Origin of the sequence: Exiguobacterium flavidum (genome assembly GCF_003344535.1) — a bacterium.
GTDB classification, from domain to species: domain Bacteria; phylum Bacillota; class Bacilli; order Exiguobacteriales; family Exiguobacteriaceae; genus Exiguobacterium_A; species Exiguobacterium_A flavidum.
In genome coordinates this window covers 1-57,671 of sequence record NZ_QPKS01000010.1, presented here as the reverse complement: position 1 = coordinate 57,671, position 57,671 = coordinate 1, and the positions used below count along the sequence as shown (strand labels likewise).

Here is a 57,671-nt window from a genome sequence, read left to right as displayed (position 1 = left end):
TCGTCTCGATGACCGCCTTCTCGGCCGCTCCTGCTTCCCCAGCCAACATCATACTGACGGCCACTCCGGCAACCAACTTTCGCATCCCTGCACCCCTCCTCATCTTTTCGCCATTGTAACGAAGGAATGTTTCAATCACGTTTCATTCCTCTGAGAAGGGTCAACGGTTTTTTCAGAATCCGCCATTCGGACGTCAAGCGCTCCTACGATAGGTCAATAGTTGCAGCCAGGAGGTTTCGCCAGAATTGAAACTGGCAAAATAGTATTATTCTCGACTAGAGAAAGAAAGGACGAGAAGCATATGCCTGAAGTGATCGGCAAAAAAATTTCACTGCTCCGTAAGCAGCACAAATACACGCAAAACCGTCTCGCCGAACTTTGCGGAGAGACGGCGATGGCGATCTCCGCCTACGAGCGCGGACAACGCATGCCACCCGAAAGAACGATCGAACGCCTCGCCTATGCTCTCCATACGACCCCCGAACTTCTGATCGATCCGAACTACGTCACAGCCCCCACGATCGAGGAATTCATCGAGAACGCCCCCGGGCAGAAACCGGTCGACTACCGTCGCCTGCTCGAGGACATGATGGTCAATCTCACCTTGGCACCAAACGCCTTCTTTGACGGGCGTTTGATCTCATCCGAACAAAGACGAGAAATCGTTCATCACCTCCACCAGGCACTTTTGATTGCCGGCCGCTCGTGAATCGCCCGCGCGCCAGTTTTTAAAAGATGGCAAATCCCATTATCATCCTCCCTTCTGTATGACATAATTTGTGATATACGAAGCATTTAGGGGGATGACCATGGAAAGAAGCACCGATCCTTTTCAACAAGAGCACGATCCCGGGACGAAGCGACTGCAGGAACGGATCCGTCACCTGGTCGAGGCGCACTACTCATTAGGCCAAATCGCCGTGCACCTGACAGGACAGCAGCCGACCGGCGCATGGCGGACACGTCTCATCTCGCGGCGCGACTGGGCTGCATGGACGGAAGACGGGCTTCCAGATCCGGAAATCGAGCAGTTCTATTCCTTCGTCTCCCGCTATCCGATCGTGGCGGAGACGGGTCAACGCAGCAGACAGGAGCGCAAAAAGACGAAAGCGAAGACGAAGAGGAAGCATGTACCGCTTCCGGAGGCGAAGCAACGCCGCTTCCATCCGAAATACCTTTTGCTCCCTCTCTTCTTCCTCCTCGGCGTGTTCGGGACATACTTGTTCGATCGCTATGACGGGGTGGAGAAGCTCCAGACGATCGCGACATCGACACCGGAGCAGAGCGAGACGGAAAAACCTGCAGTGACTGAAGAATCGGAGGAGGCGCCGGCAGCAGAACCTGAAACGACGCCGGTCATCTACATCACGGCGACGAACGCCCAGATCTTCAGTGATGCGGAGCAGACGACCGCGCTCTATGAGGCGGACTTCGGTGACCGTTACACATTAGTCAAGGAAGAAGGCGACGTCCTCGAGCTGACGCTACCGAATGGACAAGCCGGCTTCATCGCGAAGAGCGCGACGACGGACACACTCGAGGCGAAAGCGACAACGGATTCTGCCATCCTCGACTTCGTCAGCGAGCGGCTTGATACGTCCTGGACCGATGTTCCGGTCGAATCCTGGTTCGGCAAGTCGAAGGCGGAGCTTGCGGAATCGCTAGGCGCGCCGGGCAAGGAGTTGAAGGATTCGCTTCATACTTATCTGTTCTACGGCAACCATTTCTTCATCTTGAAGGACGACAAGGTCATCGCCATCGACTGGACGAACGTCTCATTGCCTGAAGAGTCCTACCGGTCGCTCGAATTGCAGCTCGATCTTCCGCAAGGGAAATACACTTCATCCGACAAATATGCGATGCAGGTGATCGGTTCGAACCGTGTCCGGATCGCCGAAATCGAATGAACCTGAAAAAACGCTGATCCATCCGTCGACAGCAGACGGACGGACCAGCGTTTCTTCGTTCATTTCCTGACATGATCGAGCCAGATTTCCCCGTCCCGGAAGACACCTTCCGCCCGCACCTCGTAGTGCGGGGCATCAAGCTCCCGAATCGTCAGGAAGACACGCTCGTGGCGCCCATGCGACTGACGGACGAAGCTCAGCTTGACGCGACTTCGCTTTCCTTGATAGAGACGTTGGTACACACTTTGATGGAACACATCCACTACAGTTTGTTCATTCACGAAGTCGAGCATATCCTCTGGCACGACCAACTCGACGAACTGCAGGCAAACCTGCTCAAACGCGCGGTGATTTTCCGTGTGGTTCTCCATGTCTGATCTCCTATTTAAGCGCTGACCGCTGCAACTGGACGTTGGATATGTAGAACAGGCCCCTCTTGACACTTTATCCTTTTTGTTCCATTTTGAAACTCTTTTCGCAGAAAAAGCGGCGTGTGCCGCTTCAGGAAATCCGCTGAAATTCGAGGACGGTGACGGTATCTCCCGTATAGAGCGTCCGTCCCGCGTGCGAGCAGAGACGCGCCAGGTCGATCAAGGCATTCGCTTCATACAGATGCTGGACGGCGTACCCGACCTTCTCCCTGTTCCGGTCCTTCAAATAGAGATTCAAAATCAGCTGATCGCCGCTTACCTGACTGCCGTAGAAAACGGTACAGCCGTCGATCCTACGGGAACCGACGTTGTGCGCGACCCGTCGGACATGGGAGGCGTTCCAGATATGACAGAGGATCGTCCCCTCAGTCGTCAGCAGCTGTCCGACTCGGCGCAAGAACAGAAGCAGCTCGCCGCGCGAATAACAGGAGATCTTCGTACCGGGCAAGACGAGCGATTCGAACGCATGCTCACCGAAACAGTCGACGACATCCATGCTGAAGCCGTAGATCCGATTGCGGAAGCGCGGATCGACGTTCGCGCAAAGCTCCGTCTCCGACTCGACCATGTAGAGGTCGTAGCCTTCACCGCAAAGCGTATTGAACGCTTCGGCATCGAGCGCACCGTAGAACAACACCCTCTCACCCTTCTTCAAGTAACGCCGGTAGAGGGTCAGGTCGTCGATTTCCGTCGGATGGATCGCCTCCTGGAAGAGCGTCGTGAATCGTCGGTCCGCGAAGACGCTGTCGATCACTTCGACTCGCGAATAGCTGCCTTTTCGTGAAAATGGTCCGAATAGCGGTTTATCCATGGTAGATCATCTCCTTGTACGTTTGGATGTCCGACTCGTATGTCTCCCCGAGCAGCTCTGGCAAAGTATCGAATCGCTCTTTCTGGTCCGCTTCGAGAATCAGCAGGAACGTCTTATTCGTCTCGAACAGCCGGTTCGTCGCAAGCTCGAAGACGAAGCATCCTTCCCCGTTCTCGATCCCGATCATCATGCACGGTCCGAGCGGATGTTCGAGCGGAGGCAACGCCGCTCTCGAGTATGCCGTGATGAATGAACTCTCGGACGAAAAGGCGGAAGCGAGCTGATAGAGCAATGGATAGAGCGAGAGCAACGGAAGGGCGTCAAGCGGCTCGATGCGTCCGAGCTGACGATCCTGGAGTTGCGTCGCGTCAAGCACCGTGTCCGAGAGTCGCATCGTCTTTCCGTGATCGCCGAATACTCCGTCGCGGAAGAAGAACAGGCGATGGGTCGCAGGCAGACCAGCCGCGGTCGCATAATCAAACATCCCTTGCGCCTGTCGGTCGCTTCGGACGACACCCGTGGCAATGAAGCGCTTGAAGTCTTCCCTCAATTCGACCCGCGACGTCCGGCTCAATACCTGTTTCACCCCTTCGGCCGCCTCAGCGAAGGCGATCAAGACCGGTGTCCGGCTCATCACGTCGATGACGGCCATGTCATGGATGACCGGTACGTCGACGTAGAGCAGGCTGTTGATCGTCATCTCCTCAAAGAGCGGAGAAACCGTCTCGAGCAGCGACGTGTCCTCCACGTAGACGTGGCGGAGCGGCTGCGGATGCCGTTTCCGGTAATCCGGATGGACGCCTGTGAAGAGCGACATGATCGCATTTTGAAGTTCGATCGGTTCAGCAGTCTCGACATCGTCGTCCGACAACGGAAGATCGAGACCGTACAGGAAGCGCGGATCCCCGAACAGCACCTCACCATCCTCACGGACGAGATGGAACTGGACGCTGAGCATCTTCTGTTGCAGGTAGGCGACGAGACGGAGCACGCGCTCGCCAGACCCCTTCAAGACGAAGACGTAATGCTCGAACTCTTGGAACTCCATATAATCGACGAGGTCTTGGAATGTATTCGTGTTGAAGTCATACTGATCGAACGTGATGCGCTCCGCTTCGCAAAAATCGCGCAGCGCATGTGTCGGTTCGACATGATGCAGCCATCCTTCTGTTTCGTAAAGATAGGAAAATCCAATCATCCGTGCCACTCCTCTTGAAAAAAAATAAGCTCCTATCCGAAAACGACCGGATGGAGCGATTGTCAACTTACTGCTGGCGCGTTCTTGGCCCTTCGGCCGGATAAGCAAGATGAACGATCAACGCTCCTCCTGTGACGAGCAGGAACGCGACGGCCCCGCTCACGAGAAGACTTTCAAAAGCAATCGTGATCATCAAGCCGACCGCGATCATCCCGAGGAACAAGGAGAGCTGAAGCGATTCGCTCATCTCCGCGCCTCCTCCTTCTGTGTACCCGTCCGTTCAAGGACAGCTTCCCCTTTTGCCAGCCGTTCCATCTTCCGATTCGCCAAAGGAGCGACCCCCGTCGCAGCAGCATTCCAGCACCATCCGTAGGAGATGCTTTTTTGTTGTCGTTCGATCAATGTGAATGTCATCTGTCCTGCTCCTTTCAAAATCGAATCTTTTTGAAAAATTTTCCTTATTTCCGAAAAAACCAACTGTTTTCTGACTGGAAAGTTTTCTATAATGGAACGTGGGGACTTCCAACCCTTATTTTCTTACGTTACAGAAGAAAGGATTGAGCGTATGGATCATTTCAATGCTCCCCCGATCGGTCTTGCGCTCCGCCGGCTTCGCAAGAAACACCGGTTGACGCAGAAGGATCTCGCGAACGGCATCTGCAGCCAAGCGGAAATCAGCAAGATCGAGAACGGGACCCATTCCCCGACAGTCGATTTGTTATTCGCCTTGTCTAGAAAAATGCAAGTTCCAGTATCTTCTTTTCTTGATCACACAAATTATAGAGAGTCTCTTCGTAATCTCGATGATCGTTTACTTGTACATTTCCGAAATGGGGATTTTCAATCAGTCTATAACGATGCGCATCGTTTGATAGAAAATCAAAACCTTGACGCAGAACTAAGCCTCTTGATTCAGTATTATTATAATTTGAGTGCCTACAGATTAGGAAAATTAGATTATCGAAACTGTATCGTCATATTACAGCAGTTATCAAACCAGTACTCGACGCAATATTACTCACCTAATATGATAATCAGAATAAAATCTGCTATTGCGATTCTTCATTTTGAGAATAAAAGTTACAAACGTAGCCATCATGTTTATGAAGAATTATTAGAACTGGATTTTGATGGAGAGGAACTTTCAATTGAAAGAGTTCGTATCCAATATAATTTCTCAAAAATTCTACTTAAGCTAAATAAAGTAGAACGTGCTTTAGAAATTGTAGAGAATGGTATCGAACAAAGTCTTCATCATAAAGATATGTCTCTGCTCGGTCAGCTATTCTACCAAAAGGGCGAGTGCCAAGAACTACTTAAACACGAATTTTCCTCCATAGCCAAGTCCTATAGAAATGCATATTTTTTGTTCGATCTGATGGGAATTGCAGAGTATAGTCATATTCTTCTAGACCATAAATCATTCTTCTTAGGTGAGATAGCGGCTTCTGAGTAACAGTTATTTTAAGCAGTTGGATTCTTAATCGAGAACTCGAATGGTAACTCCTTTGCTATTTGCTTAACAGAAAATTCGAATGGAAGTTCTTTCGCTGCCACATTCTTGATTGAGAATTCAAATGGTAATTCTTTAGTAGGCTTAGCCACGGCTGTCCCCATTCCAATAATCATAGCTGTTGCACAAAGCGCAACTCCAATTTTTTTCTTTAAGTTCATCCGAATCAACCTCCTAATATTTTTTATTTCTTATGTATCCTCATCATATATCCTTAGTCCCCCTATAAATATTCGAATACGAATATATGAGGGGATTTACTTTGAATTGTAGTAAAAAGGGTCTAAAGCACTATAGTCTTTGTGCTCAATCCGACCCTTTTTTCCAAAAAACGCCCTCTTTTTCCCGACCACTGATGAATATTTATGTAACTGAAGTTATTAATATTCGAACTATTCAGTCTTTTGTAATGCGAAATGAAGCCTCCTCCATGTCTATTCGCGACAAGGAAGGAGGCTTATTTGCTTGGTCGTCTTCGCATCATCATTACATAGACTATGATCAAGATCACTAAAATCGTCAATAAGACATAACTGACCGTCTCCCTAGTCATCGAATCATCAATCCAAAGACCTAGACTCAAGTTGATTGCCCCAATCACGAGGATCAATACGATAAGATATCTACCAGCCACTCCATCCCTCCTCTCGTGCACATTTTCATGACGCATGCCTCCTATTGACTCCCTTTTTCCCTGTACCCTTTTCTTAGCGATAAGATGACTGAATGGCGATTATTTGTGGAAACAAAAAATTCCCTCGGAGGACGAGCCCCGAGGGAATCTTATTTCAAACAATCTTAGTGGCGATCCATTTCGAGTTCAACTTCATACGCACCTGTAAGGACGCTGCCATCTTCCGAGACGAGGTCTTGGTTGACAGCGATGACGTTGCTCGAGCGCTGGAGCGTTCCTTCAGGAAGAACGAGCGTGACCGTCTCGTATCCGTCTTTTCCGTCGTAGTTGTTCACGCTGACAGAAGAGCCTTTCGGAAGCGTTTTGCCGTTAAGCGTGTATTGCATGACGTTCGTCGCATCGTAGACGCCGCCGCGATGCTGGACGCCTTCCGTGAAGGTGATCGTGACGATGTCTTTCGTCGGACCATCGAAGTGACCTTCAGCGAGATAGTTACCGTAACGATCCTGTGCGATCGCGAACGGTGTGTCTTTGACTGGTGTCTTCTCGACCATGAAGTCCTTCGAGAGCGTCGCGACCGTGTTGCCGACATCATCCGAAAGCGACTTGACGACGAGCTTCCAGACTTGGCTTCCGCCGGCGTCGACGATTTTTTGGAGGCTGTCCCCGTCTGGAGCGACTAGGAAGCGCATATCGTCCTTCGCTTCGCCGTAGTAGCCAAGCACTTTCCCTGGAATCGTGACCGTATGGCCGTACTTGTCCTTACCGATGAACTGGACGCTCGTCATCGGGATGCGGTACTGGTCTTCGTTCGGCGTGTCGTTCGCATCCTTGCCGAAGAGCTTGACCGGCTCGTCCATCGAGACGACGAACAAGTCCTTGACGCCGCTGTAGTCGATCGATTTGATGCTTGCGCTCTTGACATCCGGCTCGTTGAGCGGCGAACCTGCGTAGTTGAGATCAAGCAGGATGTCGTCGTTCTTCTCACCGTTGTGGATGTTCGTCACGGCGTACTTGTCGATGACGATACGATACTTGTCGTTGTAGTAGTTGCGGCCTGTACGGTTCGTATCATAGATCCGTGTCCAGTCCTCACTGAGCTCCATGACGTATTCGTTCGTGTGGCCGACACGCTCGAGCGTGAACTTGCCGCGCAGCTTGTCTGCCTTGACCCATTTCTTGCCGTGGTAGTCGTACACTTCGATGCTCAGCTTCGAGCGAAGATCGTCTGCGCTCTCTTTGAGGATCTTGTCGAATGTCAGACGGAATTGTTCAGGCGATTCGACCTTGACCGTAGCTTTCGGTTTCGTCTCGTCGGCACGGACAGTGAAGTTGAGCGTCTGTGTCGTACCGAGGTTCGCCGAATCAGACAACGAGGCGAAGTCTCTGACTGAAGAGATTTGGAGCGAGTGGTCGCCCGCCTTGAAGTAGCCGCGGTGTTTGCCGTCGTCGTAGCCATCCTTCAGCGTCAGCGTCGCGACGTCACGGTTGTCGAGCATGTTACGTGCATCGAACTCACCGAACTTGACTTCGAAGTCGCCAGGCTCCGTGAAGATGCCGTCGATTTTGAAGTTCGCGTCGTAGATGCCTTCCGAGAAGCGGACGACGAGCTGGTTGAGTCCTTGGACCGAGACAGCTGTTGCTTCCGGATCGCGCGCGTCCGTCAGCTTGAACGACTCGTGTGATTTGAGGATTTTGCCAGCCGAGTTCGGGATTTCAGCGTGTACATCGACCGTCTTGTTGTCCTTGAGGACCGACGACTTCTCGAGGATGACCTCAATCGCCTTATCGTTTCCTGGGACGAGACGGATGCCTCGGATATCACTCTTATCATGGTGATCCTGCGAGATGTCGAGCTTGACGCCTGACTTGAGCAGTTGACGTCCATGATGGTCGACGATCGGTTTGCCTGACGTATCGAGGTAGATGAAGTCAGACAGCAAGACAGGATTGTCGAAGAACAGCGTGACGCGGTCAGCTTCGTTCGAATCGGCCTTCATGAGCGTCAGGCTGCGGACTGCGTTATGTGCAACAGGTTCGAATTTCATCGAGCCATGTCCGAGCACTTTTCCGATCAGTGCCTTGTAGTCGCCTGAAGCCTCCATGACTTCCGCGCTGATCTTGACGTCGAGCGCCTTCGAGCTCGCTTCAGAGCGGAGTACGCCTGTCGCCTTACCGTTTTGGAGTGTGATGCGGTTTTTCGTGATGTTGCTGAATGAACCGTGAGAAGAGCTGACTTCGAGGACGAGGTTATCGGCGTTGACGTCGATCTGACCTGTCGTCTTGTCATAGAGAGCGAATTCGACTTCAGTGCTTGTCGCACCGTCGGCGATGATAGAGGATTTTTTAGGGATTACTTTGAGGTCCCAAAGAGCTTGGGCAGAAATCGATTGGAACTTGACTGATCCGAGATCGGTCCGTTTGCCGTTGATCGGCACGCCTTTGATCTCGAGCGTGTACTCCTTGCCGATTTCGAGGTCATGGACTTCGAGAATCGCCTTCTTGCCATCGGCGCTGATGTCCGCACCGTTGACGCGCGCACCTTCGATCGTGAAGTTCGAGGCATGCACGGAGTCGACCGCGTCTTTGAATGTCACTTCGAGTTTCGACTTGCTGAGTGCTTTTACAGAGAGGGATGCCACGACTGGCGCCGCCTTTACTTCATAGGCGATCTTGCCGGTCAGTTTGGAGTTTGTGCTACTGAGGGAATACGTGAGGTAGAACTTTCCTGCTTTAGAGGTATCCGGTTTTGACACAACGATCGTCCGTTGCACCACTTTGCCTGACTTCATCTTGACTGCGACCGTCTTTGGCAGGACGAGCGTTCCGCCGACATACACAGAAGCGAGTTTTGGCTCGATCACGTCAATCGGATAATCCTTGATCATGATTTTGAGGACTGCTTTTTTGGAAGTCCCTGCTACTGTCCCATAGAGGTATTGATATTTATCAATCTTCTTGGAATCGAAGCTGACACGTCCAGCCCATTTGACTGAGCGGTAAGTGTATTTACCGTTAGAGAGTTTGACTTTCACTGTCTTCGGCAAAGAAAGTTTTTTAATCGCATAAGCATACCCGCCGTAATGATGGATCGTAGTCGTCGAGATCGATGTGACCGAAGACGATGCTGCTCCCGCTTGGAGGCCCGGTGCTACCGCTGATGCTGTGACTGCGAGTGCCGCAGCAGTCGCGTAGAGCTTTTTCGATTTGCGTGTGTAAGTCATGGTGTCTAGTTCCTCCCTTTGCTAAGTTGACGAGTCTAGGATGTGAGGTGCTGTGAGTACACGTAAACCTTGTCGACTTTCATTCGGGATGAGAGGAGTGCCAGTTCCCGAAATCGGGTCAGGACGATGTCTCCCTTTTCAATGTGCTGGTTGGCCCACGACAACCGGCCCGCAAAAAGGGCTTGTTACCGGTCTTGCTTCCGAAAGACCACATCGCTACTTCTGCCAATGATGAAAGTATCATTCTTGTAGAAATAGAATTATATGGCAATAGAGGCCGCCATATGGTCTTTCGTTCCCCAGTCCGTACAGAATGTGCGTACAACCGTCATGCGACACTGCGATGAAACCGAAGCATGTCTTCGATCCGCGTGGGTAGTTGTTCTTCGCTTCAGCTTCATGGATTTATTACCCACACCACAAATATACATAAACCAAAATATTCAATCAATACTTATTTGTAAAAAAAAAGGAGTTTATTTTATTATGATTGAGTTTTCGTTGGTCTTAAGCCATTTTAATTTCAAAATTATAGGAGATTATTTTAATTACAAATCGATGCTTTTTTCGATAATATCCATTTTATCTACGTATTTTCACATATTCTTCAAGAAAATTCTTCAATGTCCCTCCGATGGAACTCTCCTCTCACCCCTCGGCCCGATAAGAATCAACCATATGCAGCACATGATCGTGTCCTGCTAACCCCCTTAGATGAGCACGAGAGATATCCGACCCCAAAGTCGCGTTTCGCTCCCGACTACTTGATCCCTGAGGAATTTACTGCAGCGCGAAATCGGTCGTCATCATGTAAAAATGGACCGGAGCATGTGCCCCGATCCACTCTGTATCAAGCTGCTGTTCACCCGACTTCAGTATCCTCATGTCAATCGTTTTAGGTGGAGAAGATAGCCCCCACAACAATAAAAATACCATCATGCCGAGCACTACGATCAAAATCCGTGCTCTTACCGTATCCGACACTTCATCACTCTCCATCGCGTCCCTTATAGCTATCATGTTAAAGTAATTCCATTACTTTTAATCAATTTATTATCAAAATATGTCAATTTTTTTCATTAATTCAACATATATGTTCATTAAATGGAATTTAAATCACTTTTTTGTCTTTTAGTGGTCTTAAGACGAATCTTCGAACTTCCTTTCTCTTCTCAAAAAAGGAGTCATCACCCTATTTCACTTGACCGGGTCACACGCATATCCTCCCTAAAAAAAGGATAATGTTCGCCAATCAACCGCTTACATAAATGTTGTATGGTGGTCTGACTTGATGATAAGCCCATTTTTCGACAGATTTAGCCTATTCATGTTCGTTTTTTCCGATATAGTAGAAGAAGAGAGTTCGTCGAAACGCGATGACCTCTTGACCATCTCAAGGAGGTATTCCATTCATGTACAAGTCGAAACAGCTTTACGCGGCAGCCCTAGCCGTCTCACTCGCGACAGCTACGCTCGCACCGGTCGCGCCAGTCGCGGCAGCGAAACAGACATCGAACCAGGTTGTGACGCTTTCATCGAAGGTATTCTACGGCGGCAAGGTCACTCTTCCTACGACGCACGCTGGACAGAAGATCACGTGGAGCACGAAGGTCAGCAAGACGACGTTCTACAAGTATCAGACAATCAAAGGTACATATGGAAAGAACAAGACGAAGATTCAAATCCGTGTCATGCTCCAGAACTTCCCGAGCAGCTTCGCTGAGATCGTCAAACCGCAGACGGTCGCGTTGAACGGGACAGTCGTCCTCCCGCCGACACTCAAGGTTCGCTACGCGAACAACAAGGTCGTCGAGCGCGCAATCACATGGGGATCTGCGCCGACCGACAAACCGGGCAAGTTCAGTGTAACCGGCACGTATACAGGTATGGGCAAGCACACGATCAAAATCGTTGCCCACTACACGGTCATGGATAACTTCTCGATGAACATCATCCACACGAACGACACGCATGCGAACCTCGACTCTGCACCTAACCGCATGACAGCAATCAAAGAATACCGCGAAGCAAATCCTGGCGCACTCCTGATCGACGCAGGTGACGTCTTCTCAGGTACGCTCTACTTCAATAAATTCAAAGGCCAGGCAGACTTGGCGATGATGAATCTGATGGAGTATGACATGATGTCGTTCGGTAACCACGAGTTCGATCTCGGCGACCAGGACAACCATATGGCGCTTTCTAACTTCGTCCGCCTCGCGAAGTTCCCGTTCATCACGGCGAACGTCGAGTTCGGCGACCATCCGCTGTTCAAAGGACGCCAGACGCACCAGTACGTCACGGAAACGAAGGACGGTCACATCTATGACGGCATCATCCGTGAAATCAACGGCGAAAAGGTCGGTTTCTTCGGTCTGACGACGGAAGAGACGAAAGACATCTCGAGCCCTGGTACAATCACGTTCAAGAACTACATCGACAGCGCGAAAGCGTCGGTCGAGATGTTCGAGAAAAAAGGAATCAACAAAGTCGTAGCTGTCACGCACCTCGGCTTCAACGACAACCCTGCCGTCGACAACGACCAGTTGCTCGCAGAGCACGTCGATGGAATCGACGTCATCGTCGGCGCACACTCGCATACGCAGCTCGACCGCGGATTCGTCGTCGAAGCGAGCGAGAAGAAGTCGGAGCCGACGGTAATCGTCCAGACGGGCGAGTATGGCAAGTTCCTCGGCACGCTCGACGTGACGTTCGACTACAACGGAAAAGTAATCGCGAACGACGTCAAGCTGATCGACCTGAAGACGGTCGCAGCGGACGCTTCGGCAGCAGCACTTCTCAAGCCGTATGCGGAATCGATTGCAGCAGTCAAGAACGAACAGGTCGGCGCGACAATCGTCAACCCACTCGTCAACCCGCGTACGTCTGAGACGAACACGATCAGCGTCCGCAACAGCGAGACGGCACTCGGAAACCTGATCACGGACGGCATGCTCGCGAAGGCGAAGCAGTTCAATCCTGAGACGGTCATCGCCATCCAAAACGGCGGCGGCATCCGTGCAGCGATTCCAGCAGGCGAATTGACACTCGGTCAAATCCTGACGACACTCACTTTCGGCAACACGCTTGCGACTGCGAAATTGACTGGCGCTGAAATCCTCGAATTGATGGAGGAGAGCGTCGGTGTCGCCCCACTCGAGAACGGTGGATTCCTCCATGTATCCGGACTCAAGGTTCAATACGACAGCTCGAAGGCGAAAGGTTCACGCATCGTCTCACTCGAAGTCAAGGAAGGCGAGAACTATGTCGCACTCGATTCGACTAAGACATACGTCGTCGCGACGAACGCGTTCACAGCGAAAGGCGGCGAGACAAAAACGTTCGCGAAGCCTTACGCAGAAGGCCGCGTCACGGATCTCGGCGTCATCGACTGGGAAGTCTTCAAAGAATACGCACAACAACTCAAGACGGTCGACTACAATATCGAAGGCCGTATCGTCGACATCAAAAAATAATCGTTCAACCCATCCTGGCGCATATCGCGTCAGGATTTTTTCTTTAAGTATTCGACCAGGAAAGAGGCTTTCTACCATCTGAACAACTACACACTGAACGCCTCCTATGACGCCAAGAATGATGTCCGCATCATCGATCTTCTTCCATCCGGACACGAATACGCCCATCGAACCGGGTTCGATGGGCGTATTTTTTCATCATCACTTCAATAGTTTCACGATATCCGAGTATCCATACTCGAGCGCAAGCTCATAAGGCGTCACGCCTTCATCGTTTTCGATCGTCGGATCAGCTCCCGCAGCGAGCAGCAGCTCGATCGCGTCAGTCGCCTCCCCGTCAACGGCATGATGGAGAGACGTCCAGTTGCTTTTAGAGGCTTGGTCTACCGGAATTCCTGCGTCAAGCATCGCTTGGACCGCGTCCAAGTTAGCTAGATATGCGGCTGACTGGAGCGGCGTCATCTCGTAGTCGTCCTCAGCAGCCGTGTCGATGCCTGCATCGATGATCATCTGGGCAACCAGCCCAGTGTCTTCACTGTCTCGATAGGCGAGGTAGTGCAGCGCGTTCGACCCTTCCTCGTCCGTCGCGTTGACGTCCTCGGTCGCAAGCAGTTCTTCGACTTCGCTCGCCGTGCCGGACTCGACGGCCGATTGAAGCGGCAACGCTTCGGCACCGAAATCGTCAAACAACAAGTCCTGCGCCTTCGCGTCAAGGGCTTCAAGATCAAGGAATGATCCGGCCGCGATCAGTCCGCCCATCAAGAGCACTCCGACCACGATCAGGCTCGCGAACACGCCTTTGACGCGGCGTCCCGCTTTGAACGCCGGCACGTCATGTCCGTCCTCCGCGCGGATCGCTGCGATCCGTTTCGGGAGCGTCGGATGCGTCGAGAGCTTCTCGCTCAGGTAAGCGATGAAGCCTTTCTCCTCGTCGCTTTGCTCGAGGTAGTCGACGAGGTCGACGCGCGGCGCGAGCAGCTTGCCTGCCCCGAGCATCGCGAGTGCGCGGGCACCCGCCTCAGGTCTCGCCGTGTAATAGACGGCCATCCGGTCGCACGTGTACTCGCAGGCGCGCGAATACGCGCTCGAGAGGAACGGCACCCAGTTTCCGAGCAGCAGCAACAGCGACTTCGAGACATGGCTCCGCTCGAGATGAGCCAGCTCGTGGGCGAGGATGAAGTAGAGCTCGTCCTCGCGTCCTTCCTCGAGCAATTCCGCCACCTCCGAATAGAGGACGACCATGTTCTTGCGGAAGAAACGTGTCGCGAACGCGTTCAAGTGCCCGCCCGACTGGATCAGGTAGACGTCAGGGTGCTGGCGCAGCCCCATCGCACGTGACAGCTCGAGCATCTTCCCATGGATCTCCGGGAATTGGCGCTCCGTCACCTTGACGCCGTTCGTCCGGATCATTCCGATTGAGATCCAGTGGGCGAACAGCGGGACGAGGACGAAGATGGCGAGGAACAGCAATCCGAGCCCGAGCGAGGCGAGGACGAACAGGACGAGTGACAGTCCCATCAATGCGCTCGCCGTGACGAGCAAGGCGAAATAGCGGTTTTCTTTCTTATGGACGAGGTTCGGTCTTTCAAGTTGCGGCGAACGGTTATCCGTTGTCATATGTATCCCTGCTTTCTTGTTTCACTTCTTCCATTGTACGGAAAATTATTGGAAAAACAATTCTTAAATTCTAATTTCATACAAAAAAAGAACCGGAACAACCGGTTCTCTCTCATTTCACGCGGTATCCGACGGGCTGCGTCTTGTTGCCGAAGCGGTCGGTCGCCTGGAGGCTGAGTGCCGTCCCCTTTTTCGGTTTCTTGAACTTGAGCGTGTAGTTGCCTTTACTGTCCGTCTTCTTCGTCACGTACGTCTTCGTCCCCGCATAGACGCGGACCGTCGAACTGCTCGCTACCTTACCCGTCATCGTCAGGTAGCCCGACTTGTCCGCCACCTTGAACGTCGGGCTCGGGATCGCCTTCGCCCGATACGTCAGGCTATACGGCTGCTTCGTCGAGAACTTGCCTCCGAATGAATAGATCTTCAGGAAGTACGGCCCGTCGACTTTCGGCGTCATGTAGGCGTAGTCGTACCGCGCGTTGAACAGTGAGTAGCCGTAGATGACGTTCCCTTCCTCGTCGCTCAACTCGAAACGGTAGCTGTACGGACTCTTCACCTGTGCGAAGATCGTCTCATTCTTCTTTCCATCGAGCTTCAGCCAGTCGACGTCCCACTCGTCCGACAAATATCCTTTGTAGGTACCGGACTTCTTGAGCAGGGAGGCGTTGCCTTTGACGTCGTTCGGCTCCCCGTCCGCTGCGCGCTTCTTGATCGCGCCGGCGAACATCGGACGCACCTCGAACTCGTTGCGCTCCTGCATCCCGACGACCCGGACGAGGTAGCTGCCGGGACGGATGTCACCGAAGCGCATCGCAGCCCGCTCGTCCGTCCCGTCCCGGTCCGTGCTGTAGCTGATGCCGTCGTACCCGTCGTAATAGAAGACACGCACGCTTCCCTTCCATGTGTTCAGCCGGGCGAAGAACTCGTCCTTCGCCGAAGCATCGATCCGGAAGTAGTGGCTTTCCTTCATGCCGATCTTGATGTCGCCCGTCGATTCGCCCGGCGCGAGGACCGGAACCTGCTCGAGGAAGCGCTCATACTCGGATTCGCTCGTGAACGGCACCGGACCGAACGTAGCGTCCTCTCCTTGGCTGATCGCGGAAGTCGTCTGCGGCACGCTGAGAAGCAACCCGATTGCGATCCCGCCTGCCAGCCATTTGTTCGTATGTTGATTCATCTTGATTCCTCCTTGGAAAATTCTCTCCTTTCATTTTACGATTTTCTCTCTCCTCCCACTTCTTCCCTTTCATAAACTTAGGAAAGTGAAATCAAGGAATCAGACGTCTTTTTTCTATAATTTCATCGCGATTCTTCTTTAATTCAACTGGCATCCGTTGCCAATCAGGACTACAATGGGGGCGAATCGAACGACGTGCCCCGGAAAAAGGAGGAGAAGGTATGAAGAAACTCATCGTCAGTCTGATATGCAGTTTCCTAGTCATCCTCGGTTTCGGCAGCAGTTTGGCACCCACGGTAGAAGCAGCGCCGGTCAAGGTCGTCACGAAATACTACAAGCACCACAACAACCTGCCATATCCTTATCTCCACAGCGGCTATACCACCTTGGTCCGCGGAAAGGTCAATCATACGATCGCGGGCCATATGTACCTCGCCTATCTGAAGGAGCAACGGATCGAGGCGCAGGAACGTCGCGACAAACAGACCCGCTGGTGCAAGGAACACCCATCGTTCTGTAACTACTCGTTCAACACGGCCTACAAGATCAAAAACACCCATTCTAAATACTTCACCGTCCAAATGTATGACTTCGCCTACACCGGCGGCGCGCACGGCAACGGTGTGACGAAGCTCTACAACTTCAACGTCCGGACCGGCAACAATGTCACGATCACCCACGTCCTCGACACGAAGTCTAAGATCAACAAGGTCCACCACTACGCCTATAACTATATGAAAGACCGCGACCGCTTCAACATCGACCATCCGAGCGACTTCAAGATCAACAAGAACACCCAGTTCTACTTCGTCCATGGCGGCATCCGCCTCGTCTTCCAGGAGTATGAGGTCGGCCCTTACGCTCTCGGCTTCCAGGAAGTGTTCATTCCTGCTTGGGTCTATCGCTGAGCAAGGAGGCTGAATCAAAAATCTGTCTGTAAACGAAATACGGGGGCGGATCTAATCCGCTCCCGTATTCTCGTCTAGACGCATCCAGCCGCTTTACTCAGACTCTTGTAGGAAAAAGCGTGATGGACCCAGCTGTTAGAGACGAACCAGCCCCGGTTCCCTGTCCGCTCTAAACAGGGAGCTGGCCTGTGTCTCGCCTGCAAAAAGAGTGCGAAGGAAAAGTGATTACTTTGGAGTCATCCCTCTCTTTCATCCCTAAAACTTCACGTGTTCATTCGTCTAGGAATTTCAGCAGTTTCTTTCAGCATTCAGTCCTCCCCATCAGCCATCATTCAGTTTGAGAAACAGTACGCGCAGACCCGCGCATGTTATAATAAATTAACATTTACATTTTTAGAAGGAGGAGAAGAGACCATGCGAACACTTTCATTAAAAGACATCGAAAAGAAGGCAATCAAGAAGGACGCTAGAAAAACAACTATCATGAGACAGTTCTCGAATCAGCTGAAAAGTAGCGATTTAGTACAGGGCAGGGTTCGCCCAAAGGACCCTGTAGAAGCTCGCATTCTTTCTTCCTTCAACAGAAAATGAACAGATATCAAAACTTAACGGCTGCACGTGCTGAAATTGAAGCCCTTGATCCAGATGATCAGTACAATACTATGATACAGACTGCCGCCATCATCACACGCCTCCTAGAACCATTCAACATCAAGCCTATCGTGGTGGGTGGATTATCGGTAGAAATCTACACACAAAACGCATATTCGACACGAGACATTGATTTCGTTTCTGAAGGGTACGATACGATTTCTGAAATACTACTTCAACTCGGTTTTCAAAAGGAAGGTCGGCATTTTTTTCACGAGGCAATCGAAGTCGCCCTCGAAATCCCCTCAAGTTTTTTAGAGGGAGACTATGAAAAAGTAACGAAAGTGGTTTTAGATGATTCAACCGATCAGTATGTCTACCTGATTTCTATCGAGGACATCATCATCGACAGGTTGAGAGCCGCCGTCCACTGGATGTCAGCCGAAGATGCGAAGTGGGGCTTCGAACTTCTTTTGATGCACTTCTCCGACGTCGACAAGCACTACTTGCGTTCGAAGGCGACCACAACGAAGGAACTTATTCGATTAGAAGAATGGCTCACTCAGATTGAAAATGGACTTGACCTAACGACAGACGAAGATTGACGGACAATGACGGTACCTCTCGGGGTGCCGTTTTCTTTTCCTGAAAAACCGATTCCCCTTCTGAGCAATTCACGCCCCCTCTCCCCCTTCAACTTCCGTAAAATGGAAATGAAGGGGGATTTACCATGAAAAAAGGATTGATTGCGCTGTTTTGCGCGCTTTTCGTAATCGGCTTCACGGCGCCTGCGGATGCAAGCGCACCGAAAGTCGCCACGAAGTACTACAAGAACAAGAAGAACGTCAAGTATGCGCAAGTGACGAGCGGATTGACGGCGACTGCCCGGAAGAACATCAACAACACGCTTCTCGCTCAAGCAAAAAAAGACTACGGCTATCACGTCAACATCGAGAACAGCCAGCGTGAGGACATGTTCGAGGACTGGTGCCTCGATATGCCGTCGACCTGCAACTATACGTTCGACTCGTCGTTCAAGGTCAAATCCGGGAACGCGAAGTACTGGACGCTCCAGCACTTCAATTATTCGTACACGGGCGGGGCGCACGGGATGGGCGGGACGACCTTGTACAACTTCGACCGCAAGACGGGCAAACGCGTGACGATCGCGGACGCATTGAAGTCCTCTCTGAACATCAAGAAGGTGCATACATACGCCTACAACTACATGAAGGATCGCGAACGATTCTTCGTCGACAAGCCGAGCGATTTCAAATTGACGCGCGACACCCAGTTCTACTTCACGCCGAGCGGCATCACACTCGTCTTCCAGTCCTATGAAGTCGCTTCGTATGCGGACGGCTATCCGGAAGTGAAGATTCCTGCGTCAGTCTATCGATAATTCAAGGAGGTACACTATGAAACGTATCATCGCTCTATTGCTCATCCTGCTGCTCGCGGCGCCAAGCCTCGAAGCCGGCGCACAGACACCGCTCGAGAAATCGAAGTGGTATCCGACGTATCAAAAAATCAAAATCGGCACGACGCTCGCGAAGACGAAGGTGCTCGCGAAGTCATTGCCGCTCAAGAAGAACGACAGCTTCGACGTCGACGGCGTCCCGACCGTCCAGTACCTCGCGCTGAACGGTCCGTACGACAAGCAATCTAGCTACAGCGTCTCGCTCTATTTCATGAAGCGCAAGTCGGACAAGGACTACGTCCTCGTCCAGAAAAACCTGTCCCGGAACTTCACGTTCCGTCCGGAAGTGAAGTCTCCAGCCGATCTGTTCGCCGTGCTTGAAGCGAACAAGCTGAAGCGCGGCCAGACAGCCGCTGAAGTCAGCAAGGCGATCCGCGTCTCGCTCGGCAACAAGACGGGAATCAGTGAAGGCTATGACGACTTCACCGCCAAGAAATACACAGTGAAGAAATTCGTCGAATACCAAGCCTTCGACAAGGAAGGGATCGGATACTCGTTCGGTCTTCGCTACGACGCGAAGCAGAAGCGGTATGAGCTCGAAAACATGTTCACACTTTGGAAAGGCACAGGTATGAGCCTGCTTCCATGAAGAAGCGGAGGCCGATAATCATCGGTCTCCGTTTTTCGTTCTTTTGAACCATTCAAAAAAATGGATAATAAGCCTGATGTTTCCAAATCCACATTCCCTTAAAATTAAAAACAGATCAATCAAAGGGGGAACTATCATGAAACGCACACTTTCAGTCACGCTCTCGGCGGTCGCCTTGACGGCAGCCTTAACCGTCCCGACTTCATCGGAAGCGGCGACGGTCAACGGTTTCGCCTTCAAGCCGGGCGACATCCTGATCACGAAATCATCGTCCTCTTACGGCCTGACGGGGCACTCGGGCATCGTCTTGCCGGACGGAAAATCGGTCCTCCACATTCAAGGACCAGGAAAATATGCGACGAAGCTGACGATCGCGCAATGGCTCAGCAGCACGAAGTATCCGAAGACGAAGGTCGTCCGTTCGAACAGCTCGACGCAGGCGGCAAAAGCAGCGGCTTGGGGGAAGAAGTACTACCTCGAGGGCAAGGGACGCTACACGAAATACTTCGTCGACGCACAGCCGCGCAGTTTGACGCGGACGTACTGCTCGGAGATCGTCTGGCAATCGTACTACTACGGCGCAGGCAAGGCATACAAGTCGTCGCGTTTCGTCGACGGGACTAGACCGCGGATCGAGTGGGATGACCGTGGCATCATCAAGCCTTATTCGTATACGGAATCAGGCATGCAGAAGTACAACGGCTTCAAGACCGTCAAATCATTCAAATGGTGAACCAAAGGACCCGCTCTCGCGATGAGAACGGGTCCTTCTTCAGCATTCCGTCAATTCCTTCGGTGTCAAATAGACGCGAAGCGCCTGGCGGTCGACGACAGTCCCTTCACGTTCGATATACTCGGCGATCCGTCTCGCCGGATTGTCCGCGTCGTATCTCTTGAAATACCGGAGCGAACCGATGACGAGCAGCTCGCGCTTCGTCCGCGAGAGCGCGACGTTCAGACGTGCCGCGTCCGAGAAGAAGTTCGTCTTCTTGACGGCACGCGTCGCGCAATAGAGGACGATGTCCGCCTCCTCGCCTTGGAACCCGTCGATCGTGTCGACTTTCAGGCGTCCTGCGTCGCGCGCGCCCCGCAGGACGGATGAACGCCCGATCCGCTCGTTCAACAGGCGCTTCTGCGCCCGGTACGGCGTGATCACACCGATCGTGTCGGTGCTGTCGAGACGCTCGAGCACTTCGAGGACGACTTCCGCCTCGTATTCGTTCCGCAGCGGTTTCTCGGATTCCCGGTACTGCTTGTCCGGACCGAGGTCGAGCCACGTCATGACGTGCGGCAAGTGACGCGCCGCCTTCTGTTCCGTCGACGGACCGCTCAGCAGGTCTCCTTCATAGAAGAGTTCGCTGATCAGCCGTCCGAGCGCCGTCGGCATCCGGTACTGGGTGCCGAGGCGGTTCTTCGCATGGTCCGGTACTTGCTCGTACAGGCGCTCGAACAAGCTGCGTCCGATCAGCTCATCCTTGATCTCCTGCTCCTCGTCCGCGAGTAGTCCTTCCTTGTCGAGCAATGCCTGCGGCAACGTCGGCGGCAGCTGAAGATGGTCGCCGATCAGAATCGCCTTCTTCGCCCGGACGAGCGGCAGCAGCATCTCGCCCGGCAAGGCGCGTCCCGCCTCGTCGACGATGACGAGGTCGAACTGGAGGCGGTCGATCCCGATTCGCCGCTTCGCGAGCCCGACGCACGTCGCCCCGATCAGTTGGCGCGACTGGAGGATCAATGTCGCGATCGTCGACGAGTCCTCGGTCGCGAGCTCCTCCCGCCACTCCGTAAGCAGCGGTTCAAGTTCTTGTGCGACTTGCTTCTCAGCAATCAGGCGCCGGTAGTTCCGCTCGACCTCCTCGAAGCTGAAGTCGGCCAGCTCACGCTGGATCTTGTCCTCGTTGCCGCAGCGGACGAGCTCGCCCGGATAATGTTCGATGAAGTCGACGAGCACGTTATCGACGGCGACGTTCGACTGGGACGTGATCAAAATCCGGTCGTGCGGATGCCGCTTCAGATGTTGCCGGACAATCTCCTGGATGACGGTCGTCTTGCCGCTTCCCGGCGGCCCCTGGATCATGTAGAGGTCCTTCGCCCCGAGCACCGTCTCGACGATCTTGCGCTGCCTCGGATTCGAGGCGACGTGCGGATTGTAGAACTCGTCCGTCGCGAGCGAGACCGGTTCCGGCACCTCGATCCGCGCCGGGTCGAGCAAAAGCTCGTGCAGCAGCGGAGAGGCGAGCTCGCCGCGCCGGAACGCACTGATCGCGTGGAACTGCTGGTGCTCGGCATAGCTCCGCCCGACGTAGTAAAGCTCGATTCCGTCAAGGTCCGATTCCCACATCGATTCCCCCGGCTCGAGCAGGATCGTGATGCTCTCCTCACGGATGATGGCGACCCGGTCGCCGTAGCGCGGGTGAGCCATCACCATGTACTGGCGGTGGCGGAAGACCGCCTGCGGTCCGTCGAGGAACTGCTCGAGTTCCGCTGACCGCTCGAAGGCGAGCTCCGCCTTGACGCGCCGGATGAGCGCATCCGGCGTCACCTGCGTCAGCGATGCCGTTCCAGTGAACGGACCGATCCGTCCCTCGGCAAGGCTCAAGCGGTCCATCAGATCGGTCCATTTGTTGTAATAGAGCCGGGTCGAGACCGCCATCTGGATCAGGCGCTGCTTTCGGAATTCGGAGGCGAGGAACAGTTTCAAATGAAGCGTCTGTTCGATTCGCTCCGGATCATAGTTGAGCGGATCCTGCCAGGCTGACTCCTCGCGGACGTCGAACGTGAACTCGCTGACGACGAAGATGTCGCTTGCGCCGATCCGTTCCGCGTCCTCGAGTGGCCGGACAAACAGGAAGTAGAGCGGAAAACCTTCCGCGTCATCGATCCGCTCGACGAGCAGCGCGACCTCGGTCCCGAGCTGCATCCGGTAGTGCGTGTCGCTGCCTGCCGGTGCGATCTTCCACTCCCGGCCGGACCAGTCCGCTTCGTTTTCCGACAGCCCGCTGATGTAGGCGACTGCCTCCTCATCCTCCGGGACAGCGAGTGCGATTTCGTCGAGCTGCATCAGGTTGAGGCTGCTCGAGAAACGCTCCGTCACCTGCGGCAGGCGCCGAGCGGAGAAGAAGTGGTAGTCGAGCCGGAGGGGATAGACGGTCAGGCGCATCTGCGGCTGCGGCTTGCGGTCGTGCGGCTGAATCAATTCGAACAGCGGCAGGCTGAGTTCGATCCCGTGATAAGCGACGATCGTCTCGAAACGCGTGCTCCGCACGGCGACGACCTCCATCCCGGCATGCTGGGCGTTCTCGAGGTGTTCCTTATAGTAGCCATGTCCGACTGAAGCGGTCCAGAGGCGCCCGCCACGCTTCGGGCGGACGAGGCAGAGCGGCACGGGTCTGCCTTCCTCATAGTCGAGCAGGCGTTCCCGGTCCTCCTCGCTCAGCTCGATCGAAAAGTCGAGACGGCCCGACGAGAAGGACTGCTCCTCGAGCAGTTCCTCCCGCGTCGCGTAATGAAGCTTGCCCGGATAAGGGTGGTTGACCGGAAGCGTCAGCTCGAACAGGAACGGTTCCTTGTTCGTCGCCTTCGCCCGTTCCATCTCCCAGATGTATTGACCGAGGTATTCGACGTACGCTCCCATCTTCGCGACGGCCTCCTCGAACTCATAGAGCATCTTGTCGAGCGCATGCATCCGCAGGCGTGTCAGTTCGTTTCGCTGTTCACGCCGCAAATCGTACAGCTTGTCCTTCTCCTGCGCAAATCGATCGATCTGATCCTCGAACGCCTTCCTGCGTGCTTTCGCTTCACTGATGAAGTGGTCGTACTGGGCGTTCCGGATCGACGCCTCCCGCTTCCAGCGTTCTTCCTTGATCAGCCGGACACGCGCTTCCTTGAGCGCTTCAGTGCGCTGGTAGCCTTCCTCCTCGAGTTCGCGGGCGAGCGTCTCGAGCTCTTCCGCGAAACGTCCCGCGCTCTCACGTTGACGGTTTCGCTCGCGTTCGATTTCGCCGCGCAGGTCCTCATGACGTTCCCGCTCCCGCTCCGACGCCTCACCGCGCAGAAAGTCGGAGGCGGCGGACAGGACGAACGCCCCGACGGCGAGCCCTGCTCCGACCAGCCATAACGGGATCATTTGTGCAGGGCGAGGATGCTCTCCCGGACACCCTCGATCTGTTGCATGATCCCTTGACGCCGTTCGTCCGAGGCGTCCGCCGGCAAGGTCATGAGCGCCTCACGCCAGTAGCGTTGCTCTTCCTTGAACATCTCGAGGATCTCGCCTGCGTCCGTCTTCTGGTCGAGCTCCTTCATCTTCAGTTCGTACTTATGCTTCATCTCGAGTTCGGCGTTGCTGAGCGCTTGCATCGCCTGTTCGTGTTGCTCCGTATCCCGCTTCATCTCCACCTCGGCTTCTTCGCGCGCCTTCTTGTGGTCCGCCTCGTACTCCTTGAGCCGGGCATCGCGCTCGATCCGAAGTCTCTCGTTCTCCTTGTCGAGCTCGACGCTCCGGTTCATCCCGTCGACGCGTGCCTTCTCGACGACCTGCTTCGCGGCCTGGACGCCGAGGTAGCCTTTCGTGATCTCACCGACCGTCTCGACGCCGCGGATGATCGTCTCCGGCGTCACCGCCCCTTTGCCTGCCGTCTTCTTGCCTTTTGCCGGGAGATTCTTCGTCTTCGCCGGAAGATTTTTGTTCGCCATGTCTATTTTTCCCCTTTCGTCATACCATCGACTTCGTCAGCGCCGTATAGCGCGCCTGCAGTTGCCGGATCAACTCCTCGAGCTGCAGCACCTGTTCCATCGTCTGCTTCGCTGCGCCGCCGAACTGTCCGGCGAGAAGCTCTTCGAACCATTCCTGCTCCTCAGCCAGACAGTGGATCGAACGCTCGATCAGCGTCAGACTCTCCGTCCGCTCGATGAACTCCTGCCGGATGTTGAAGGTCCGCTCCTCGAGCTTCAGGCGCTCGATCCGGACGATCTCAATCCGCTGTTCCTCGAGCTGTCGCTTGAGTGCGTCAAGGCTGCGTTGCCGGATCATTCGCTCGGCGTCGACCTTCTGTTCGAACGCCGTCTTCATCCGTAATAGTTCCGCGATCCGCGCTTCTTCCTGCGCCTTACCGGCAGCCTTCGCTTCATCAAGGAGATGCTCGAGTTCCCTGCTCACCTTCTTCAGCTGATTGTATTCATAGAGCGCGAAGCCGAAATTGATCGCCTCGATCGTAAAGTCGATCGCCGGACCGACGAGGTTCGCGCTCGACGCGCCGCTTTTCGCGAAACGCCCGGAAAACTTAAATCCCGCCTTCATCTCTTACCTCCTCAAGCCACGAGAGCGGCAGGCGTTTGACGGCCCAGAACGTCTCGTAGGCGAATGTCAACAAGCCCGGATCGTACGCCGCTTCGCGCAGCCGCTCCTTCAGCTGCACGAGCAGCTCCTCGCTCCGGTCTTCCCCCTGCAAGCGGTAGTCGCTCTCCCCGCGCTCCGGCTCAATGCTTGAATAGGAGCCGGTCGCTTCGTCCGCATAGATCCCCGTGTCCTTGACCGCGAGGAACGCGTCCCTTTTCGCGAGCAGACCCTTCGCTTCGTCGCTCAGCCAGTCCGGACGCTCGACGCGCCACGCCTCGAGCTGCTCCCACTCCCCTTCAGACACTTCGCGCAACACGGCCGGTTCGACGAGACGGATGCGCCGCATCGGATAGAGCAAATCGAACGTCGGCCCTTCGCCGAGCGTCGCACTCGTCTCGAGCAACTCGTTCTCCTCGAACACGTCCTCATAATAAGAAGGAGCCGCGCGCAGGACGTACGGCTTCTCGACCGGGGAGATCCCGTGGTCGAACGACAGCTTGAGCAGCAGCTGCTCCGCCGCGAGCTGGTCGATGATCTCGCGCGGCGGATCCGTCGATTCGATGAGCGAGCGTGAGTCGAGCGGGTTGTCCCCCTGATAGAGTGCCCGCGTCAGCCGGACCGGACCGTCATATGCCTCCTCGAGCCCGTTCCGGAAGGAGAGCTTCTCCGTCCTCGAGTTGAAGAAGACGGACCAGCCGCCCCCGTCAAGCCTCTCAGAGACGACGAGGCGCTCATACAGCGACCTCCCGCCCTCGGTCAGGTGATAATCGCCCGCATCCTCGCCGAGCATGCCGCGCCGGACGAACCAGTCCGCCTGCTCATGGATGACGCCCTCACTCAGCGCCGTCACCTCGACGATTTCTGCGGTCGCGGCGTGCTGCGCGGCCGCCTTCATCAGGAGGCGCAGGACGGGCCCTAGGTCCGTCTTGAGCGTCGACGTCACGGTCAGCTTTCCGATATAGCCCGGCAGACTGACTGAGACCGGCTCTTTCAATGGCAAAATCCACATATTGTTCACCTCATAATTCCTTCCATATCCTCACTTTACCATTTTTTTCTTTCTCATCATCTCAAAATTTTTGCACAGGTCAAAGCAGGCACACTCCGTAGCGAAGTGTGCCTGCTTTTCCAATCACTTAGTAGCGGACGAACTCTCCTGGTGAACAAACGAACTGCACAGCCTCTCCCTTGATCTCGAGCACGATGCCGAACGTCTCGAGCGTTTGTCCGATCTTGCGTGACAGTTCCTGGCCGTAATAACCTTCCCAACCCGGTCCAAACCACTTCGCATAGGCGTCCCGCGTCAGGAAGCCGAGCTTGACCGCCAACTCGTCGAGCTCCTCGCCAACGAGATGACAACACCCATGATCGGACGGTCGGCTCGGCTCGGCGCACGACGCGTCATCCGCCTTGCGGTAAAAGCTTGCGATTCCGCCCTCGATCGAAGGGAACTTGACGGAGCATACATCTATTTGCTTCATCCCTTTTTTCCTCCCCGGGTTCAAAGAACCTAAAAAGTCCATATAACCCATTATTATACTTTTTATTATATAACAATTCGTTCTCGTCGAGGGTGGATAAGTAGGTCAATCAAAAAAAGGACCGGCAGTCCGATCCCTATCGCAGTCAAGTCCTCTCTTCAATCAAGGCCAAGGCTTGCACCACTTCTTCGAGCATCTCCCCGAACTGATGATAGTAGGTCGGGTTGACGACATAGACGGTGTCGGGATCGAAGCTGAGATCCGTCAACGAAGTCTCAGCGAGCAGCCGCTCCTCGGGGCATCCTTTCATCCGGATGGCGTTCGGCTCGAACCGGCAGGCCGCCTGCTCGCGATAGTAGAGGCGGTAGCCTGTGACCTCCCCGCCTTGCTCGATCCGTTCGCTCTCGAAGCCGTCATATCTGATCGATGTCGGCAGGAACAGATGGGGATGCTCCTGGATGAAACAAGCGAGACGGATGAGCGCCGTGTTCAGGTGCATCCCGTCCGGAAGCGCACGAAGCGGTTCGGCAAGAGCTTTCAGGTCGAAGTCATTGATCTGATAGCCGAGGTAGTGCGCCTTCTCGAGCGTCTCGCTGCCATCCCACTCTTCAATCAGGCTCTTCCCGTCCTCCTGCTCCCCTCTTCTCAAGCGGATCGCCATGTGATCGAAATCGAAGGATTCGAGGAAGATCTCATCGTGATGGAAATAGGCAGCATATCCTCGGACGAGCAATTCGATTTTTTTCCGAATCGGCTCGACGAGCTCTTCCGAGATTTTTTTCGTGCCTGCCCCCCGCGTGAACAGGCGTCTCCAGATTGCTTCCATCCGCCCACTTCCTTCATTCTGTACTAAACGTTATATCTTGAATTATAGTATTAATCATATCAAATTATTTCCAAGAATTCTTTTTAAATTCTTTTAAATGGTTCTTTCGCCTCTCCTTTCGTTCTTCGGCCTAAAATAACTATATTTAAATAGGAAAACTATCCTATTTTTTATTTTCTTCCCGCGATTATATCTTTTCTTTGGCGAATTTGAAAACAGGTCTTTATCAGTAGGTTAAGACCATCAAAACAACACATGACGCGCCAAAATGAAAGACGATGGCAGGATGCGCGGGCTCGCTTGCAGGACGAATACACTGCGACTTCAGACCTAGACGGTGAGACTTTCGAGAAGATGTCCAAGAGGTTCATACCTCGAAATTACTTTTTTCTCCAAATCCTTCACCCACCTCCCCTCTCCAGATATAATGAGAGATGACTTGATCGATGCCCTGCCCCCTTAAATCTGGCCCGTCCTTATTCATGGACGATAGGACTGACATTTTGATTGAAACTACCGAAAGAAGGTGACTCATGGCGACCTTGCTCTTATCCGCCGGACTTTTCCTGTTCGTCAGCTATCTCTGCCTCATCAGCTTCAGACGCCTCTCCGTTCAGTGGCGGGTACGCCGTCGCATCCGGAGTGCCCTTCGTCATAACCGGCTCGAAATCAGGTTAGCGAAGACGCGCCCCGACCATCTTCTGCAAATCTACAGGCACGTCTACGATTCAGCCCTGTTCGAGAGCCGGTCGATCCGCTTCAAGAGTCCGGCGAGGCGCGAACAATACATCAGTGACGAACTGAACCGGATGATCCGTCATCCTCTCCTGTCCGCATTCTTCTCGCTCATGGTGCTCGTCAAAGGCCTGCTCGCGATCCTCCTGCTCGTGATGTCGTTCTCGATCGGTGCCGTCATGTTAGACGAGTTCAAGACGGCGCCTCTCGCGCTCCCGTCTCTCTCCCAAGCCGAAGAGGTGATCGATGCGTTCCTCGTCTCGGACGATCACGGGCCGTCGTTTACGTTCAAGAACGAGACAGCAGCCGTCTCACCGCTCTTTCAGGAGTCTGGCGGCACCTATCCGGAGCACGTCATGAACGCGAAGCAGCTCGGACAGGCGATGTCCTATCACATGAAGGCGTTCGAACCGCGCTTTCAAATCACCTACCAAGGAAACCCGCAAGACTTCGAGCAGACGTTCAAGCGTGCGGTCTCATGGACGGAGCGAAATGACCCTTACCACGCCCGGACGATCGAACGTTACGCCTATCAGTACGTCGATCACGGCACGCACGTCGAGTGCGAGGTGACGATGAAGTACCGCCTGACGAATGAGGAGAACGCCCTCGTCAACGGCAAGATCAAGCAGATCGCGAAGTCGATGCCGAAAGGTCTGTCCGACTTCGAGAAGGTCAAGTACGTCAACGACTACATCGTTCATCATACTGCCTATAACCTGAAGAGCAAGGCGAGCCCGTACACGCCGTACTCGATCCTCCTGAACGGCGAGGGCGTCTGCGAAGGATACGCCCTGTCGTCGCTCCTGCTCCTGAAGGAACTCGGAATCGAGGCGCAGTACATCTCCGGCACGGCGCGGGGCGAACTCCACGCGTGGAATCTCGTCAAGCTCGACGGCAAGTGGTACCATCTCGATACGACGTGGAATGATCCGATACCAGACCGGGGGAACGTGATCGGCTACGACTACTTCCTGATCCCGGACGAGCGGATGAAGAAGGACCACAAATGGAATGAGGCGGACTTCCCGAAGACAGCGGAGGCAGCCTATCTATGATTCGAGCATGGACGCCTGACGTTCCTTCAAAAAATAGCGGCAGACATTTTCCTGCTTAACCAAAAAAAGGACCCGAATGCATGCATTCAGGTCCTTTCGTATTTCTTTCGTCCATCCGGGAAGGAACTGCTCATGAAGTCACTTCGCCGGTTGGCCGTATGTCTTGAACTTCTCGAGCATCAGGTGCATCTCCTCGTCGCTGAGCACGACCGGCTCCCCGATCGACTTCGCCCGGTAGTAGAGCTCGCAGCAGAACTCGATCTCCTCTGCGATCGTGAACGCATGATCGATCGTCCCGGCGCCGGACAGGAAGCCGTGGTTCGCGAGCAGCACCGCATTGCGCTCGAGCATCCCTTCGTACGCCTTCTCCGCGAGTTCCTCCGTCCCGAACGTCGCGTAAGGCGCGCAGCGGACGTTGATGCCGGCGAAGGCGACGAGGTAGGAGATCGCAGGCAGATCCCAGCCGAGCGTCGCGATCGTCGTCGCGAACGGCGAATGGGTATGGACGACCGCATTGATGTCTTCTCGTTTTTTATAGAAGATCGTATGCATCGCCAGCTCGCTCGACGGCTTGAACTGCCCGTCGATGATCGTACCGTCACGGTCGATGACGGTCACGTCAGCCGGTGTCATCTCTTCGTACGGGACGCCGCTCGGGCTGATCGCGACGAGACCTTCCGCACGGTTGAATATACTGATGTTGCCGCCCGTCCCCTTCGTCAATCCGCTCTTCAGCATTTTCTGGCAGTATTCCACGACTTGCTCGCGTTCTCGTTCCAACAGCATACCTATTCTCCTCGCTTATTGCCCGGGCGCAGCGACGATGACGTTCGTCCCGACGGCACGGAAGCCGTCGAGCACTTCCTCCTGCCGCGGAGTCATCGGTTTCAGTCCGTCTGTGATCAACACGTCGATCGATTCGCTCGAGCAGACCTTGAAGAACGCGATCGTCCCGAGCTTCGAGCGGTCGGCGAGCACGACGACCTGGCTCGACTTCTGAAGCATCGCCTGCTTCGCCTCCCCCTCGTCGCTCGTCGAGTCGGTCAATCCTTCCTCGACGCTGATCGCCTTGCTCGAGATGAACGCCTTGTCGATGTAGATCGATTGCATATACAGACGGAGCGACGCCCCGGTCGTTGATAGTGATTTTCCCCGCAGGTAGCCGCCGAGCAGGATGACGGCGATGTTCTTGACGTCCGCGAGCTCGATGGCGATGTTGATGTTGTTCGTCACGACCGTCAGTGAGCGGAAGTGCTTGATCCGCTTGCTGACCTCGAGGGCGGACGTGCTCGCGTCAAAGGCGACCACGTCCCCGTCCTCGATCATCCGGACCGCTGCCTCCGCGATCAACGCCTTCTCCTCCGGATGGGTGTGTGCACGCTCCGTGAAGCTCTGTTCCGGAATCGTCTTCGAGACGAGACGCGCGCCCCCGTAGACACGGATGATCTGGCCGTCGCGGTCGAGCTTCTCGAGATCTCGACGGATCGTCATCTCGGAGACGTTGAAGTAACCGCTCAAGTAGGAGACTTCCGCATAGTCCTTGCTTTCCAGTATCTCGATGATCTTATCGCGCCGTTCGTGTGGCAATGCCGTCATTCCTATCGCATCCTTCTCATTCTGTTTTCTATATTATAGCGAATGTTCCAGCACACCCGCTCGTCAGAAAACGACTTATCCGAGGATTCGCTTCAAATTGACGTCGAACGGCGGGCGGATGATTCCTTTTTCCGTGACGATCGCCGTGATGTTGTCGGCCGGTGTCACGTCGAACGCCGGGTTGTAGACATGGACGTCGATCGGCGCCGTGCGCTTGCCGAACCCTTCCGTCACTTCGGATGCGTCCCGTTCCTCGATCGGGATGTCCTTTCCGTGCTCGGTGTTCAGGTCGATCGTCGGCGTCGGTGCCGCGATGTAGAACGGGATGCCGTAATGTTTCGCGAGGATCGAGACGCCGAGCGTGCCGATCTTGTTCGCCGTGTCCCCGTTCGCCGCGACCCGGTCGCAGCCGACGATGACGGCCTGGACCTTGCCTTGGGACATGACCATCGCCGCCATGTTGTCCGTGATCAGCGTGACGTCGATTCCTGCCTGTGTCAGCTCGAGCGCCGTCAATGTCGATCCTTGCAGGCGCGGACGCGTCTCGTCGACATAGATCTTCAGGTTCCAGCCGCGCTCCTTCGCGAGGTACATCGGAGCGGTCGCCGTCCCGTAGCGCGAGGTCGCGAGCGCCCCGGCGTTGCAGTGGGTCAGGACGCCCGTATCGTCTTTCAGGAGCGTCAGCAGGTTCTCACCGATCATCCGGTTGATTTCGGCATCCTCCTCATGAATCCGCTTCGCTTCCGCGAGGAGCGTCTCCTTCATCGCGTCGACCATGCCCATCCCTTCGACGGACTGCATCATGCGCTCGAGCGCCCAGAACAGGTTGACCGCCGTCGGCCGGCTCGAGGCGAGATAGTCATGCTGCTCCTGCAGGAGGGTCCGGAAGGCCGTGATCTCCCCAGCGAAGTCGCGGACACCGAGATAGAGGCCGTAAGCGGCTGCGACACCGATCGCCGGCGCACCGCGCACCTTCATGCGGACGATGGCGTCGAAGACGCCTTCGCTGTCCGTGAAGCGTTCATAGGCGATCGTGTTCGGGAGCTGCGTCTGATCGAGCAGGACGAGCGCGTCCTCCTTCCATTCGATCGGCAACATCGTTTCCGTCTGGTTCATACCGTCTCCTCCTTCATTGTCTGCAGTGCATCGTTCAGGTTGCGGCGGAAGTCGCTTCCGTTTTCGAAGTGATCCCGCTCCATGATCAGGCGTTTCGCCGCCTTCAGGCAGAGCCGCTCCGCGCGCAAGCGCGCTTCCCCGTCGATCGTCGTGATGTCCGCGACCTTCGCGAGACCGACGATCCGGCGAATCAGCTCGAGCCCGGCGACGCCCGCCGTGTCCCGGATCACTTCGGACAGGTACCAGTCGCGGAAGGCAGCCGGTTTCGCCGTCATCTCCGTGACGTCCTTGTTCCAGATCCGGACCGCCTTCTCCTTGAACAGGTCGACGATCTGGCCGATCGTCTCCTCGATCCAGCGAGCTTGTGCCTCATCCCCGTTCGCTGTCGCCCGCGCGAACGCGAACGTCAGGTTCGCGATGACGTTACCGATGTCGTAGCCCATCGGACCATAGAAGGCGAACTCGGGATCGATGACGCGGAGCTCTTCGGCCGTGATGAAGATCGAGCCGGTGTGGAGGTCGCCGTGGAGGAGTGCCTGCGCGCGCGTCATGAAGTCGAACTTCAGCTTCGCGATCTCGACGCGGAGCGCCTCGTCGTCGAGGAGTCGCGTCGTCCACTCCTCATTGCCTGGCGTCAGGCTGTTGCGTTTGAAGTTGTCGTAGAACGGTTCCGTGTAGACGAGGTCCTCCGTGATCTCGCACAGCTCGGGATTCGTGAAGCTCGCCTGCATCTGTTTCTTGTCGCGGTGCGACAGGACGACGTCCGACGTGCGGATGAGCGTCTCGGCGAGGAACGTCGTGATCTGCTCGGCGAAGTGCGGATAGACCGCTCCTTCAAGAAGCGTGCCGCGCATGATCGCGAAGCGTTTCAAGTCCTCCATCGCGCAGCACCCCATGACCGGGTCGAACAGGTAGACTTCCGGGACGAGCGCCGGCACGAGATTGCCCTCGATCTTCAGTGCCTCCGCCTCGATCCGGATCCGGTCCGTCGACAGCTTGAAGTCCTCCGAGATCCGGGCCGTATGTCCGGCCTGCTTGATGATGACGCTCCTTTCGCCGTCCGTCACGCGGAAGACGTAGTTGAGGTTCCCGTCGCCGATCTCAGAAGCGGTCAGCTCGGCGTCCGGTGCGAACAGGTCGAGCTTCTCGCGCGCATACCGCGCGACGTCCTCGAGTCCCATCAAGAAATACGTATCAAACTTCTCCATCCGTGATTCCCCCTTGGTCACTTACGGCGTGTGTAGTAGGTCGACGCGAGCGCGAGTGCGAGCACCGCGCCTTTGATGATATTGAGCGAATAGTACGGGACCGACATCATGACGAGCCCGTTCTCGAGCACGCCGACGAGGCATGCCCCGACGAGCGTCCCGATCGCGTTCGGTTTTCCTTGTCCGGCGAACGACGAGCCGATGAAGGCAGCGGCGACGGCCGGCATCAGGTAGCCGGCCCCGGCATTGATCTGGGCAGATCCGACCTGTGAGGCGAGAAGCAGTCCGCCGAGCCCGGCGAGCAGCGCCGAGACGAAGTAGGCGATCGTCCGGTAGCGGTTGACCGGGATACCGGACAGGCGCGCCGCCTCGATGTTGCCGCCGACGACGTACAGATAGCGCCCGTGCTTCGTATGGTTCAAGAACAGATGGACGAGCGCGACGACGCCGAGCATGATGAAGATGATCCACGGTGTCTGGCTCAGCTTCGAGAACGCTTCCGGGATCACGCCGACCGTCGGCGTCCCGTCGAGGCGCGGCATACCGGCGCTAATCGATCCGCCGCCAGAGTACGTCATCGCCACGCCCTCGATGATGAACATCGTCGCAAGCGTCGCGAACAGGTCCGGAATCTTGACCTTGACGATCAAGAAGGCGTTGAAGGCAGCGACGAGGAGCGTCAACAGGAGCGCAAGCCCGATCGAGACGCCCATCGGCATGCTGTACCAGACGAAGAACGACACGATCAGCGCGTTCGCGAGCGTCGCGGCCGAGCCGACGGACAGGTCGAACCCGTTGATCGTCAGCGAGACCGTCAGTCCGACGGCGATGATCGTCACGATCGAGATGCTGCGCAGGATGTTGATGATGTTCGAGCCCATCAAGAACTGCGGCACGGCGACGGCGAAGATGATGACGAGAAGGATGATCGCGATGACCGTCCCCCAGTTGTTGATGAACGTGAGGGCTTGTCGCATCCCTCCCGTTTTAGCGGCCGGTTTCGGCGGCACTGTTACTTCATTCATCCGTTTCTACCCCCTGTGGCGTAATACATGATTTCCTCTTCCGACGTCTCGCGCGTGACCAGTTCCTTGACGATCTCGCCGTCATACATGACGTAGACCCGGTCCGTGATCCGGAGAATCTCGTTCAGTTCGCTCGACGCGTAGACGATGCCCTTCCCGTCCTCGGCGAGCCGCGTGATCAGGTCGAAGATGTCCCCCTTCGCGCCGACGTCGACGCCCTTCGTCGGTTCGTCGAACAACAGGACGTCGACGTCTGTCAGCAACCACTTGCCGACGGCGACCTTCTGCTGATTGCCGCCTGACAGGAGCGCGACCTGTTGCGTCTCGTTTGGCGTCTTGACGCCGATCTGCTCGATCATCTTGCGTGCGGCGGCGCGTTCGCGGGCCGGCCGCAAGAAGCCGAGCGGCCCGGTGAAGGCATCGATGTTCGCCGCCGTCATGTTCTTATAGATCGGTTCGTCGACGAGGATGCCTTCCTTCCGGCGCTCCTCCGGGACGAGACCGATGCCGTTCTTGACGGCGTCGTACGGTGAGCGCTGCTTGACCGGCTTCCCGTGGACCGCGACCGTACCTGCGGACACGTCATATACCCCGAACAGCGTCTTCAACAGTTCCGTCTTCCCTGCGCCGACGAGTCCGGCGATGCCGACGACCTCGCCAGCACGGACGCCGAAGCTGACGTCCTTGACTCGTCCTTCGCGCTCCGTCAGTCCGTCGACCGAGAACACCGGATCACCGAGCGGGATATCGTGCTTTTGATGTTCCGCCTCGAACGAACGGCCGAGCATCGCCTCGATGACCTCCTGCTGCGTGATCGCGTCGATCCGTGCCTCGCGCACCATCTTGCCGTCCTTCATGATCGAGATGTCCTCACAGATCGAGAACAGCTCCGGCAGCCGGTGCGAGATGAAGATGATCCCGACCCCGTGGTTCGATGCCAAGTCCCGCACGACGCGGAACAGTTCGTCCGTCTCGCGTTGGCTGAGCGGCGCCGTCGGTTCGTCGAGGATGAGGAACTTGCGCTCGTGGACGATCGCCCGGGCGATCAGCACCATCTGCTTCTCGGCGAGCTGAAGCTCGGACGCCTTCTGTTTCAAGTCGAGCGTAAGGCCGAGCCGCTCGAGCGCGGCCTTCGCTCTTTGATGGATGTCGGACCAGGAGACGCGCATGCCCTTCATGTCGTTGACCATATAGTCGAGCATGATGTTCTCTGCGACGGACAGGTACGGGATCAAGGCCGTATCGACCTCTTGGTAGACGATGTCGATGCCGTGTCCCTTCGCTGTCCGGGTCGAGTCCATCACGACGGTCTTCCCGTCGATCCGGACCTCGCCCGTATAGTGCGTGTAGGCGCCTGCGAGCACCTTCATCAAGGTCGACTTGCCGGCCCCGTTCGCGCCGATCAGCGCCCGGATCGTACCGGAACGCATCGCGAAGTCGACCGAATCGAGCGCCTTGACGCCCGGGAATTCAATCGAGATGTCCTGCATGTGAAGCGTGGTTTCTGAGCGGGTCATGCGCACCTACTCCTCTCATTTCTTTTTGCCGTACTGCTCCCGGAGCTTCTTCATCCAGTCCTCGTTGAAGTCGTCCGACGCACCCCAGCCGTCGATGATCGTGTTCAGGTTGAACATCGTCGTGTCCGGTTTCAGGGCGCTCTGCTCGACGAGGCGTGCCTCGAGGTCGTACGTCTCAGGCGTCTCTTCCTTCGCGAGCTTCTTCGCCATCAGGCGCATGTTCATCTGACCGATCAAGTACGGGTCGACCGCGCTCGTTGCGAGCCAGTTGCTGCCCTTCTCGCGCATCAGGTTGATGTCCTGGTTCGAGACGTCGATCGAGATCATCTTGATGTCGTCGCGCTTGTTGTCCTTGAGCGACTTGTAGGCGCCTTTCGCCATCTCGTCCCATGACGCCCAGACCGCGTCGATCTTGCCCTTCGGATACTTCGCGAGGACGGCGTTCATCTTCGACGCGATGTCGCCCTGTACATCCTGGAAGTTCGTCGGTCCGATCACTTCGACCGTGTTGATCTTGCCTTCCTCCTCGTACTTCTTGTAGATCTCCTGACGTCGGTCGAGCGGCGGGACACCCGGTCCGAACCAGAGCTTCAGCACGTTGACCTTGCCGTCCTTCAACTTCGTGATCTCACCGAGCGACAGTTCGGCGAGCTTGTGGTCATCCTGGAACGTCGCCGTGACGTCCTTGAACGTCTTGCCGTCCTTCTTCGCCACCGTGTCGAACGTGACGACCTTCATCCCCTTGTCGATCGCCGGCTTGATCATGTCGTACGAATAGTCTTCCTTGCCGTGCGAGATGATCAGCCCGTCGTAGTCCTGCTGCGTCGCCTGCGCGACGAGCTCCTTGAACTTCGCGTCGTTGTTCTCGGCGATGAACGTGTTGACCTTGAAGCCGAATGATTCGCCTTCCGTCCGTGCGCCGTCGAGGAACTGCTTCGTATGGTCGTCAGAAGGCAGGTTGCGGATGACCGCGATCTTGATGTCGCCCTGAACGGATTCCGGTACGCCTTCCACTTTCGTCTTCGGGGCCGCGCCGCTCGCGCAGGCGCCAAGCAACAACATCGGAGCCAGTACTGCCAAAGCCATCTTTTTCATGAATACAACCTCCTGAGTGATAGTTTTTCATCGAGATGAACAAAGGAAAACAAGTGGATGTGAATTGTTGTTTAATTATGTTCATATCGAACAATATATGTTAATTATAACCATACATGAACATTTAGCAACATAAAATTGATAGCGCTTACATATTTGGACAAATAAAAAAACTCCCGATCCGTCTGCATGACGGAGCAAGAGTCGCTTTCCTTTTCTTCACTTCAACAACAGCACCGCCTTATCCCCGTTCAGACGACCGTGACCATAGCGGGTGTCGTATCCTTTCGTCCCGAGATCCTTCGCCGAGCGCTCGAGCAGGCTCTCGACCTGCTTCGCCGTCAAGGTCGGCTTCAGTCCGTACAGGACGCTCGCGACAGCCGCGACGTGCGGGGTCGCCATCGACGTCCCGCTGTAGTAGGCGATCTCCCCGTCATGGACGTAGCTCGCGATGTCGACGCCCGGCGCCGTCAGGTCGAGTCCGGTTCCATAGGTCGAGAACGGGGCGACCTGGTCGAGCCGGTTCGTCGCCCCGACCGAGAAGGCGTATTTCGAGCGGGCCGGGTAGTTGAGCGTCCCTTTGCCGTCGTTCCCGCTCGCGACGACGATCAGCGCGCCCTTCCGTGTCGCGTAGGCGAGCGCGTCCTCGATCACTTGCGATGTCGCAGGTCCGCCGAGGCTCAGGTTGATCACTTTCGCGCCTTTGTTCGCGGCGTGGATGATCCCTTTCGCCACGCCGTCATACGTCCCCATCCCGTCCTTGTCGAGCACCTTGACCGGGATGATGTTCGCCTTCGCGTTGATCCCCCGCATCCCGTACGTGTTGCCGCTCGTCGCCGCGATGATGCCCGCGACGTGCGTCCCGTGTCCGTTGTCGTCCGTCTCGTCCGCGTCCCGGCTGACGAAGTCATAGCCGAGGTCGCTCCGGACGCGCCCGGCGAAGTCGGCGAGCGAGGCGTTGATGCCGGTGTCGACGACGGCGACGAGCGTCGTCGCACGCTTCTTGTCCGCGACCCGTTTGACGAGGCCGTTCTGTCCGATGTCCGCGCCCTTGACGCCGCCCGATCCGCCGGCGTTGTAGAGGCTCCACTGGTAACGTCCCGCGCCGTCCGTCCCGAACGCCTTGACCTGGCCGTTCCACTCGACGTAGGCGACGTTCTTCGACTGCTCGAGCTTCCGTTTCGCAACGGCTGCCTGTGCGAGGCTATCGAACGACAGCGACTGGATGGCGAGCGCGTCGTCGACCGACTCGGCCGAACTCGCGTTGACGTCCGACGCCTGCGACATCAGGACGCCGCTCTTATAGCGGACGAGGAGCGAGGCGGCGTTCTTCTTCGTCGTACTCATCGCCCCCGGACGAATCGGCGGCAGCTGGGACGGACGGACCGGGACGGAATAGCTCTCGCCCGGCACCCCTTGGATGAGCAGATACTGCTTGCCGGACCAGTTGAGCGGGAACCGGAGCGTCTGCCCGCTGATTTCGAGGTACCGTGCGTACGTGACGCCGGCCTTCAAGTCCTTGTCGTTCGCGAACATCGTCAAGGAGACGCCCCAAGGCGCGTCGAGCAACAGGTGGCTCGCCGTGCTGATGAGCGTCTTCGACTCGAAGTACCAGGCGTCATACCCTTCCGCGTCGAACGTCCCCTGCAGGGAAGGCGCCGTGCTGTATAGTCCGATCTGCGGCACGGGCTTCGCCTCGTCCGTCGTCGCGGCTTGCCCTGCCGCCGGTACGGCTGAAACGACTAGCAAGGCCGCGATGCTCAATCCCCATTTTCTCATCCGTTTGCCTCCTCAAGTGTAATACTTAGGATATACCCCCAAATGATTCCAGAAAAATGGACAGGAAGAATATATTGAACGGACTGACAATTATTTTTTCATATCATCCCTTCACTTCTTTTTCCACAGCACAAAAAAGGAGACCTTCCGTCGTCAGACGAAATGGTCTCCTTCCCGGTTCATGCGATCAAGATTGCTCTTGCTTGCCTTGCCACTTCTCGACGTACGACGTCAACAACGCCTTGACCTCGTCGCCGATCTCCTCGTCCTCGAGCGCGAAGGCGATCGTCGTCTCGACGTAGCCCATCTTCTCGCCGACGTCGTAGCGGTCGCCGTCGATGTCGTAGGCGAAGACGCGCTGGATGCCGTTGAGACGCTCGATCGCGTCCGTCAGCTGGATTTCGCCGCCTGAGCCGGCCTCCTGCTTCTCGAGGAAGTCGAAGATCTGCGGCGTCAGGATGTAGCGCCCGATGATCGCCTTGTTCGACGGTGCCGTCCCTTGGGCCGGCTTCTCGACGAACTTGCGCACCTGGTAGCGGCGGCCTTCCTGAGCGAGCGGGTCGATCACGCCGTAGCGGTGCGTCTCCGAATCCGGTACTTCCTGGACGCCGATGACGGACGACTGGAGCTCCTCGTACTCGTCGATCAGCTGGCGCAGCCCCGGCGTCTCCGAGACGACGATGTCGTCGCCGAGCAGGACCGCGAACGGCTCGTCACCGATGAAGTGGCGCGCGCTCCAGATGGCGTGTCCGAGGCCTTTCGGCTCCTTCTGGCGGATGTAGTGGATCTCCGCCATGTTCGACGAGACCTGGACGGCTTCGAGGAGCTCGTCCTTCCCTTTGTCGAGCAGCGTCTGCTCGAGCTCCGGGGCACGGTCGAAGTGGTCCTCGATCGCGCGTTTGTTTCGTCCGGAGACGATGATGATCTGCTCGATCCCGGAGGCGACGGCCTCCTCGACGATGTACTGGATCGTCGGTTTCGTCAGGATCGGCAGCATCTCCTTCGGCATCGCCTTCGTCGCCGGCAGGAAACGTGTCCCGAGCCCGGCCGCTGGAATGATGGCCTTTCTAACCTTCTTCTTGATCATCGTAAATCCCCCCATGTGTTCAGTCGTCTTCAGCATATCATATTTCAGCGCTTCTTTTTAAACGCTTGCGGCGCGACCTCATGCAGCAGCGTCTCCCATTTTTGGCCGATCACCTCGGTCGAGTAGTCGCGACTCCGGCGGACTGCGCCTTCTGCGAGCCGGTGACGGAGCTCGTCCGATTCGATCAGGCGGCGCAGCTGCGCGGCGAACGCCTCGATGTCGCCTTCCGGGGCGAGCAGGCCGTCCGTCTCGTGCGTGATGATCGCCGCCGGTCCCTTGATGTCGAACGAGACGCACGGGACGCCGAGCGCCATCGCCTCGATCAGGACCATCCCGAACGACTCGTAGCGCGAGGCGAGGGCGTAGATCGACGCGTCCTGCATCTTCCGCGGCAAGGCGTTCGTCTTCGGATGGAGGAACACCTGGTTGTAGCATTCGCGCTCGAAGATGAGTTCCCGGAGCGCCGGCTTCTCCTCCCCGTCGCCATAGATGTGGAGCTGCCAGTCCGGATAGTCGTCCTTGATCAGGTCGAACGCCTCGATCAGGCGGTCGAACCCCTTCTCGTGCGAAATCCGCCCGGCGGACAGGATGACCTTCTTGTCGAGCGTCGAGCGGACGTCCGGCATCTCGGTCGCGTTCTCGACCCGGTAGAGCCGGAGGCGTTCGCCGAACTCGGCCGCGTAGGCCGCCATCTCCTCTTCCGACAGCAGCATCATCGCGTCGAGCTTCGGATACGCCTGGCGCATCTTCGCCTGGAGCTCCTGCGAGTGGACGTTGAACTGGGAGTGCTCCTGGCCGATCCGCTTGATCTTCGGGTCGACCCATTTCGCGGACAGCAGGTTGAACGACGGGATCGTCGTGACGAACACGTCCGTCTTCAGCCGTTTCAGCACGCGGTAGAGCTGGATGTCCGTGAACAGGCTGAACAGCGGGTAGAGGTCCTCCGTCTTGTCGATCAGGACGCTCCTGCGTTTGAGCAGGAAGCGCTTGACCCACTTGACGGGCGCCTTCATCCCGGCGTGGTACAGCTTGCCCTTGCGGGCGTCGAGCAGCGGACGCAGCTTGACCGAGCGGTCGAGCGCGAACGTCGGGCGCGGACTCGTCCGCTTGACGCTGATGATCTCGACGTCGTGCCCGTTCTTGACGAGTTCGTTCGCCGTGTTGACGATCGTCCGGACCGTCCCGCCGACGCCATAGATGTTATACGCTAAAAATGTGACTTTCATCGTTTCTTTCCTCCCGACTGTTCGAGTTCCATGATCATCTCATAGATCCGTTTCGCGTTGTCCTTGTCCTGGTGCGAGTAGTAGCGCGTCGACTTCTCGACGTCCGACGGCTCGTAGCGGAAGTCGTTCTCGATCGCCTCGATCGTCCGCTCGACGAGCTCGCTCGTCGTCGCGGCCGTGCTGCCGAACAGCTCGGTCCGCAAGTTGACGTAGGCGCCGCGGCGCGACTGGTAGTCGGCCAGGTCGAACTGGTAGAAGATGACCGGCTTCTTCATGTAGTTGAAGTCGAAGGCGACGCTCGAGTAGTCGGTGATCAGCAGCGTGCTCTCGGCCATCAACTGGCCGATCGTCTCCTGCGACAGGTCGACGATGTCGATGTTCGGATGGAGCTGCTCGAACAGGTCCATGTACTTCTTCTGGATCTCGAAGTGCGGGAAGAACTTGATCTTGATGTCGTGCGCGACGAGCGTCTCGTGCAGGCGCGGATCCTTCAGCAGGCCGATGTAGTGCTGGTAGAAGTCCGACTCGACGAACGCCTTGCGGTCGTTCTGGAGCCATTCGCGCCACGTCGGCATGATCATGATCTGGCGCGGCCGCTTCTCGCGGCTCGCGTCCTTCAGCTTGTCGAACCGGGCGAGCCCGGTGATGCCGATCTGTTCCGGGCGGAAGTTCATCTCGCGGACCATGATGTCCCGCTCCTGCTCGGAGGAGACGATGAACTTCTCGATCTTCCCGTTGTACGAGTTGCGGTTGAAGAACAGCCGCTTCATCGCGATGATGCCGTGCTGCAGGTAGATGACGGGCTTGCGGTTGAGGCGCATGCTCCGGTGCAGCACCGACGGGCTGACGTCACGGATGCCGTGGGCGACGACGAGCTTCGTCGCCATGTGGTACCAGAACAGGTGCGAAAACGAGTCGTACCGCAGGACGTCCCGCATGTACGGATCGAGGTTCGCCTGGTTCTTGTTGTCCGCGTGGCTGACGTAGAACACCTTCGCCTCCTCGCGACCGAGCGCGTACTCGAAGAAGGCGAGCCCGTTGTCCTGGGCGACCTCCCCGAGGTTCTCGCCGATCAGCCAGACCGGCTTCTTGTAGAGCGGCTTGAGCGCGAGCGCGCACAGGCGGGCCGCACGGTTCAGCAGGCGCGGCGAGCGGCGCTCGAACGCGTTGAGCGGACGCGCCTCGAACATGAGCTGCCCCGTCTTCTGGACGACGTACGTCGAGTAGCGCTGGTGCCCCTTGCCGATCATTCCGCGCATGAACGTCGCGTACGGCTTGAACACGTCCGCCTGCTCGGCGAAGACCGGGTAGAAGCGTTCGACGCCTCCCTGCTCCTTGACGAAGGCGACCTTCGCCTGGACCGGCTTGTCCGCGAAGTGCTCAGCGAGCGTCGCTTCCGTCAGCACGAACGTCATGTCCGTCCCGTCGCTTTCGACCGGGTCGAGCGCGAGCAGCGTCTCGTCCTCCGCGCCGATCAGCGCGAGGCGTCCCTTCGCCTCGAGCCGGTGACACGACACGGTGATGCGGCGCTCGCCGCCTGACGTATCGAGGTCGCGCAGCCAGACCTTGCCGGCCGGCGACTGCTTGAGCCAGAGGTCGAGCCCGCTGAAGAACGGCTCGATCGCCTCCGTCCCGATGATCATCTCCGGGTAGACGTGGACTTGCGCGAGGTTCGTCCCGCCCGTCGTGTGGCGGAGCGGCAACGGCAGCTCGAGGTCGCCGAGCTGATAGACGGCGCGGAGCGACCAGCGGAACTCATGCTGCGCGAACAGCGCGAGGTCGGCCGGTGTGATCGACAGGTCGTACCGGCAGGCGTCGCCGCGGCGTTCGATCTCGCCCTTGAGCGGAATCTTCCGCTTCTCGCCGTCGATCTTCGCGTGCATCTCGAAGCCGATCAGCTCGCCCGCCGTCTTGATGCGCGACCAGCCGCGCACGTTCACCCCGTAAGGCTTGACGAAGACGCGTTCGACCTCGCCGCTGACGGCGTTGTCGCTCATCTGGAGCTGGCATTCGTCCCGGAGGCCGCGCGTGACGTAGAACGACCGGAGGATCTCCTTGTCCCGGTTCGCGACGGCTTGCGCCATCTTGCCGGACGACAGGCGTGCGTCGCGGATCGGGCCCGCGTGCTCCGCCGTGACGACGAACAGCGTCCAGGCGCCGCCCTTCCACTGGGTGACCGCACCCCAGTCGACGCCGACGACGAGACCGTCGCCGTCGCTTTGCCACTCGACCGGCACCTCGTAGCCGGAGCGGTTGTGGCGCCAGGCGAGGTAGAGGACCGAGTCGAGCGGGAAGGACGGGGCGAGCGCAACGCGCTGCGTCAGGTAGGAACCGTTCCACGAAGCCTCGAGGCACTGCCCCGACCAGTCGATCGGCTCGAGCAGGCGGATCGTCGCGAACGGCGAGACCGCGCGGTACGGGACGAATCCTGCGTGCTGACCGAGCCCTTCGGCGCGGCAGTCGAAGCCGTCGAGCGCGACGACGTCGTAGACGGCTGGGCGTCTTGCGTCGTACAGATGGATCTGCCAGTTACCGGTCCGGAAGCGTTCGATCGCCGCCTTCGAGCTGAACGTGAGCGTGTCGCCCGATACGTTGATCATCCGGAGCTGGTTCCAGCGCCCGGACCCGACGTCCGAGAGCCGGATGCGAAGCGTCCCTTTTTGCGTAGCGCCCTGCACCTTCTTCATCGTCTCGTCGTCGAGCGTCAGGCGAAGCTCGAGATGGCCGACCGCGTCCTCCGTGATCGTCATCGCCGTCGCGCGGACGTGCGGCGTCCGCGTCACGAGGTGGCGCAAGTACAAGCCGTCCTCCGTCGCGACCGTCTTCAGGAAGTGGACGTCGTCTCCCCGTGTCGCGACGCTGTGGAGGTTTGCCGGTCGCAAGCCTTGCGCCTCGATCGTGTACATCCCTTCCGGCAACTCTCCGCGCCATTCGCCCTCGCCCGTCCCTTCGACGACGCGTCCGACCTCGTCCCGGACGACCAGGGCCGTCCCGTCCGTCGTCTCAAGGACGACTTCGCCTTCTCTCATCCGTAGCCCAATCAGCTCGATGCTCATCCTCTTCCACTCCTTCTGCCTGTATCTGTCTCTGTCTGTTTCTGTTCTTCGAGCTCTCGCAGGATGGTTCGCCACTGCTCCCCGCTCGCTTCGACCGTATAGTCCGCGACCCGCTTCCGCGCGGCCTCGCCCGTCCGCTTGCGCAGCTCCTCGTCCTGCATCAGGACGCGCAGCGCGTCGGCCATCGCGCCAAGGTCGCCTTGAGGGACGATCCGTCCGCTCTGGCCGTCCTCGATCAGCTCGGACGGACCGATGCAGTCGTAGCTGACGGCGCTGAGTCCGCATGCCATCGCCTCGAGCAGCGACATCCCGAACGACTCGTGCCGCGACGGCAGCAGGAAGACCGATCCTTCACGGAACGCCTCGAACATGTCGCTCGCCCGGCCCCGCATCTCGACGTTCGGGTTGCCTTCCGCCTCGACCTTCTGCTTCAGCAGCTTGCGTTCGCGCCCGCTGCCGTAGATGATCAGGCGCCAGTCCGGGAATTCCGGTGCGACGCGGAAGAAGGCGTCGATCCCTTGCGCCGTCTGCTTCTCCGGCGCGAAGCGTCCCGCCATGATGACGGCCTTGTTCGCCGGGTCGGTCGCCTCCGGGAAGCGCTCGAGCACGTTCGGCACGCGGTAGACTTTGCGCGCGAACGCCTCGTACGTCTGTTGTTCGTGGCGCGTCAGCACCATCACGGCGTCGAGCGACGGGTACGTCCGCTCGATCCGCTCGCGCAAGCCTTGCGCGTGGTCGCTGTAGTCCTTATGTTCCTGTCCGATCCGGATGACGCTTTTCGGGACGTACTCCGCGATCAGCGCGTTCAGCGACGGCAGCGTACCGACGACGACGTCTGCCGACGTCTTCTGCAGGGCACGCTTGAGACGCCGGTCGATCGTCGTGTTCGTCCAGCGGTAGAAGTCCTCCTCGCGTGAGATCAGCCGGCTCGGCTGGTGGACGCGCGGGTGGCGCGTCACCTTCCGGGCGAGCTGCTCGAGGCGGCTCTTCGGCTTGCGCGCGTTGAAGAGCGGGCGGAGCCGGATCTCCTTCGCGAAGGAGAAGAACGGGGTGTCCGACGTCTGGCGCAGGCTGATCAGCTCGACCTGGTGGCCTTGCGCGACGAGCATGTTCGCCGTCGTCGCGACCGTCCGGACGGTCCCGCCCATCCCGTAGGCGTTATAGAGTACAAAGGTGATGTTCAATGGGCCCTTCTCCTTTCGAATCGTTCAGTATGAAAAAAAGAGACAGCTGCCGCAGGACAGCCGTCTTAGAAGTTTTGGAATAGCTGGGCGAGCGAGTCGCCGAAATGCGCGAGCGACGGCGTCTCCCGGACGACCATGTAGGCGCCGGACGCGGCGGCCGCGACCCCGAGCGCGCTCAGGATGAAGCCCGGATGCTTGACCGTCATGTCGCCTTCCGGAGCGGCTCCGCTCTTCGCGTTCTTCGCCTGTTCCTTCAGGCGGTCCGCCCGGTATTTGTGCTGCTCTTCCTTCGACAGCTTCTTGTAGTCGGCGAGGAACTTCTCGTAGTCAGGCAGGACGTCCGCCGTCTTGCCGTCCTCCTTGACCTGGCCGTATTCGAGCCAGACGACGCGGTCGCAGAAGCTCTTGATCTGCCCGAGCGAGTGGCTGACGAACAGGATCGTCTTGCCTTCCGCCTTGAACTCGTTCATCCGGTCGATGCAACGATTGTAGAACGTCTGGTCGCCGACCGACAGCGCCTCGTCGACGATCAGGATGTCGGCGTCGACGTTGACGGCGATCGCGAAGCCGAGACGGGACTTCATCCCGCTCGAGTACTTCTTGATCGGCTGGTCGATGAAGTCGCCGATGTCCGCGAAGTCGATGATCTCCGGCATCCGGCGGTTGATCTCCGTCTCGTCCATCCCGAGCATCAGGCACTTCAGGCGGATGTTCTCACGTCCCGTCAGGACGTTCTTCAGCCCTTGCGAGACGGCGATGATCGCGACCTCGCCATTGATCTCGACCGATCCCTCGTTCGCGTAGATGATCCCTGAAATCAGGTTCGACAGGGTCGACTTGCCGGATCCGTTGATCCCGACGAGGCCGACGACCTCGCCGCTGCCGATCGTCAGCGAGACGTCGCGCAGCGCCGTGAAGGTCTTGACGGTCTTGCTCTGGTTCTTGAACAGCAGTTTGAACTTTTCTTTCGTCGTGGTGACCATGTCGAAGCGTTTCGTGACATGTTCCAATGTGATCATAGCCATGAAATCCTTTTCCTTCCCTATTAGACGAGCTCAGTGAATGATTTACGGAACTTGATGTGCAGGAACGTCCCTGCCGTGAACAACAGGAGCGTCACGCTCCAGAAGTAGAGGCCGGTCGGCCACTCCTGCCAGAGCCACGAACCGCCGAGCAGGCTCGCCCGGTATCCCTCGACGAGGTAGTAGACCGGGTTGAGGCGCAGGAAGCCGTGGAAGACGTCCGGGAACGTGTCGATCGTCCAGAGGATCGGCGTCATGTAGAACAGCATCCGCATGACCGACTGGAGCAGGTTCTGGATGTCCTTGACGAGTGTCACGAGCGTCGAGAAGAAGAGCGACACGGCGTAGACGAACACGTAGGTCGAGAACAGGTAGTACGGCAGCTGCAGCAGCTTCCACGTCAGCGGGATCCCGTTGAGCAGGACGACGACGAGGACGATGACGATCATCGCGAGGTGCTGGTACATCCGTGAGAGGATGACGTACGACGGGATGGCGCTCATCGGGAAGCGCATCTTCGTCACCATCGCGAGACGGCTGTTGATCGAGTTCGAGCCGCGCAGGAGCGCGTCGTTGACGAAGAACCAGACGACGATCCCGGCGAGCATCCAGACGATGAACGGTGTGCCGTCGACGTGCGAGTTGCCGCGCAGGCCGACACCGAAGACGAACCAGTAGATGAGGATCTGCAGCCCCGGGTTGAGCAGCTCCCACAGGAGGCCGAGCTTCTGCTCGGCGTGCGTCGATTTTATCTCATATCGCGCGAGGCGGCGGATCAGCGGGAAATGCGCGATCTGCTCGGCGACGATATTCTTCATTTCTTTCCACATAGCGTCAAGTTCCTTCCATTATCGAGGGGTATGAATCGTTATTCTCCCATCATAACACGCGGCGCATGCCAGCGTCAGACCGGAGAAAGGGCCGGAGCGCGTCCGGCCAGTCAACGTTAATTCTAGCCATCCGAAAAATCCGTGTCAATCCTTCCTGCGGCGGACGAAAAAACCGCCGCGCTCGAGGGAGGCGACGGTCAGGATCAGCTCGCCGACTGTTCTGCTTCCGGACGCGCCGGACGCTTCTTGTAGACGCGGCGGGTCTGTCCGATCAGGTAGGCGCTGAACGGCAGGTATGACAGCAGCTTGATCGAAGTCACCGTCGCAAGGAGCGTCACCGCGAACAGGACGAGGATCGAGACGACCGAGCTCTCGAACAGCGGGACGAGCTTCGGCCCGATCACGCGGAGGATCGGCCAGTGGAGCAGGTAGATCCCGAACGAGTAGTCGTTGATCGTCCGCATCCAGCCCTGGTACGGGATGTTGCCGCCCCAGGCGATGACCATCGCGGCGACCGAGAGGACGAACGGGATCAAGTCGGCCCGGCGCGACGTGACCGTCGTGTTGTAGCCGATCATCGTATGCGAGATGTAGAAGGCGACGAGCGCCGTCAGGAAGACGAACAGGACGCCGAGGCGGTGCTTCTGCAGCGTCTCGCGGATGACGTCATAGTGCTTGCCGATGACGAAGGCGATCGCGAAGAAGCCGATCCACGAGAAGAAGCCGACCTTCATGAGGTGCGGGTCGTACAGGTTCATCGGCGTGATCTCCATCGCGACGTACGTCACGAGGAGCGCGGCCGGCAGGAACCAGACCATCGACAGCTTCAGCTTCGTCACGAGGTAGTGCAGGAGATAGAACTGGAAGATGACGAGGACGAAGTAGCCTTCGAACATCCCGAACACCAGGTTGTTGACGAGGTTCTCAGGCAGCGCCATCCCGGACAGCTTGAAGTCGAGCAGCGCGTCGACGACGCCGAACGCGAGGAACGGCAGGAAGATGAACTGGATCCGCTTCTTCCAGAAGTTGCTTGGCAAGCCGAGCGGGTAGCGGTTCGCGAGGATCATCTCCGACAGGACGACGAACGTCGGCGTCCCGTAGCAGAGCAGCGTGCGGATGAAATTGAACATCTCCGCGTTCCCGGCCGTGATCTGCCCCTTGTTCAGCGTCATGCTGTGGAGGAAGACGATGCTGACGCAGGCGAGTATGCGCAGCAGGTTCCATTCTTTGATCATTACATTCACTCCTTACGGTTATGGGAGGACGGCGGGGAGCCGTCCGAATAGATAAGTACGATGCACAACTTTTGCATTGTAGCATATTTCAGAAACAGAAACCAATGTCCCTCTGTCTTGTGTTGTTCAAGAACAGCTGTGACATTTCCTGCCAAAACATCAGACTAATGGAAAGGAACGCCGATTCGCTACTCGTCCGCATTCAACTGAAAAACGCCCTCTGAAAAGAGAGCGTCTGATGGGTTGAGAGTGAAACATCGATCCTTCGACTTCCTGCCGTCATCTCGGGAAGTTCGCTTCAAGGTGTTCATAGGATTCGCGAACCAGCTTGAACCGGCGTTCGTCGCCAGTCGGACTGTCCGGATGATATTTCCGCGCGAGGGCGCGGTATCTCTTCTTGATTTCGTCGAACGTCACGTTGTGCACACTATCGAACTCGAGCACCTTGAGGTAGATATCATAGTTACTGCCCGTATAGCCAGAAGAGGATTGTTTTTTGGAGTCATCCTTCCGCTCTTCGTTTCGATTCTCATGTTTCTGCTCACTCTTTTTTCGAGACTCTTGTTCCCGCTCATCTTTGCTCGCTTTCTGTTCCTTAGAGATCTTATCAACAGCCTGAGCGATGTAAGCATCGTATTTCAGAAGAAGTTCACGTTGATGCGACGACTTTGCCCGAAGTAGATCATCGAAGTTCGCATATTCCTTGATTATCGCATTGAACGCCATGAGACTCACCAGGGATCGAGTGACGTGTGTCCCAAGTTCTCCTTTGATTCGTCCTGATTTCTTTAACTGTTCGAGTCGCTTGCAGTAGCTGGAGAATCGTCCCTGCGGATAAGTATAATCCTCTCCATTGACACTCATATTTTTCACATAATATTTTGGCTGCCCGTTCCGTTGTGTCATCCAGACAGTCAGTTTAACCTCATCCTGCAGGTGATGGAATCTGATTTCCCCCTCGCTGAACCATGTGAATAAATTTGGTGTCTCGGGATGATGGAACAATGTAGCATTTCCATCCACCCTCACTCCATGACTCAACATAAAGCTCCCTTTCTCTAAATCGATATATATGATTTCGCCGTAACTTTTACTGTTCGTTTCAGCGTGACGAGCCGTCTCTTCTTTTTCCTTGTCGAGGAAAACAATCGCCGCCCAGCCGATGACCCCTATAATAATCAAAGTGAGCATACTTTTCCCATTCCTTTTTTCATATATTTTACCATTAAAAATCAATACATTCCTTTTGTTTTTCTTTTTCCTTTTCTATCAAAATTAGGCGATAATATGCCCGCTTCGAAGCGTTCAAGGCGAAGCCGCGCAGCAACGCCTCCTGCAAGATGACGATCAACAAGCGCCTCTACAAGAAGGACACGAGCATCCAGTTCGTCGTCAAAAGGAACCGTAATGCGGACGGCGTCAGCAAGTCCATCAAACGCAAGTACCGCAGACGTTTCTGTGTGAGCGCATCCATCAGACGACCCTGAACCGCGTCTGGTTCAGTGGTCTTCTTTTTTGCCTGCAAGACTCGAGACGCTGTTTTTTAAGCCTTGCTCCCCTTTTCTCGAGCGGTTTCCTTCCGCTGAACGTCAAAAGTCCGGAAGATGTCATCTCCCGGACTTCATGTGTGTTCATTCCCAGTTAAGCGGCGCGAACCGCCTCAGTAATATTCCGTATCCGCGGCGGTGAAGCCTTTCAGCTTATCGGTACTCGTGATATACCAGCGCCCTTCATCCTTCTCATATTTCAGATGATAGCGGAACGTCGTCTTCGCGCCGTCGTCCGGGTCGTCGAGCGATCCATCCTCTTCATTGAAATAGTCGCCCTCATAATGGGAGAGGACCTCGATCGTCGCCGTCAGCGACGTCGCCACCTCACTCACCTTGATCGAGGATGGCGAGTACTCGATCCGGTCGAGGTACCCTTCCCAATAAACTTCGTTTGCGTTCATGTCGTCATAGTACGAGCGCTGACGCTCGAGATACTCTTGCGTCGTGAAGTGCGTGAAGTAGCTGACGTCTTTCGCTTGATAGGCATCCGCCCATTCCTGCGCATGACTCGAGATCGTCCCGATGATGTTTTGCTTCACCTCGTCCCGGACATCCATACCCCGGCCCGTCGCGGAATCCGACAACGGTGTCCGCTTGTCGACGAGCCAGTCGCCGCCTTTCTTGATAAGTTCGAGCTTCCAGACGACCGAGCTCGCCGCCGGACGTTCGTGCAGGTCAGGCTGGTAAGAGCGGGACGAGTAGTCGACCGTGACGGTCGCAGTCGCCTGATTGCCGTCGACCTTGATGTCGTCTTCCCCGATTTCGCGTACCGACAGCTCACCGTCGAAGATGTAGCCGCCGACCTTCAGATCATCAAGGCTCGACTGGAAGGTCGCATTGTAGCTCGGCGTGCTCACCGAGAGGCCTTCGACCGAGCGGTTCGTCAGTGAGTCTTCGAGTTCCGTGAAGAAGATTTCGGACAGCTTTATCACTTCCTCCCGGTCGCGTTCCGCCTCTTGCGATTCGTCCGATTCCTTCGGTTCCGGCTCGATCGTTGATTGTTCTGATTCTTCTTCCGTCTCCGTCTGTTCTTGCTCCCCGACGACGAAAGACGTCTTCTTCTTCGGGTCCTCCACTGCCTCACTCTCTTCGCCGCCGAGATAATAGACCATTCCTCCGGCCGCACCAATCAGGAGGACGCCCGCGATGACGAGCCCCCGGATTTTGTTCTTTTTACTCTTCAACCCGCGTTCGTACCGGATAACGACGAAGGCCCGTTCGACCTCCGTCCGCTCCTCGGACTCTTCCGGATAGAGTGCCAGCTTCTCCTCATACGCCTCTCTGATTTGTTTCTCAGAGGACGTACGGGAGATGCCTAATCGTTCATACGGATCCATAAGATCCCTCCATTCTGATAGGATGTCACGCTGATCAATCTTTCAAGCGCCAGAGATAGGCACCGCCCGCTGCAGGCAAGAAGGCGAAGGCGAACATCAGGCCAACATTCGTCAAGCTGAGGGCCGTGACGGCGATACCTCCGAGCACCTCGCCGTCCCACGTCAGGTCGAGCGACGTATGGGTGAAGAAGGCGACGAACAGCCCGACCGCAGCGAGGACGCCACCATAGGCAGCAGCTTCCCGCCAGTTCTTCAGGTACCGCACTCCATGGACGAGGTGCAACGCGCAGAAGAGCAGCAGGAAGAGCAGACCGTATGGCGCGACACGCGTCTGGAGCAAGTCCTCGATCTCATAGTCTTCCGCGTAGTCCTCCTTGTCGACGATTTCTGCGATCCGACCGAGCAACGTCATGTCGACGGTCTCGTCGTAGCGTGTCACCTTGTCGTCGAGCGCAAGCAGACCGCCGTTTTCCGCCAACTGCATGAGGTCGTACGGCGCGAGCGCGTCACTCGACGATTCGACCGCCTCCTCGATCGGTTTCTGCATGTCGCCGAGGCGGTCCTCCCCGTACAGCGCGAGCTTCATCTTATATTCCGCGTTCATCGCAGTCGATTTGATTTCGATGTACCCGCCTTGCGTGACGGTGTAGAGCGGGGACGCCGTGTTGAAGAGGATGAACGTCACCTGCTCCTCAGCCGGCACGTCGATCCCATCCTCCTCCATCTGATGGAAGGTGGCGAGCAGCGTCACTCCCGTCAGGAACAGCGTCAGTCCGTAGAGCGACACTCCGGTCGCGACGCCGAGGCGCATCGCCTTCAGAACGCCGTGCCGCGGCATCGCGAACAGGAGCGCGAGGGCTGGGAGGCTGATACCGAGGATGAGCAGCGTCCGGAACAGACCGCCGAACAGATGGATGTCGACGACACCGAAATCTGCTGCGAGCAACCCGGCGAGCAGGACGAACAGCAAGACCGTTGCCGTAAACGCCAGAATGCGTTCGAACCGGTCGTTCCAGCTCGTCGCCTTTCGTCCCGACACGCCGCCCTTTTCAAGGAACCAGGCGGCAAGCAGGAGCAGGCCGATTCCGACGATCGACAACAGGTAATGCCCTGCCTGAAGCGAAAGGTCCGCTTGACTGACCGCCTTGCGAACGAACGCCACCTCATCGGCATTCGCGTAACGCATCGCTTCTGCCGAGAGCGTCGATTTGATCTCGTCGTTCATCGATAGGGTGAAGCCGGCGAGCGCGCAAAAGGCGGCGAAGGCCAGACGGCCGATGAAACCGGCCTCCTCGCCGTACCGGAGTTGCCACTCGGCCAGGTCTTCCGTGTACGTGTTTCCGCCAGTCAGTGAGAGGCCGAGCAGGAGCGTCAGGAGCAACACGCCGATGAAGCTCAATCCCGTCGTCAGCCCGACCGTGAAGTTCGGGTTCGACCGGGAGAAGTCCGTCTGGGCGAAGAAGGCGGAGACGCCTTGCTTCATCCCGCCGAGCAACCCGTTCCAGTCCTTGTTTTTCCACTTGTCCCGGACATCGCCCGGGCGGATCGTCTCACGCGCGATCCGCTCGAAGCGTCCCGCTTCCGCCGACGCGGCGATCATCCGGGAATGCCCGCAACTCGGGCAGTAGGACGCGGACGCGTTTTGCTGGTGTCCGCAGGCGACGCAGTACTGTGCCGCCTGTTCGAAGCGGACCGGACGGACGGTCTGGTCGAGACGCGTCCCGTCGATCGCGCAGTATTGATCTTTCGACGTGTGCGGCGTGCCGCATGTTGGGCAGTACTTCATGAAAGACCACTCATTTCAGAACCGCAGCACGTGCAATATGGCTGGTCCGCCGGTTGCAGCGTCCGGCAGGCCCGGCATGGAGTCTTTTTCGCTCCCGCTTCCTGCGGGACAGGCGTGCCGCACGTGCCGCAGAACTTCGCGCCCGGCTCGAGCGTCGCCTTGCACGTTTTACATGCCCGGCGCGCCGCTTCCCGCTCCATCTCTTCGATTCGCAGGAGCGCGCCGTAGATCAGCACCTCCTGCTCGAGGATGGCGCGGATTTCCTCATGCTTGCCCTCCGTCCGCAAACGTGTATAGTGCCGCTCGCCAATCTCATAGAGCAGCTTGCCCTTCTCACGGCGCGCCTGCTCCGCCTGTTCATTCAGTTCCTTCGGGTTCATCGCCAAAAAGCGGGACTGGATCGTTTCCCATTCTGTCATCGGTCGTTCCTCCTTAAATATGTCATTTTATGTTGGTCGCTTGCTGGATGCGGAACATCGGTCCCGCATCCTCCGTCTCGCCATAGGTGAACAGGTAACGGAAGACCGAGGTCGATGTCGATTCTCCTGACAAATCGTCTCCATAATAGTCGACGAACTTCCCACGGATCCGCGTCGTCGCCGTCACCTCGATCGCCGTCTCACCGCCGTAGTCGACGAACTTCGCCGTCGACGGGTCGATCGACGAGCTCAAGTACTCCCCGCTCCACTCCCGGTCCCGTTCATACCAGTCGTCGTAGTTCTGCTGTTGTTGCGTGAGATACCCGACGTCGTCGATCAGCGTGAAGTAGCCCGTCGACCGGTTCTCCGCTGCGTCGACCCATTCCGAGGCGTGCCACGCGACTGCGTCCTCGATCTGGTCGAGCGTCATTGCGGACGGCTTGAAGACGAACTTCGCTTCCTTCATGTCCGGTTTGACGAGCACGTCCGCTGACGTCTCGCTTCCCCAGGCGAACTCGTTCTCGATCGACAGGGTGATCCCGTCCTTTGGGACCGGCCCATAGGCCTCGAGGTTCCCGACCGTCTCTCCCGTGTTCTCCCCGTCGACGAAGAGCGTCGCCTCCGGATAGGTCTGATCGAGAGTGACCGCCTTTCCCTTCAGCTCGATCTCATACATCCGGTCCGGCGCGTCGAGCGCGAGCGGGTTGATGACCACGTCTGCCGACTCCTTGCCGTACTGGCCGTCGTAGTCGATTTTCGCCTTGAGCAGGCCCGGATAGACCCCTGTCAGGGCGATGCCGTCCGCGTCCGGCGAACTCGTCTCTGTCCCGACCGGATCGGCGAGCGTCACCTTCGTACCTTCGAAGTTGCTGACGATCGTCGTCTTCATCCCGTCGAGGCGGAGCCGGTAATCTTGGAAGACGCCATATTGTCGCCCGGACGCGACGACCTGCCCCGGCACGCCGCTTTCGTTCTCCGCTGTCAAGGACCGTCCCGCCTGCCACAAGTAGTCGAGCAGTTCCTTCTTCTCGTCCGGGGTGTCCTTGAGCGCGTCAAGAAAACGTCGCGCGAGTTTCTCGTCGACCGTCTTGCCGTCATATTCGAGGTGTCCCGCGAGCTTCTTCGCGTCCGACAGCTGGATCGCCTGCCGGATTTCATTCGTGTTCGCCTCTGCCGTGAAGACCTCACGCGCAAGGCCGAAATAGCCGGCGCCGAGTCCTGCTGCAAGCAGCAGGGTGACGAGCATCCCCTTCTTCTTTCGGGACATGCCACTCTTCCGTTCGCCCGGTTCCGTGTTCCGCTCCTGCCTGCTCGCGGCCGTCATCTCGACTTTCTTGCCGCAGCCCGGGCAGAACGCCAAGTTCTGTCGCGCCGCGGTTTCACACTGTACACATGCCATCAGGAAACCCTCCATTTAACAGGTCGATGCGCCTTCAGCTGAACGCGCATCGGAATCAATTATGTAAAAAATCACACAAGATTGATAATAGCATATCATTATTACTTTTAACTTACTTACATGCCATTTTTTTCAATTAACTCGCCCTTTTCAGGAAAACGGCTGATTCGCCCCGAAGCGGGCAGGCGGCTTTCCGGAACGGCAGAGGACCTTGGAGAATCTGCTCATTCTCTAAGGTCCTCTCTTTCTCCTATCATTTTGCTCGGATCGTCTTGGTAATAGCCCCGTATTTGTTCTTCGCCGTCACCTTGAGCAAGGCGCCGGCCTTCTGCCGCTTGATCGCAAAGGAGTAGTTTCCGTTCGCGTCCGCTTTGCGCGTGTAACTCTTCTGGTCGCAGGTCAGGGTGACGCTCGCACTCTTTTCCGTCTTGCCGGAAACTTTTGTCGAGGAGCGCAAGACCGTGTTGACCGAGAGCGCCGGCAACAGGTGGCTCGACGTCACGGTCAGCTGGTATTTTCCTGTCCGCCCGTTCGTCGTGCCGTATTCACCGACTTTCAGGTAGTAGGTCCCCTTCGGAAGCGTGACCATCTTCTTCAGGCGCCCCGTCGTACTGATCGTCTGGGCGTAATCCTTGAACAAGCTGTTGTTCATATCATCGATCAGCTCGATCGACGCGTAGGAGCGAATGTTCGAATTCAAGTCGATTCCGATCGTGCTCGCCTTCGGCACGACGATTTGATAGACGTCCGCCGAATCGTTCCACGAGATGAATCCGGTCAACCGTTTAGAAAAGGGCAGAACCTGCGCTTCCGCCGGACCATTGTTCGGTTCCGATTCCGTGTTGTAGGCTGGAGTGAACGCGGTCTTCAGTTGATAAGAACCACTATGCTTGTCACTCCATGTTTCGATTTCAATGTAGTAACGGCCCGGTTCGAGGTCTACCGCGAACAATTTCCTGTCCGGATTGCTTGAGTTTCCCGCAAAGTATGCATACCAGATTCGCGTATTATAGGAATCGTTAAGCCCAATGAAAGCACGCGGGTCGATAGCAGACGACACATCGAGGCTCAGCCGTCCGGCACGCGTCAAATCGACCGCATACATATCCCGTCCGTCTTGCCACGTCAACAGGCCTTTGATGCTTTTGCCAATCGCGAGCGGGTGGGCGATCGCCGTCCCGTCGTTCGGCTCCTTCTCCTCGTTGTTCGCCGGGAGGAACGTCGTCGCGACCTCGAACGAACCGACGCTCGTCTCACCATCTGATTCCGATACCTTCAGCGTGTAGCTGCCTGCCTCGAGATCCCGCCAAACCACTTCGCGCCCCGGCATCGAGGCAGTGCCCCGTGGTTCGACGGTCATCGCCTTTTTGTTGAAGCTGTCGTACAGCTCGAAGCGCGCCCATTTCTCGACCGACGACTTGACGTCGAGCGTCAGGCGACCTGCCCGTTCAAGCTTGAATTGATAATAACGGACCGGCTGACTCGCCGTTAGCGTCCCCTTCGTCGTCTTTCCGAGCAGCAGTTCCGGATTCTCGGCTTCTGCTGTCGTTCCTGTCCCACTTAGGACACCAATCGCAAGAACGAGCGCGATTGAATGGCGAAGCCAGAGTTTCATCTTTTTCATGCATCATATCCCCCTTCATCTAAAAACCATTATATGAAATTAATGGTAATTATGATTCGGGATTCCGTTTAGTGAGGGAATTGGTTTTTCGATTTCAATCTTCTGACGGACTGCGAAAAGAGAACTGGGACGCAGTAGGATCAACCATCCTGTCGAACGCAACTATACGCCGACGCTTCTCGTCTTTTACCTTCATTTCAAATGACCGTTGAACCGATGAGTTCAGGTGTTATCATCTTCATGAATACACAGTTCAGCAGAGCAGTAATTTGTTCCGTCTAACCGCTTCTCTCTGTTGGTCAAACTACAAATAGCTCCCGCAAAGCATTTCGCTTCACGGGAGCATTCGCCTCAGGGTGATTAAGCCCGACAAGAGGTCCTTTCACTTCTCAATCTTCAGTTTGCAGGTTGATCACGTACTCCGTATCGGTTCCGACGTCCAGCGCAAGCAAGATCTTACGGCGCGCCAAGATGGCGAGGCGTTCTTCGATCAACGCATCGATGTCGGCACTGTCCCACCCAGTCACGGCGAACAAGCCATCGACATATCGGTGTCCGAAGGGCAAACTAGTCCACCAGCGAAGCTGATCCCTGCTGTATTTGCAGGTCCCTAACGAACACCAACACCTGTCGATCGACCGCTTTACGCTGGGCATCTGACAGCCAATCCGTCAATTTTCTTATTTTCGTCATTATCGTTTCTCCCCTCTCAGTCTTGCAACCTTATATAGCATCTCCCGGAATATATCCCGAAAAGCAACGAGATGAGTCGAACTATCAAAAATATGCGTCCCGCTCACTCCATCTCTTGAATATCTCGCAGCAGATGCCCTTGACAAATGAGTCCATAACCGAAAAATGACGATCTCCTTCGTGAAGGTGAAGCACATTCATGTGATTTCAGTGATTCGTCTGCTTCACCTGACCAAAATGAAAAACCGGCAGCCAAGTTGGCCGCCGGTCCATGAATATTTATTTACTCTCAAGTCAAAATCTTATTCATCTTCAGGTTTTTTTGGAAGATAATAATTATTTTTTCTTTATTGTACTACCAATTGTTCCAGATCCTGTGCCTTCACGAGCTCGGACTTGAACGTCGCGTACATCGCGCTCCACGATGGATAGTTCTCCTCCTGGTGCAGGACGACGCGGACCGCAGTCTTGCTTGAAGGGCTTAGCGCCTCGAAGTCGGCCATGTCCTGCGTCAGCCCCGCGATCACTTCCTCCGTCACGTAGCCCGTCACGTTCGGCAGCACGCCCTTGTTCGTATCGTAGGTCTCCATCACGCTTCCGATGAACGCCTCCACGCGCAGGTCCTCCGGTGCTGCCGCCGTGTTCACGTGCTTCAACGCTTCGCGCGTCGCCGTCCGGTTCACGACCGCCGCGTCGAACACCCGCTTCAGGCGCTCCAGGTCGAACCCGTTCCCCTTGTTCGCCAGGACGTCCGTCGCTACCGCGACCTGACGGTCGCCCGTTCCCTCATCGCCCGAATCGTCGAGCTCGAGCGCATCATATCCAGAGAGGTCGAGCTCGAGCGCCTCCGCGACGAGGGCCTCCTTCATCTCGGCGCCGTCCGTCGCAACGTTCACCGC

General features: G+C 56.7%; 51 protein-coding genes (1 of these 51 running past the window's edge). 11 read left to right on the top strand and 40 right to left on the bottom strand.

The window, feature by feature from the left end; genetic code table 11:
• Positions 1–85, bottom strand: the 5' portion of a protein-coding gene (locus DFG60_RS10495; RefSeq protein WP_157964531.1) for an N-acetylglucosaminidase. Its footprint begins 749 nt before the window's first position; the window shows 85 of its 834 coding nt (coding positions 1–85); it begins with the start codon at positions 83–85; its stop codon lies beyond the left edge, outside the window.
• Positions 86–301: 216 nt separating this feature from the next.
• Here DFG60_RS10495 and DFG60_RS10490 point away from each other — a divergent pair, with 216 nt between their 5' ends.
• Together DFG60_RS10490 and DFG60_RS10485 are read left to right on the top strand one after the other, a co-directional pair.
• Positions 302–709: a helix-turn-helix domain-containing protein gene (locus DFG60_RS10490; protein ID WP_114571724.1), complete on the top strand. Its 408-nt coding sequence runs from the start codon at positions 302–304 to the stop codon at positions 707–709.
• Between the two features lie 100 nt (positions 710–809).
• On the top strand, positions 810–1,907 hold the full coding sequence (locus DFG60_RS10485; protein ID WP_114571723.1) for a hypothetical protein: 1,098 nt from the start codon (positions 810–812) through the stop codon (positions 1,905–1,907).
• Between the two features lie 59 nt (positions 1,908–1,966).
• On the opposite strand, the gene DFG60_RS10480 is transcribed toward DFG60_RS10485, so the two are convergent.
• From DFG60_RS10480 to DFG60_RS13655, 5 genes are all read right to left on the bottom strand, one after another.
• Positions 1,967–2,278: a hypothetical protein gene (locus DFG60_RS10480; RefSeq protein WP_114571722.1), complete on the bottom strand. Its 312-nt coding sequence runs from the start codon at positions 2,276–2,278 to the stop codon at positions 1,967–1,969.
• Between the two features lie 130 nt (positions 2,279–2,408).
• The gene (locus DFG60_RS10475; RefSeq protein WP_114571721.1) at positions 2,409–3,149 is read right to left on the bottom strand and encodes a hypothetical protein; all 741 of its coding nucleotides are present in this window, start codon (positions 3,147–3,149) and stop codon (positions 2,409–2,411) included.
• Complete coding sequence (locus DFG60_RS10470; RefSeq protein ID WP_114571720.1) at positions 3,142–4,347, bottom strand: hypothetical protein; 1,206 nt, start codon at positions 4,345–4,347, stop codon at positions 3,142–3,144. The genes DFG60_RS10475 and DFG60_RS10470 overlap by 8 nt, the downstream gene beginning before the upstream one ends.
• A gap of 67 nt (positions 4,348–4,414) precedes the next feature.
• Positions 4,415–4,594, bottom strand: a complete 180-nt coding sequence (locus DFG60_RS10465; RefSeq protein WP_114571719.1) for a hypothetical protein — start codon at positions 4,592–4,594, stop codon at positions 4,415–4,417.
• On the bottom strand, positions 4,591–4,761 hold the full coding sequence (locus DFG60_RS13655) for a hypothetical protein (protein ID WP_157964530.1): 171 nt from the start codon (positions 4,759–4,761) through the stop codon (positions 4,591–4,593). The genes DFG60_RS10465 and DFG60_RS13655 overlap by 4 nt, the downstream gene beginning before the upstream one ends.
• Before the next feature lie 91 nt (positions 4,762–4,852).
• Here DFG60_RS13655 and DFG60_RS10460 point away from each other — a divergent pair, with 91 nt between their 5' ends.
• Positions 4,853–5,803 carry a helix-turn-helix domain-containing protein gene (locus tag DFG60_RS10460; RefSeq protein ID WP_114571718.1) on the top strand — a complete coding sequence of 317 codons (951 nt, stop codon included), beginning with the start codon at positions 4,853–4,855 and terminating at the stop codon, positions 5,801–5,803.
• A gap of 8 nt (positions 5,804–5,811) precedes the next feature.
• On the opposite strand, the gene DFG60_RS10455 is transcribed toward DFG60_RS10460, so the two are convergent.
• The 3 genes from DFG60_RS10455 to DFG60_RS10435 form a co-directional block, all read right to left on the bottom strand.
• A complete protein-coding gene (locus DFG60_RS10455; RefSeq protein WP_114571717.1) occupies positions 5,812–6,021 on the bottom strand; it encodes a hypothetical protein in 210 nt (69 codons plus the stop codon).
• 637 nt (positions 6,022–6,658) lie between these two features.
• Entirely contained in the window at positions 6,659–9,718 is a 3,060-nt protein-coding gene (locus DFG60_RS10445) for a hypothetical protein (RefSeq protein ID WP_114571715.1), read from the bottom strand.
• A gap of 780 nt (positions 9,719–10,498) precedes the next feature.
• Entirely contained in the window at positions 10,499–10,738 is a 240-nt protein-coding gene (locus DFG60_RS10435; RefSeq protein ID WP_114571713.1) for a hypothetical protein, read from the bottom strand.
• Between the two features lie 392 nt (positions 10,739–11,130).
• Between DFG60_RS10435 and DFG60_RS10430 the strand changes: the two genes are divergently transcribed.
• Positions 11,131–13,194, top strand: coding sequence for a 5'-nucleotidase C-terminal domain-containing protein (locus DFG60_RS10430; protein ID WP_114571712.1), 2,064 nt, complete (start codon positions 11,131–11,133; stop codon positions 13,192–13,194).
• A 201-nt stretch (positions 13,195–13,395) separates the two neighbouring features.
• On the opposite strand, the gene DFG60_RS10425 is transcribed toward DFG60_RS10430, so the two are convergent.
• Together DFG60_RS10425 and DFG60_RS10420 are read right to left on the bottom strand one after the other, a co-directional pair.
• Positions 13,396–14,811, bottom strand: a complete 1,416-nt coding sequence (locus DFG60_RS10425) for a M48 family metallopeptidase (RefSeq protein ID WP_114571711.1) — start codon at positions 14,809–14,811, stop codon at positions 13,396–13,398.
• Between the two features lie 112 nt (positions 14,812–14,923).
• Positions 14,924–15,988: an Ig-like domain-containing protein gene (locus tag DFG60_RS10420; protein ID WP_114571710.1), complete on the bottom strand. Its 1,065-nt coding sequence runs from the start codon at positions 15,986–15,988 to the stop codon at positions 14,924–14,926.
• A 221-nt stretch (positions 15,989–16,209) separates the two neighbouring features.
• Between DFG60_RS10420 and DFG60_RS10415 the strand changes: the two genes are divergently transcribed.
• The 5 genes from DFG60_RS10415 (at position 16,210) to DFG60_RS10395 (ending at position 20,289) form a co-directional block, all read left to right on the top strand.
• On the top strand, positions 16,210–16,896 hold the full coding sequence (locus DFG60_RS10415) for a DUF3298 and DUF4163 domain-containing protein (RefSeq protein ID WP_114571709.1): 687 nt from the start codon (positions 16,210–16,212) through the stop codon (positions 16,894–16,896).
• Between the two features lie 587 nt (positions 16,897–17,483).
• Positions 17,484–18,092, top strand: coding sequence for a DUF6036 family nucleotidyltransferase (locus DFG60_RS10410; RefSeq protein ID WP_114571708.1), 609 nt, complete (start codon positions 17,484–17,486; stop codon positions 18,090–18,092).
• Between the two features lie 125 nt (positions 18,093–18,217).
• Complete coding sequence (locus DFG60_RS10405; protein WP_114571707.1) at positions 18,218–18,889, top strand: DUF3298 and DUF4163 domain-containing protein; 672 nt, start codon at positions 18,218–18,220, stop codon at positions 18,887–18,889.
• A 16-nt stretch (positions 18,890–18,905) separates the two neighbouring features.
• On the top strand, positions 18,906–19,556 hold the full coding sequence (locus DFG60_RS10400) for a hypothetical protein (protein WP_114571706.1): 651 nt from the start codon (positions 18,906–18,908) through the stop codon (positions 19,554–19,556).
• A gap of 136 nt (positions 19,557–19,692) precedes the next feature.
• Complete coding sequence (locus DFG60_RS10395) at positions 19,693–20,289, top strand: hypothetical protein (RefSeq protein ID WP_114571705.1); 597 nt, start codon at positions 19,693–19,695, stop codon at positions 20,287–20,289.
• Between the two features lie 39 nt (positions 20,290–20,328).
• Here the strand turns inward: DFG60_RS10395 and DFG60_RS10390 are convergent, their stop codons facing one another.
• The 6 genes from DFG60_RS10390 to DFG60_RS10365 form a co-directional block, all read right to left on the bottom strand.
• A complete protein-coding gene (locus DFG60_RS10390; protein WP_114571704.1) occupies positions 20,329–23,679 on the bottom strand; it encodes a DEAD/DEAH box helicase in 3,351 nt (1,116 codons plus the stop codon).
• Positions 23,676–24,245, bottom strand: coding sequence for a hypothetical protein (locus DFG60_RS10385; RefSeq protein WP_114571703.1), 570 nt, complete (start codon positions 24,243–24,245; stop codon positions 23,676–23,678). Before DFG60_RS10385 ends, DFG60_RS10390 begins: the two co-directional genes overlap by 4 nt.
• A gap of 19 nt (positions 24,246–24,264) precedes the next feature.
• A complete protein-coding gene (locus DFG60_RS10380) occupies positions 24,265–24,849 on the bottom strand; it encodes a hypothetical protein (RefSeq protein WP_114571702.1) in 585 nt (194 codons plus the stop codon).
• The gene (locus DFG60_RS10375) at positions 24,833–25,897 is read right to left on the bottom strand and encodes a hypothetical protein (protein WP_114571701.1); all 1,065 of its coding nucleotides are present in this window, start codon (positions 25,895–25,897) and stop codon (positions 24,833–24,835) included. The genes DFG60_RS10380 and DFG60_RS10375 overlap by 17 nt, the downstream gene beginning before the upstream one ends.
• Before the next feature lie 127 nt (positions 25,898–26,024).
• Positions 26,025–26,369 carry a hypothetical protein gene (locus tag DFG60_RS10370; RefSeq protein WP_114571700.1) on the bottom strand — a complete coding sequence of 115 codons (345 nt, stop codon included), beginning with the start codon at positions 26,367–26,369 and terminating at the stop codon, positions 26,025–26,027.
• Positions 26,370–26,514: 145 nt separating this feature from the next.
• Complete coding sequence (locus DFG60_RS10365; protein ID WP_114571699.1) at positions 26,515–27,195, bottom strand: hypothetical protein; 681 nt, start codon at positions 27,193–27,195, stop codon at positions 26,515–26,517.
• 533 nt (positions 27,196–27,728) lie between these two features.
• Here DFG60_RS10365 and DFG60_RS10360 point away from each other — a divergent pair.
• Entirely contained in the window at positions 27,729–28,988 is a 1,260-nt protein-coding gene (locus DFG60_RS10360) for a transglutaminase domain-containing protein (protein WP_114571698.1), read from the top strand.
• A 138-nt stretch (positions 28,989–29,126) separates the two neighbouring features.
• Here the strand turns inward: DFG60_RS10360 and DFG60_RS10355 are convergent, their stop codons facing one another.
• From DFG60_RS10355 to DFG60_RS13740, 16 genes are all read right to left on the bottom strand, one after another.
• The gene (locus DFG60_RS10355; protein WP_114571697.1) at positions 29,127–29,774 is read right to left on the bottom strand and encodes an L-fuculose-phosphate aldolase; all 648 of its coding nucleotides are present in this window, start codon (positions 29,772–29,774) and stop codon (positions 29,127–29,129) included.
• A 15-nt stretch (positions 29,775–29,789) separates the two neighbouring features.
• Positions 29,790–30,584 carry a DeoR/GlpR family DNA-binding transcription regulator gene (locus DFG60_RS10350; RefSeq protein WP_114571696.1) on the bottom strand — a complete coding sequence of 265 codons (795 nt, stop codon included), beginning with the start codon at positions 30,582–30,584 and terminating at the stop codon, positions 29,790–29,792.
• Between the two features lie 75 nt (positions 30,585–30,659).
• A complete protein-coding gene (gene mtnA, locus DFG60_RS10345) occupies positions 30,660–31,700 on the bottom strand; it encodes an S-methyl-5-thioribose-1-phosphate isomerase (protein WP_114571695.1) in 1,041 nt (346 codons plus the stop codon).
• Positions 31,697–32,908: an S-methyl-5-thioribose kinase gene (gene mtnK / locus DFG60_RS10340; RefSeq protein ID WP_114571694.1), complete on the bottom strand. Its 1,212-nt coding sequence runs from the start codon at positions 32,906–32,908 to the stop codon at positions 31,697–31,699. Before mtnK ends, mtnA begins: the two co-directional genes overlap by 4 nt.
• Before the next feature lie 17 nt (positions 32,909–32,925).
• Positions 32,926–33,933, bottom strand: a complete 1,008-nt coding sequence (locus DFG60_RS10335; RefSeq protein WP_114571693.1) for an ABC transporter permease — start codon at positions 33,931–33,933, stop codon at positions 32,926–32,928.
• Positions 33,930–35,450 carry a sugar ABC transporter ATP-binding protein gene (locus DFG60_RS10330; RefSeq protein WP_114571692.1) on the bottom strand — a complete coding sequence of 507 codons (1,521 nt, stop codon included), beginning with the start codon at positions 35,448–35,450 and terminating at the stop codon, positions 33,930–33,932. The genes DFG60_RS10335 and DFG60_RS10330 overlap by 4 nt, the downstream gene beginning before the upstream one ends.
• A gap of 15 nt (positions 35,451–35,465) precedes the next feature.
• On the bottom strand, positions 35,466–36,545 hold the full coding sequence (locus DFG60_RS10325) for a sugar ABC transporter substrate-binding protein (protein ID WP_114571691.1): 1,080 nt from the start codon (positions 36,543–36,545) through the stop codon (positions 35,466–35,468).
• Between the two features lie 219 nt (positions 36,546–36,764).
• Entirely contained in the window at positions 36,765–38,324 is a 1,560-nt protein-coding gene (locus tag DFG60_RS10320; RefSeq protein WP_114571690.1) for a S8 family peptidase, read from the bottom strand.
• Positions 38,325–38,511: 187 nt separating this feature from the next.
• A complete protein-coding gene (gene galU / locus DFG60_RS10315; protein WP_114571787.1) occupies positions 38,512–39,411 on the bottom strand; it encodes a UTP--glucose-1-phosphate uridylyltransferase GalU in 900 nt (299 codons plus the stop codon).
• Positions 39,412–39,455: 44 nt separating this feature from the next.
• The gene (locus tag DFG60_RS10310; protein WP_114571689.1) at positions 39,456–40,637 is read right to left on the bottom strand and encodes a glycosyltransferase family 4 protein; all 1,182 of its coding nucleotides are present in this window, start codon (positions 40,635–40,637) and stop codon (positions 39,456–39,458) included.
• Positions 40,634–43,693: a CDP-glycerol glycerophosphotransferase family protein gene (locus DFG60_RS10305; protein WP_114571688.1), complete on the bottom strand. Its 3,060-nt coding sequence runs from the start codon at positions 43,691–43,693 to the stop codon at positions 40,634–40,636. Before DFG60_RS10305 ends, DFG60_RS10310 begins: the two co-directional genes overlap by 4 nt.
• Positions 43,690–44,877 carry a glycosyltransferase family 4 protein gene (locus DFG60_RS10300; protein ID WP_114571687.1) on the bottom strand — a complete coding sequence of 396 codons (1,188 nt, stop codon included), beginning with the start codon at positions 44,875–44,877 and terminating at the stop codon, positions 43,690–43,692. Before DFG60_RS10300 ends, DFG60_RS10305 begins: the two co-directional genes overlap by 4 nt.
• Positions 44,878–44,942: 65 nt before the next feature.
• Positions 44,943–45,902: an ABC transporter ATP-binding protein gene (locus DFG60_RS10295; protein ID WP_114571686.1), complete on the bottom strand. Its 960-nt coding sequence runs from the start codon at positions 45,900–45,902 to the stop codon at positions 44,943–44,945.
• A 20-nt stretch (positions 45,903–45,922) separates the two neighbouring features.
• A complete protein-coding gene (locus tag DFG60_RS10290; protein ID WP_114571685.1) occupies positions 45,923–46,729 on the bottom strand; it encodes an ABC transporter permease in 807 nt (268 codons plus the stop codon).
• Between the two features lie 203 nt (positions 46,730–46,932).
• Positions 46,933–47,964, bottom strand: coding sequence for an acyltransferase family protein (locus DFG60_RS10285; RefSeq protein ID WP_114571684.1), 1,032 nt, complete (start codon positions 47,962–47,964; stop codon positions 46,933–46,935).
• 279 nt (positions 47,965–48,243) lie between these two features.
• Positions 48,244–49,200, bottom strand: coding sequence for a J domain-containing protein (locus tag DFG60_RS13740; protein WP_232818694.1), 957 nt, complete (start codon positions 49,198–49,200; stop codon positions 48,244–48,246).
• 104 nt (positions 49,201–49,304) lie between these two features.
• Here DFG60_RS13740 and DFG60_RS13650 point away from each other — a divergent pair, with 104 nt between their 5' ends.
• On the top strand, positions 49,305–49,451 hold the full coding sequence (locus DFG60_RS13650; protein WP_157964529.1) for a hypothetical protein: 147 nt from the start codon (positions 49,305–49,307) through the stop codon (positions 49,449–49,451).
• A gap of 173 nt (positions 49,452–49,624) precedes the next feature.
• On the opposite strand, the gene DFG60_RS10275 is transcribed toward DFG60_RS13650, so the two are convergent.
• The 7 genes from DFG60_RS10275 to DFG60_RS10250 form a co-directional block, all read right to left on the bottom strand.
• The gene (locus DFG60_RS10275) at positions 49,625–50,851 is read right to left on the bottom strand and encodes a hypothetical protein (RefSeq protein WP_114571683.1); all 1,227 of its coding nucleotides are present in this window, start codon (positions 50,849–50,851) and stop codon (positions 49,625–49,627) included.
• A gap of 34 nt (positions 50,852–50,885) precedes the next feature.
• Positions 50,886–52,637, bottom strand: coding sequence for a zinc ribbon domain-containing protein (locus tag DFG60_RS10270; RefSeq protein ID WP_114571682.1), 1,752 nt, complete (start codon positions 52,635–52,637; stop codon positions 50,886–50,888).
• Positions 52,634–53,056, bottom strand: coding sequence for a zinc ribbon domain-containing protein (locus DFG60_RS10265; protein ID WP_114571681.1), 423 nt, complete (start codon positions 53,054–53,056; stop codon positions 52,634–52,636). Before DFG60_RS10265 ends, DFG60_RS10270 begins: the two co-directional genes overlap by 4 nt.
• A gap of 22 nt (positions 53,057–53,078) precedes the next feature.
• The gene (locus tag DFG60_RS10260) at positions 53,079–54,455 is read right to left on the bottom strand and encodes a TcaA 3rd/4th domain-containing protein (protein ID WP_114571680.1); all 1,377 of its coding nucleotides are present in this window, start codon (positions 54,453–54,455) and stop codon (positions 53,079–53,081) included.
• Positions 54,456–54,708: 253 nt separating this feature from the next.
• Complete coding sequence (locus tag DFG60_RS10255; RefSeq protein ID WP_114571679.1) at positions 54,709–56,079, bottom strand: Ig-like domain-containing protein; 1,371 nt, start codon at positions 56,077–56,079, stop codon at positions 54,709–54,711.
• A 389-nt stretch (positions 56,080–56,468) separates the two neighbouring features.
• The gene (locus tag DFG60_RS13645) at positions 56,469–56,645 is read right to left on the bottom strand and encodes a hypothetical protein (RefSeq protein WP_157964528.1); all 177 of its coding nucleotides are present in this window, start codon (positions 56,643–56,645) and stop codon (positions 56,469–56,471) included.
• Between the two features lie 474 nt (positions 56,646–57,119).
• Positions 57,120–57,671: hypothetical protein (locus tag DFG60_RS10250; protein WP_157964527.1), on the bottom strand; the 552-nt coding region annotated here is incomplete at its 5' end.

Coding starts and splice junctions, on each gene's coding strand:
- DFG60_RS10455 (WP_114571717.1), bottom strand. CDS start 6,021: ATGAACTTAAAGAAAAAAATTGGAGTTGCGCTTTGTGCAACAGCTATG.
- DFG60_RS10370 (WP_114571700.1), bottom strand. CDS start 26,369: ATGAAGCAAATAGATGTATGCTCCGTCAAGTTCCCTTCGATCGAGGGC.
- DFG60_RS10395 (WP_114571705.1), top strand. CDS start 19,693: ATGAAACGCACACTTTCAGTCACGCTCTCGGCGGTCGCCTTGACGGCA.
- mtnK (WP_114571694.1), bottom strand. CDS start 32,908: ATGGAGAAGTTTGATACGTATTTCTTGATGGGACTCGAGGACGTCGCG.
- DFG60_RS10295 (WP_114571686.1), bottom strand. CDS start 45,902: ATGGCTATGATCACATTGGAACATGTCACGAAACGCTTCGACATGGTC.
- DFG60_RS10360 (WP_114571698.1), top strand. CDS start 27,729: ATGGCGACCTTGCTCTTATCCGCCGGACTTTTCCTGTTCGTCAGCTAT.
- galU (WP_114571787.1), bottom strand. CDS start 39,411: ATGATCAAGAAGAAGGTTAGAAAGGCCATCATTCCAGCGGCCGGGCTC.
- DFG60_RS10320 (WP_114571690.1), bottom strand. CDS start 38,324: ATGAGAAAATGGGGATTGAGCATCGCGGCCTTGCTAGTCGTTTCAGCC.
- DFG60_RS10465 (WP_114571719.1), bottom strand. CDS start 4,594: ATGAGCGAATCGCTTCAGCTCTCCTTGTTCCTCGGGATGATCGCGGTC.
- DFG60_RS10475 (WP_114571721.1), bottom strand. CDS start 3,149: ATGGATAAACCGCTATTCGGACCATTTTCACGAAAAGGCAGCTATTCG.
- DFG60_RS10490 (WP_114571724.1), top strand. CDS start 302: ATGCCTGAAGTGATCGGCAAAAAAATTTCACTGCTCCGTAAGCAGCAC.
- DFG60_RS10380 (WP_114571702.1), bottom strand. CDS start 24,849: ATGAAGGCGGGATTTAAGTTTTCCGGGCGTTTCGCGAAAAGCGGCGCG.
- DFG60_RS10445 (WP_114571715.1), bottom strand. CDS start 9,718: ATGACTTACACACGCAAATCGAAAAAGCTCTACGCGACTGCTGCGGCA.
- DFG60_RS10275 (WP_114571683.1), bottom strand. CDS start 50,851: ATGGATCCGTATGAACGATTAGGCATCTCCCGTACGTCCTCTGAGAAA.
- DFG60_RS10375 (WP_114571701.1), bottom strand. CDS start 25,897: ATGTGGATTTTGCCATTGAAAGAGCCGGTCTCAGTCAGTCTGCCGGGC.
- DFG60_RS10390 (WP_114571704.1), bottom strand. CDS start 23,679: ATGATCCCGTTATGGCTGGTCGGAGCAGGGCTCGCCGTCGGGGCGTTC.
- DFG60_RS10285 (WP_114571684.1), bottom strand. CDS start 47,964: ATGATCAAAGAATGGAACCTGCTGCGCATACTCGCCTGCGTCAGCATC.
- DFG60_RS13655 (WP_157964530.1), bottom strand. CDS start 4,761: ATGACATTCACATTGATCGAACGACAACAAAAAAGCATCTCCTACGGA.
- DFG60_RS10355 (WP_114571697.1), bottom strand. CDS start 29,774: ATGCTGTTGGAACGAGAACGCGAGCAAGTCGTGGAATACTGCCAGAAA.
- DFG60_RS10420 (WP_114571710.1), bottom strand. CDS start 15,988: ATGAATCAACATACGAACAAATGGCTGGCAGGCGGGATCGCAATCGGG.
- DFG60_RS10330 (WP_114571692.1), bottom strand. CDS start 35,450: ATGACCCGCTCAGAAACCACGCTTCACATGCAGGACATCTCGATTGAA.
- DFG60_RS10325 (WP_114571691.1), bottom strand. CDS start 36,545: ATGAAAAAGATGGCTTTGGCAGTACTGGCTCCGATGTTGTTGCTTGGC.
- DFG60_RS10350 (WP_114571696.1), bottom strand. CDS start 30,584: ATGACGGCATTGCCACACGAACGGCGCGATAAGATCATCGAGATACTG.
- DFG60_RS10290 (WP_114571685.1), bottom strand. CDS start 46,729: ATGTGGAAAGAAATGAAGAATATCGTCGCCGAGCAGATCGCGCATTTC.
- DFG60_RS10335 (WP_114571693.1), bottom strand. CDS start 33,933: ATGAATGAAGTAACAGTGCCGCCGAAACCGGCCGCTAAAACGGGAGGG.
- DFG60_RS10270 (WP_114571682.1), bottom strand. CDS start 52,637: ATGAAGTACTGCCCAACATGCGGCACGCCGCACACGTCGAAAGATCAA.
- DFG60_RS10265 (WP_114571681.1), bottom strand. CDS start 53,056: ATGACAGAATGGGAAACGATCCAGTCCCGCTTTTTGGCGATGAACCCG.
- DFG60_RS10405 (WP_114571707.1), top strand. CDS start 18,218: ATGAAAAAAGGATTGATTGCGCTGTTTTGCGCGCTTTTCGTAATCGGC.
- DFG60_RS10305 (WP_114571688.1), bottom strand. CDS start 43,693: ATGAGCATCGAGCTGATTGGGCTACGGATGAGAGAAGGCGAAGTCGTC.
- DFG60_RS10255 (WP_114571679.1), bottom strand. CDS start 56,079: ATGAAAAAGATGAAACTCTGGCTTCGCCATTCAATCGCGCTCGTTCTT.
- DFG60_RS10400 (WP_114571706.1), top strand. CDS start 18,906: ATGAAACGTATCATCGCTCTATTGCTCATCCTGCTGCTCGCGGCGCCA.
- DFG60_RS10260 (WP_114571680.1), bottom strand. CDS start 54,455: ATGGCATGTGTACAGTGTGAAACCGCGGCGCGACAGAACTTGGCGTTC.
- DFG60_RS10415 (WP_114571709.1), top strand. CDS start 16,210: ATGAAGAAACTCATCGTCAGTCTGATATGCAGTTTCCTAGTCATCCTC.
- DFG60_RS10425 (WP_114571711.1), bottom strand. CDS start 14,811: ATGACAACGGATAACCGTTCGCCGCAACTTGAAAGACCGAACCTCGTC.
- DFG60_RS10410 (WP_114571708.1), top strand. CDS start 17,484: ATGAACAGATATCAAAACTTAACGGCTGCACGTGCTGAAATTGAAGCC.
- DFG60_RS10435 (WP_114571713.1), bottom strand. CDS start 10,738: ATGATAGCTATAAGGGACGCGATGGAGAGTGATGAAGTGTCGGATACG.
- DFG60_RS13650 (WP_157964529.1), top strand. CDS start 49,305: ATGACGATCAACAAGCGCCTCTACAAGAAGGACACGAGCATCCAGTTC.
- DFG60_RS10480 (WP_114571722.1), bottom strand. CDS start 2,278: ATGGAGAACCACACGGAAAATCACCGCGCGTTTGAGCAGGTTTGCCTG.
- DFG60_RS10365 (WP_114571699.1), bottom strand. CDS start 27,195: ATGGAAGCAATCTGGAGACGCCTGTTCACGCGGGGGGCAGGCACGAAA.
- DFG60_RS10485 (WP_114571723.1), top strand. CDS start 810: ATGGAAAGAAGCACCGATCCTTTTCAACAAGAGCACGATCCCGGGACG.
- DFG60_RS10460 (WP_114571718.1), top strand. CDS start 4,853: ATGGAACGTGGGGACTTCCAACCCTTATTTTCTTACGTTACAGAAGAA.
- mtnA (WP_114571695.1), bottom strand. CDS start 31,700: ATGAACCAGACGGAAACGATGTTGCCGATCGAATGGAAGGAGGACGCG.
- DFG60_RS10470 (WP_114571720.1), bottom strand. CDS start 4,347: ATGATTGGATTTTCCTATCTTTACGAAACAGAAGGATGGCTGCATCAT.
- DFG60_RS10385 (WP_114571703.1), bottom strand. CDS start 24,245: ATGGCGAACAAAAATCTTCCGGCGAAGACGAAGAATCTCCCGGCAAAA.
- DFG60_RS10430 (WP_114571712.1), top strand. CDS start 11,131: ATGTACAAGTCGAAACAGCTTTACGCGGCAGCCCTAGCCGTCTCACTC.
- DFG60_RS10310 (WP_114571689.1), bottom strand. CDS start 40,637: ATGAAAGTCACATTTTTAGCGTATAACATCTATGGCGTCGGCGGGACG.